This window comes from Marinobacter zhejiangensis (assembly GCF_900114775.1).
In the GTDB taxonomy this organism is placed as follows: Bacteria; Pseudomonadota; Gammaproteobacteria; order Pseudomonadales; family Oleiphilaceae; genus Marinobacter; species Marinobacter zhejiangensis.
Map to the genome: position 1 here is coordinate 1 of NZ_FOUE01000003.1, position 56,604 is coordinate 56,604.

Genomic DNA, 56,604 nt, shown 5'->3' on the forward strand with positions numbered 1-56,604 from the left:
TGTAGTGGCTCAATGATTCCGGACACCAACGAAGGTGGTAAGATCGCCACCATAAACGAGGTGTCTGATGACCAGAAAGCGACGTTCCTTTACTCCTGAATTCAAGCAGGAAGCAGCCAGCCTGGTGCTGGATCAAGGTTACACCATTGCCCAGGCGAGTACGTCCCTGGGCGTGGGTGAAAGCGCCCTCCGGCGATGGGTGCAACAGCTAACGGATGAACGCGAAGGGATCACCCCGAAGGGCAAGGCCCTTACCCCGGAGCAACGCCGTATCCAAGAGCTGGAAGCCCGCTGTAATCGGCTGGAACGGGAGAAGGACATATTAAAAAAGGCTACTGCTCTCTTGATGTCGGACGAGATGAATCGTACGCGCTGATAGACCGATTGAGGGAGCAGGAGTCTACGGAATTGGTCTGTGAAGCGTTTGATATCAGTCGTTCCAGCTATTACGAGTACCGCCACCGGCAGAGCCACATAGACGTTGAGCGTCTGGCCCTGAAGGCTCGGGTAAACCGCTTGTTCACCAAGAGCCGCAGCTCTGCTGGCAGCCGGATGATTAAGGACATGCTCAGCGACGAAGGCATCAGCGTTGGCCGCTTCAAGGTTCGACGTCTGATGAGCGAACTGGGGCTGATCTGCAAGCAACCAGGCCCTCATGCTTACAAGCAGGCCACTGTTGAACGGCCGGATATCCCAAACCATCTGGCTCGTGAATTTGCAGTGGACCGGCCCAACCAGGTCTGGTGTGGTGACATTACCTACATCTGGAGCGGCCAGCGGTGGAGTTATCTGGCCGTTGTGCTGGATCTCTATGCACGCCGGGTCGTTGGCTGGAGCATGTCCTCCAGTCCGGATGCTGATCTGGTTGTAAAAGCTCTGGATCACGCTTGGGAACAGCGTGGTCGACCAGAAAAAGTCATGTTCCACTCGGATCAGGGAAGCCAGTACGCCAGCCGCAAGTTCCGTCAGCGGCTCTGGCGCTACCGGATGACGCAAAGCATGAGCCGGCGCGGCAACTGTTGGGACAACGCACCGATGGAGAGATTGTTCCGAAGCCTGAAATCAGAGTGGATACCGGCCTTGGGATATCGAAGCCTGTTGCAGGCAGAGAAGGATGTTGGTGGCTATCTGATGGGCTACTACAACCGGCAGCGACCACACTCATTCAACGGTGGCATTTCTCCGGTTGCTGCCGAGGAAAAACTTAAAATACTGTCCGGGATTAGTTGACCACTACAATCGGCCAGACACCTCCCGGGATGAACCGGTGATTGCAGCGCTTCAAAGTGCGACTGAACGCTATCCCGCCTACGGCTTCAGCAAACTGTTCAAAGTGCTGCGACGCTGGGGTCATAGGTGGAATCACAAGCGGGTACACCGGCTGTACTGTGCACTCAACCTGAATAAACGACGACGGGGGAAGAGACGGCTCCCGACACGAAACCCGGAGCCATTGAGCGTGCCAGCCACCGTTAATCGATGCTGGTCCATGGATTTCATGAGCGACAGCCTGTTCTGTGGTCGCCGGTTCCGGACGTTTAACGTGGTGGACGACTTTAACCGGGAGGTACTGGCTATCGAGGTTGACCTGAACCTGCCAGCACCGAGGGTCATACGGGTTCTGGAACGCATCATCGCTTGGCGAGGTTACCCGGCCAAACTACGCATGGATAACGGTCCTGAATTCATCTCGATCGCCTTGGCAGAGTGGGCTGAGCAACACGGTATCGAGCTGGAGTTTATCAAGCCGGGCACACCCACTCAGAATTCGTATGTTGAGCGCTTCAATCGGACTTATCGGGACGAGATCCTGAACATGTATGTCTTCCGGAACCTAACCGAAGTCCGAGAACTGACCGAATCCTGGATGACGGAATACAACGATGAGCGTCCCCACGATTCACTGGAAGACCTGACGCCATGGGAATACCTGGCAAAACACCAACGGGCGGAAAACTCTAATCAGCGGTGCAACTGAAACAGGGATGTTTACAAGAAGCCAATGCCCCGTCAGGATCATATTGTTCAACGTGGCCATAATCGTCAGCCGGTGTTTGTTGAGGGTCGCGACTACGAATACTACCTGTCGAATCTCAAGGAATGGAAAACGACGCTTGGTTTGGCGGTGTACACGAAAAAAGGGACAGATTGATTTTCCGAGGGGGTGGTTGAAAGGCCAGAAAATAGATCTGCCCCGGTTTCCTAAAGGTCCGATACCGGTCCCAGTCAGCCTTAAAGACCAGTGGAACGCCCGTGGCGACGCGCTGTTTAAAGAATAGGGAATACCATGCCAACCGAAGAAAATCGACCACCCCGGATGGGGGATGGCCGCGTGTTTTTTACGTTTCTCCTGAAACACTACGGCCGTCAGGAAAGCCATGACGAGACCGCCCTGCGCGTGCTGGTCCTCGGCCGGGATAAGTACGGGGCCGAGCGGGAAACGCTCAAAGGTAAGCATCTGCGCAGCTGGGATGAGGGGACCCGGATCGTCCCGAAGTGGGCCTACAGCGCCGCGCTCGAGCTCTGTCTCCAGGCCGGCTTTAAACCCGCCGATGAGGACCAGGCGATCGCCTGCTGGAAAAGCTGGCGATTAATTCAAGGGGCGCTGCTACCCACCGATCAACAGCTGTTAGCCTTCAGCCAGGCGGTGTCCCTGACCTCAGAGCAGGTGAGGGCCGTCCAATCGTACGCGGACGAAGAAAAATGAAAAACAGCTAATGGGGTCATGCTTCGGGGTCAGGTCTTGCCTTTTGCCCCATTGCCACCTGTGGTGGAGCTTGGCAATCTAGCCAACTCATTCGTAGCGGTTAAGGCGGCAAGGAATGGCGAGCCGATAGAAACACTTCCTATCGCTTGTCGTCCATCCTTTTAAGATGGCTCTCATGAGCCTCTTTTACTTTTTCTGTGGGGTTAACGATATATTGGTATATCTGTTTTTTTAACAGGAATAGATCAACTAATTTCAGTTCCTCACCTTCCATCCAGTCGTTGTATTCCGCCTCAGACGCACTAACCAAATCAACCAGTTCTGCTTCGGTCATATCCAGGAGCTGCCCAACTAATGCGATAGTGGAGCTTACGGCATGTTCTTTACAGGAAAGGGTAATCTCAGATGTTACTGCTTCAAACTGGTGATCCTGTTCAATGTCACTTATCGAGTGCTTGCGGCTGTACACCAAAAAATCTTTGGCCCTTTTTTGAGATTCCAAAAATAAACCGTATTCCCTGTGCTTGATTCGCTCAAATTCAGCCAACACACGTCTAACCTTGCTGTTCCAATCAGCAGGAGGCTCCAATTCTGCTAGTTTTTTCTCCAGTTGTTCGTGGATCAATTTCTGTGCGGACGCTTCGTCGCCAACATTCCCAAACTCTCGGACTCTGAAAACAGGCTCACCGGTATCATTTCTGAGGATTGTTCCACTCTGCTGAAAGTTGTTTCCAGAACGGCGCGGTTTGGAAATGACGGTTTGATAGTAGTCTTGCTGCATATGGGTTTTAGGGGATTTTTACGCTAACAGTCTTGGCAGATTGGCGTGCGGGTAGGCAAAAGGCAATACCTGACCCCAGAGCCTGCGGGTGGCTCCTGTCGGGGCCAGCAAAAAACAGGACTGGTTTGAACCCCCACCGGATGTGGCGGTGTACGACAAACAGCCCTGATCGGATCGTCAGTCGTAATAACGCGTCAGCGTAACTTCCTGCCAGCGGCTGTTATTGCCGGCCAGTGCCCCGGCCGGCAGGCTGATTAATAATCCGCCTTGGCTGAGATGCAGTACATGCAGCAGTGGCTGGTGGCCCGTGGGTAATAACTCGCTGATACGCTCATCCGGCTGGGGTAACAACCCCAAGGAGCCTGTATAGAATTCCTGGCTTAATTCGTCGCGGCTGGCGCGTAACTCTGCCGGCAGGCTTGCCAGCGCCTCGCTGTGATCGACCTGGTTATCCAGTTGCGGGCGCGCTTGCCAGTCAATGGCCGCTGCCGACTGCACCGGCTCACCGTCACAGCGGTATTCGTAGCTGGTTAACCGGTGTTGTGGCCGTGGGCTCCAGCCGTGTGCCGCTGATGGCAGTTGTGACCAATAAAAGGCACGAAGTGGCTGGCGGAAGAAGCGCCATGTGTCGTAGTCATCCTGGTGCTGCATTTGCTGATCATCCAGCGCTTGCTGTATTTGCAGTTCGTCTTGCGGGGTCAGATACAGCTGTAATAAGCCGGTACCGGGTAATAGATGGTTGCCACTGAGCTCTTCGAAATAAATCTGAGTTAACAGCTGCAATTGTGGGTGTTGTTGCAATACCCGGGCAACATCCTGGCCGTCGTCGGTGTGGGTTTGTGGCACATTAACCATGCCGCGCCAGTGGCTTTGCCAGGGATAACTTTGTTTGGTGAAACAACAACGAAAGCCGGTGGGTAAGTTCTGATAACAGGACTTCAGGGCTTCAATACGACGTTGCGATAATAACGCCTGATCGATTTTCCGCTGGTAATCGCGGCCGTCGGCAACGCCGTCTTCAGTGCCGCTAGGTTTTTCAGTATCGCAAAGTTGTTCAGTGGCGCTTATGACCGCCAGGTACGGTGCCGCCTGATAACATTTCTGTAATATCTGGGCAGCACTGTCGCCGTCTTTTGGGTAATGCTCGAGCATTTTCAGCTGCATATCGTGCAGCCGCAGCGGATCGGCCTGGCATTGCAATAACCACTGGGTTGCCAGCGTACTGGGGCTGGGTTTGGCAAACAGTAGTTGCAACGCAGTGCGGCCGGCGGAGTCTTCACAATCGACGGATACGCCCTGTTGCAGCAGCTGGCTGAGGGTGTCCTGCTGGTCGATAAAGTCCTGGTCGGTTTTGATTTTTTTCAGTATCTGAAACCACTGGCTGCTGCTCATTGTGTGACTGCTCTGTTGATTTATCTGATTATCTTTTAAGTCGTTACGGGTGCTTACCCCGGGCTCCCTGGTCCCGGATACTGGCTGAATCGGAGGCAGAGTGCGAGCGTCTTGTTCACGTCCAGTTCATAAGAAATGCGCATTCTTTACATTCTGTAACATGCTGAAATGTAAACAAAAGGTAAGGGTGGTATTGCGTGTGTTTCTGATATTCTCGAAGAGTGCATAAGCCTGACAAGTGCCTGATGGGACGATCGAGACAATGGTTTCCTTCCCGTCATACCGGGCAGGTCAGACCACCTGAATAAGGGGATAGACATCTATGAATATGAAATCACTGCTCGTTTTTTTGTCTCTGAGTGCCACCTCATTGGGCGCCGTTGCGGGTGACACAGCCGATGCCGCGCTGGGTGGCGGTCTTGGTGGAGCGATTGGGGCGGCCATTGGCAACGAGGTAGGTGGCAGAGAGGGTGCTATCCTCGGCGGTGCTGTCGGTGCGGCAACGGGAACAGCCATTACCACCAACGATCATAGAGATTACGATCGCGACTATGATCGTGACCATGACCGCCGTCATTATGACTACGACGATCGCCGGTCTAACCGTAATTCTGGTGGCCATTTCTGCCCACCGGGCCAGGCGAGAAAGGGCAACTGCTGAGCCGCGACGCGCCTGCACTTTGACCTGAATGCTTCAAAAAGCCTTCCTCCAACGGGAAGGCTTTTTTTTCGGCCTGACCCCGGAGGCAGGCATTACCTGCCGTTTACGATACCTGCCACCAGTCGTCCAGCCAACGCAATCAGAACCGCACCGAACACACGCTCGAACCAGACCGCACGCTGCCGCAGCACATCCAGCCATTTCGGGTTGGAAAACAGCCAGGCCACAATCAGGTACCAGCCCGTGTCGATAACCAGTGCGGTGGCGGCATAGCCGAACTTGGCCAACAGGCTGGTATCTGTGCCGACCACCTGGCTGAACAGGGCCAGGAAGAACACCGCAACTTTGGGATTGAAGAACGCAATCAGGAAGCCATCCCGGGCGGCGCTTCTTGTGGTGGGGATGTCTGGCAGTTCGTTGTTGGCGGTGGGTTTTGCCGTCAGCCCCTTGAACCCGAGCCATGCCAGGTAAAGGGCACCTCCCCACTGAAGGGCGGTAAACGCTGTCGGTGATGTGGTGATGATGGCGGCCAGGCCAAGAATGCTGAGGAATGCATAGATCCCGATACCGAGTCCATGGAACAGTGCGGCAACCACTCCGTGGCGACGGCCACCGCTCAGGGTCTGCTTGAGTACCAGTGCCAGCGAGGGCCCCGGAGACATGGCGCCCAGAGCACAGATGGTTACGACGGTCAGCCAGGTGGCGAAGGTCATCGCGGTACAGGTCCTTTGCAAGTGAAACAGGCTGCCAAGTTTAGCAGCCTGTTTCGCCTGGGAAACCTATTGTTCCGAAGCTTCCTCACGCTGATCGAGATGGTCCAACGTTACAACCAGGGGGCCCTGGGTAACGTCAAAGTCGTAAAAGGTGTAAGTATCTCCATCCTCGTCCTCCATCCGAATTTCATAAAGCGGACTTCGGGTACGGGCGCTGTACAGGGAGAGGGTCACCGTTTCACCATCCTCAAGAATGTCATCACCCAACCGGTCTTCACACCAACATTGCTGGTGGATATGAGAGATGTACAAATAATAAATGTCATAACCCGTGTTGTTCACAACATCCAGCTTCCACGTATCCTGGGCGAACGCCAGCTGTGGAAGCAGGATAAACGCCAAAATCATCTTGGCGATCATGGAATAACCTCGTTATATACAGGTGCATGCAATTATAGAGGGCAGTTAACTAAAGAACGAAACGGGCCAGGTCGATTTTAGATTGAGCCATACCACGGAAAACGATTCCCGCTTCCACCGCCAGGTGCTGGCTGGCGGAAGTACTTGTCGGAAGGGGGAATCGAGAGCACGGCGGTGACTGACCCTTACCAATCGTTCGGAACTCGCCCCTCGCGGATTCGCTGGGGGTGGTCCCCGACATCAATTCGGGCGACTTCGGTGGCGGTGTTATAGGAAATCACTGACATCTGGTCCGTGCCACTCCACGAGATATAGCAGTGTTTGCCGGACGCATCGGACGTCACCCAATAAGGCTTCTCGCCCAGGCCTTCCAATAGCTGATAGCTGAAGGTGTCGCGATCAACGATGGCAACGTAGTCACTCATGGTTCCCGCCACGCAGAGGGTATCCCCGGCACCGTTCATCGCAATGCCATGGTGAGCCGAGTCGTTCACGTACAGTTCCTCGGGCAGGTCCGGCACCAGGTTGGGGAGGCGCGCCACCCGGGTGATTTCACCAACCTCCATGTCATACTCAACAAAGCCGTGCAGGAATGACAGCTGGAAATAGAAGAAACGCTCGTCTGGTGTATGCGCCATGGGCCGGATGGCGGGACTCAGATCATCATAACCCGCCGCGCTCAGTTTCTCGGCAAAGTCGAACTTTTCCAGAATCTCCAGGGAATCTGCATCGACAATCTGGAACACCCGCTCACCCTTGGTGAAATCCATCAGGTCGTTGTCAAAAGGCGTAAAAACGTGTCCGATGCTGGCGTGGTAGATTTTTGAGCCATCTTTCGAGTAGACGTTTTCGTGGGGGGAGTTACCGGTCGGGAATGTCCCCAGCTCCTGGCCGGTTTCAACATCCAGGATATGCACCACATTACCCGTGGAAGCGGACACAGCCACCTGCTGGCCGTCAGGCGAAATGGCCATGTGATCCGAGCGATAGCCTTCCACTTCGAAGCGCCAGGCAATATTACCGGTTGCCGTTTCAATGGCGACCACGTCCGCAAAACTGGGCCTTGAGACAATGAGCAGGCGTCCGTCCAGGCTGCTGTACATGTCGTCCACGTACTGGTCGTGACCTTCGCCGATCAGGTAGCGAATACCCTCAAAAAATGCCAGTCTGACCGGATTAAGATAGATTTCGGTCAGGCGCCGCCGTTTGTCCGGTATGCCGTTGATCCGCCCCAGCCGGTCATAGGTTGAAGCGTCCACAACATCAATCATGCCTTCCCAGTTATTGCCAACGAAGATCACATCCCGGGTTTGCCCGGGGCTGGCATCACTGTTCCCGCCGGTACCAAACCAGCCGGCCGTCGCCGATGCTCCCAAAGCCATCAATGCAGACCCTGCGACCAGGGCGGTCATCTGCTTTCTGAGGTTATTGCCATTCGACGCTGTCATTACTCACTCCTTTATTGTTTTATTGTTTTATTGTTCGGAATGGCAACTATTGCACTTGGGCCGTGCACGGTCGTTGACATGACTGCCCACTACCCCGTCAGTTCAGTCAATCCGGGTGTTAAACATGTCCAGATACTCTCCCGGAATATCACGGGGTCGGGTCTTGCCTTTTACCACCTCGGGGTGACGAGGTAATAAAACCCAATCTGCTTCCTGTAAATAGACTATTGTGAAGTAAAGGAACGTGGGACGTTGGTATAAGGAGAATGCCGGAATCAGTCGGGAGGGGCGGTTTTGCGCCGCGATAGGTATCCCGGTTTCCGTTAATCGACATCCTGGCCAACCAGGGCAAACCGGGCAGGCCAGGCTGATAAGCTGTGCATGCAAGGCCAGTTACTGGCAGTGTGTATTCAGTCCCTGACCGGTGTATGGCATGCCGGCTCCGCCCGTAAAAGGGTCTATTGGAGTCCTGTCATGAACACAAAGTATCGACTACCACTTCTTGCCGTTATGGTAACGCTCTCGTTTTCTGCCCCAGCGGATCAGACACACGGGAACGCAGAAATGTCCGCCAGCGGCGGGGATACTATTGGCACCATCAACTTCCATGCAAACTGCCGTGAGGATGTGCGTGCGGATGTCGACCACGCGCTGGGCATGATGCATCACATGATGTACACCCAGGCCCGAGCCGAATTCGAGGCCATTACCCAGGCTGATCCTGGCTGTGCCATGGCCCACTGGGGCGTAGCGACGACGCTGTTCCAGCCATTATGGGGTACCACACCCAGTGCGGCGGATATCACCCAGGGCCGCGAGTCGGTGGAGAGCGCGCGTAACGCCACCGACAATGAGCGGGAGCTGCTTCTGATCGACGCCACCGGTGCCTTCTTCGAGCCCGATACTGACCAGGTCCGGGAGCGGCTGGCGGGCTGGATTGGGGGCATGGACAAAGCCTATGAAGCCTATCCGGATGATCTGAACGTCGCCACGCTTTATGCGCTGTCGCGCCTGACGTTGGCGCTGTCCGCCGAAGACCGGCAGGCGTTGCACGACGAGGCGGAAGCGGTGCTGCGTGCCGCCTGGGAGAACGAGCCCACCCATCCGGGGGCCGTCCATTACAGCATCCACGCCACGGATGCCGATGGTCGCGCGGCAAACGCGACGGAAATCGTGGATTCCTACGCGGAGATTGCCCCCAGCGTGCCCCATGCCCTGCATATGCCGTCGCACATTTATGTGCGCCTGGGTGATTGGCCGCGGACTATTGACTGGAACCAGCAATCGGCAAAGGTGGCTGTTGAGCACAAGATCCAGGGGGCGACATCGTTCCATTACATTCACGCCTCGGACTACCTGGTCTATGGCTATCTCCAGCGTGGTGAAGACAGCGCAGCGCAGGGTGTCTGGGAAGTTGCGCAGGCCAATGGCCCGCACCAGGGCAACTTCCCGGGGGCCTACCACCTGGCTTCTATTCCAGCCCGGTTAGCGGTTGAAACGCGTAACTGGGAGGCGGCCGCCGCCATTACACCGCGGGCCGTGGACTACATAGACTGGGACAAATTTTCCTGGCCGGAGGGCGTGAGTTGGTTTGCCCGGGGCCTGGGCGCCGTGCATACCGGTGACCTGGAGGCGGCCCGGGAGGCGGAACAGCGGTTAGCTACCCTGGCTGAAAACGCTAAGTCCGCTGCCGATCGGCGCTTTTCAACCTACATTGAAGTGGATCGCCAGATCCTGGCGGGCTGGATCGCGAACGCCGAAGGGGACCCGGAGCGTGCCGCTGAACTAATGCGCTCTGCCGGGGAGCTCGAAGCCACCGTTGAGAAACACCCCGTCACCCCAGGTGCCTTGCAGCCACCCTACGAGGCTTTGGGTGATCTCCTGCTTGCCCTGGATCGCCCGGATGAGGCGCTTGTTGCGTATGAGCAGTCCAATCATACCTGGCCGCAACGCTACAACACCCTGGACGGCGCAGCCCGTGCGGCCGATGCCGCCGGTGATAGCGAGGCCGCTGCCGTGTGGTCCCGGCGGCTACTGGAGACCGCTCCGGGAGCCGAGCGTGAGTCGATCAATAACATCAAGGCGCTGGCGGGGCGCTAGCGTGAACGAACGGGGCTGCCCAGAAGGCAGCCCCGGGGTTGGCCAGAATGGCTCTGTTGTCGGTTTGAAAGGTTCGATACACCCCTATTGTGGAGGCGGCAGTCGTTCAATGGCGGCCTTCAACCGTTCCAAGGCCTGCTCTGACTTCTGTTCTATAGCGCCTTTGAAATGCACTGCATTGGCCAGTACCAGCGGAAAGTTCGGCATGGTGTATTGCAGGGTGCGTTCGAACTCGCTGCTGCCTTCGCCTAACGTTTTTACGCGGTAGGTCAGCTCAATCTCGACATCATTATCCAGATTGATTCCACGCACGCGCCAGTAATCCCCCTCCGCACTTTCGGTCACTTCCCAGCTCATCCGGGACCGACCGATGGGCGTATCGATCACCTCGCTGAAGTGATCCCCGGCCTGCAATGGCCCCACGCTGTTCGCCGTTATCTCCGCGGATTGCGGATGCCACTCGGGCCAGCGGCTGACCGAACGGGCGTAATCGAGCGACTGGCTGGCAGGGTGTTCAATGGTAATGCTGTCCACGATCTGGGTGGTTACGGGAAACGTCCACAAGTGCACGGTAAACCAGAGCATCAACGGCATCCGGAGCGCTTCGCCCCAGCGATATCGGTGGTGGCTTTCGAGAAGGTCACTTGCAACGACCAGACCGCTGATTACCAACAACACACCGGTCGCCAGTTGCCACGCGGACAACTGCGGCGACAAGAAGATGAACAGGGTGCAAACGACAAATGTCACGGCCATGGAGAAGACCACATAGAGCTTCTTGCCCCGGGTTGTTTGGGGGTTGTATTTCGGACGGTCGGCAGTGCCGTTCTTTTGCATGCCCGGATCAGTGGCGTCCTTCTCCAGACAGTCTGACGGGCGCCAGCCCGTTGGGCGGAACCAAAGCAAAAGCTTGTCCTGCCAGCGAGCAGTTGTGTGGGCATCCCTTGCCAGCATCGACCAGTGCTGGAGGTTGGCCTTGATGGGGTTGAGGGTGTCCAGTGGACGCGTGGTGCCATAGTGGCAGGGGGCCGCTGCCAGCTCAGGCTGCCAGGTACCAAACAGACGATCCCAGATCACCAGGGTGCCGCCGTAATTGCGGTCAATGTAGACCGGGTTCTTGGCGTGGTGGACGCGGTGGCTGGATGGCGTGGACATGATCCCTTCAATCAGGGGAATACGGTTGATGGCCTGGGTATGAAGCCAGAACTGATACATCTTGAGGACGATGAACTGAACAACAAACACCACCGGTGGACAACCCAGCAGGGCCAGCGGCAGATAGAACACCCAGGAAAATGCATACTGGAACGCGCTTTGGCGAAGTGCGGTGGTGAGGTTGTATTCCTCGCCCTGATGGTGACCGACGTGAGCCCCCCAGAGGATATTGATTTCGTGGGCGATACGGTGAAACCAGTAATAGCAGAAGTCGACGCCGAAGAAGAACACAATCCAGGTGATCGGGTTGTCCAGCTCGAACTCAAACAGGCGATGGTTTTGCCATAGCCAGATAAACACCGCAAACGTGTAGGCTTTCAGTAAGGCATCGGAAAGCAGCAACAGCAGCCCCATGGAGAGGCTGTTCACGCTGTCATTGAAACGGTGGAGACTGCGACCCTGAAGGCGGAGTATCAGGTACTCCACCAGCATCAGGACCATGAACAGGGGAATGGCCAGGCCGTTGATATTGTATTCGCTCATGCCGTGAACCCTCGTTTGTTAGGAGTGGACCTCTTACCCATTATCAGAGGGACGATGTCGCGGATCAGTGACGGGCGACGACGATTAATGACAGAACGCGACATGATTGTTGGAGTAGAATGTTCGTGTATTGTCGCTTTCCCCGATCAGGAGCCTCCGTGAGCCATTTATCCATTGCCAATGTTTGGGTAAACGCACTGCTGCGCACCCTCCACAAACTGGGCCTTGATGTGAACAGGATCGTTGCTGGCCTGCCGGGGTTTGAACGCGGCGCTCTCAGTCACCGTGGCCGGCTTGACCTGATCTCGGCGCGTCAGCTTTGGCACAACGCCGCCCGGATGTCTCAGGATCCATTACTGGGGGCACGCATTGGTCTGCTTCAGGACTACCGCAGCATTGGTGTGCTCGCCCCGTTGCTGTGGCATTGCCCATCGGTGAGCCTGGCGCTGCAGCATGTAGCCACCTACCAAACCCTGATCAGTGAAAACGGCGTATTTCATTACGACAAGCCGCTGGTAGAAAACGGCACCGCTCCGCTGCTCCGATGCCGCTATCAGGAGACCCCCGCCGCTCTCGCGGCCAACCCGCAGCAGATCCTGTCGGTCGTCGCCGGAACCATCCAGTACATACGGAATCTGTTTGACCAGCAGCTAGTGGTGTTAAACCTCATCATCCCCAATACCCTGGCGCTGGATAGCGGTGGGCTGGGTAACTTGCTGGAACTGCCGGTGGCAACCTCAGACGACCACTTCGGATTCGACCTCGACATCACTCACATCGACACACCCATCACCGGTTGCGACGACACCCTGTACCAACTCAGTCTCAATTACGCCCGCCAGGTACTCAACGCCAAACAGGCCGGGTCGGAACAGTTGCTCAGAATACGGGGTTATATTGCTCGCCATGGGTTTGCACTGGCGGGGTTGGACCAATGCGCCAAGGCGCTGGATCTGCATCCCCGTAATCTGCAGCGGCAACTGTCAGATCAGGGCACCAGTTTTCGGCAGCTGAAAGAGGAAGTATTGAAAGAAGTCACGATCCGCGAGCTGAACCAGCGAACCTCACCGGAGCGGATCTCAGAACTGCTTGGCTACTCTGAAAAGAGTGCGTTCTACCGCGCTTTCCGGAGCTGGTTTGGCGTGTCACCTCGACAGCTTGCCCGACACACCTACCTGACCTGGCAGGTGGATGTCGCAGACAAAGCACAACTAAGGGGAGCTGACCGATTTTGAAGTGCTCAATTCTGCGAACAAAGTTTGGTGGGGTGGCCATATTGTTACCCCCATCAGTTCGCCCAGCTCTGCCCCCTTTAAAATCCTTTAAAAGCTGAAAAAAATCTGCATCCAAAACACCCGCTCCCCAGTAGTCACCCTGAGGCCTGCTTTCACGCCAACTGTGAAGCGGGCGCACATTTCAACGATTCAAGGTGACGATATGGAACGCATGCGCATGTCAGAAAAAGAAAAATGGCCAAAACGGACGCTTCTTGCCCTGGCGGTATCAGGTATGACGCTGGGGATTTCAGGGTGCTGGCTGGACGGCAGCAATGTACGCAATGCCGGAGCGCCAGACTATGCCGCTGCCACTGTCTACTTAGCCAGCAACAGTTCCGGGGGGGATACAAGCGTTCGGGTCCGTGACGAGGACCTGGGATTGCTGAACACCTACACCACGGGAGCCAACGAAGGGGTGCTGGTGAATGCCGCGGGCCAGCTTGTGCAGGCCGGGGATCTGATGAGCACCGGACGCCTGGTCACCGCATGCAACGCCGAGAATCGTATGACTGGCGATGCCAGCTACGAGATCACCGGCACGAACACCACCTTTGGCAGTCCCAAGGGTATCGCCCGAATCGCCAGCGAGGGACTGATCGCGGTGGCTAACAACGGTGCCAGCACTGTGCTGCTGATGGGCGCGTCCGCTGCTGGAGATGTGGCGCCGGTCGCCACCGTCGCCCTGACGGCCAACGCCTGGGACCTGGTTTACGATGAGGCATCCGATCGATTGTTTGTGGCCCAGGTGGATGGCACCGTGGCGGTGTTCGATAGCTTTGCCCAGGATCAGGGTGTGGGTGGAGCGGATCGCACGTTTTCCATCGTCGATGGGGATGGGGAAGCGTCCGTGAACCTCCACGGCATTGACTACGATGCCGACAGTGACCGTCTGGTGATCGGTGATGTGGGCCTGGCTGGTTCGGATGACGATGGCAAGCTGTATGTGGTCGACGATGCCAGCACCGCGAATGGCGAGGTGACTGCCACAGTAACGTTCAAGGGCAATCAGACCCGGTTGGGTAATCCGGTGGATCTGCAGTTGACCGGCACCGATGTGCGCATTGCCGAGAAGGCCAACGGCGGCGGCGCAATTCTGGTGTATCAGGATATCTTCAGTCGTTCAGGCGGCAATGTCGCGGCTGACCTGGTGCTCGACACCCCGGCGCCGGAATCCCTGGCGGTGGTGCTCTCGGTCGACCCCGCGCCGGGCGTTACCGACATTCTCGACCCGTCCACGGCGTATCAGTTGCTGACCACCAGTAACCCGGCCCCGGGATCGGCTACCTCCGGTCAGCTGTTTGGCAACGAATCGACCCTGGCCGGCGCACCGGCGCTGGCGTTTGATTCCGGCCTGGACAGTGTGGAGAACGTCACCCTGGATCGCGACGGCAACGCCTACATCACCTTTGACGACGGTACCACCAGCAACAGTGGCATCGCAGTGATCGGCGCCATCGACGCCCGTGACAATTTCGATGGCAGTAGGGACCGGATCATTACCGGCGCCAACACACGGCTGATGTCGCCCAAGGGCATTGAGCTGGCGGACGACCTGGGCTTGTTGATCGTGGCCGAACAGGGTGGGGCGGAAGTGCTGGTGTTCAGTGCCTGCGCCAGTGGTAATGCTGCGCCAACGGTGGTGAGCACCGGCGGTGTCGCGCCCTGGGATTCCGACTATGATCCTGCGAGCGATACGCTGTACGTGGCCCTGACCGACGGCACGGTGGCGGCCTACGACGACTTCTCGACTGATATGGGTGATGGCGGTCCGGACCGGATTATTACGCCGGCGATGAGTGGGACTCCGTTCGCCGCTCCGACCAATCTCCACGGGATTCGCTACGTGGCCTCGGACGACGTGCTGATCGTCAGCGATGTCGGCTCTGGGGCGGCGAACAACGACGGGGCATTGATGACGATTCCCGCGGCTTCCGCAGCGGATGGGGTAACGAACGTGGGCAAGCGCGTCGCCAACCCTGGCGATGGCTCCGACCTCACCGGACTGGGCAACCCAGTCGATATCGCGTTCGACGGGGCGGACCTGTATGTGGCGGAGAAGATCAACGGCCAGATTCAGGTCTGGCGTGATTTCCTGACCGACGCATCACTGACCGGCAATGTGGCGCCGAGCGACAGCGTGGCGGCCACCGCACCGGAGTCGATTGTCTTGCAACCGGAGTAACGTCCGGCCTCATGAAAGAACCCGGGCTGGCCCCGGGTTCTTTCGTTTCAGACCAGCCTGGGCCTAGAGAGCGACAGCGCGGCCGATGTATTCCACCGGTCCAGTCGGACGGCCGATCGGCGACCCGCTGGCATCCTCCAGGGTGATTTCAAACAGCTGGTTGGCCTCCAACGGTGGCAGCTCGTTCAAGTTGATCAGCAGTTGCTCTCCGGGTTGCACCAGCCCCAGCGAAACCGGGCCGCTCCAGTCGTCGGCCTTGGTCCAGAATTCCAGCGCCTTGCCGGGCGGAACCTCGAACTGGCCCAGTGCCGTCAAGGTGATGGTCTGGTGATTGCTCGCCTTCACGACCCAGCCTGGTGCGTGCCCATCCGGACTGGCGAGGACCACCATGTAGGTGGGCTGAGGTTGCAAGAGCATCAAGCCAATACCCATCAACAGAGCCAGCGCAAAGCCGGCTGCGGTTAGGCCGCGCCACAGGGCCAGGTTGTACCACCAGCCATCACGGCTGTGCGTGGACGTATCCTGAGCGGCCGGTGATGCGTGGTCAGGAGCGATGCTATCGCTGATGCGGGTCCAGACGGCGTCGGGAACAGGCATCGGGGTTACGGCGTCGCACAGGGGAACCAGCCGGTTTTCCCAGTAGGTCACCCATGAGGCCAGTTCTTCATCTGTTTCCAGGCGCTGGATTACTGCACGACGTTGGTCCTCTGGCAGAGAGCCCAGTACGTACTCGCCGGCCAGCTCGAACAGCGGTGCCTGATCGGTTTGGTCGGTCATGCGAGGCACTCCTTCAGCGCTGACAAACTGCGTTTGATCCACGACTTCACGCTGCCCAGAGGTGCGCCTAGCAGATCGCTGATTTCGCCCTGGGTATAGCCATGAACGTACGCATGGTAGATGCAGGTGCGACGCTCCGGTTCCAACGCCATGATGCAATCGTGCACCCGGTCGTTATGCATGCCCCAGTGGCTGGTGTTGACCCGCTCACACCAATGGCTGTCGCTGGTATCTGGTAGCTCATCCGGCGACTGGTCGCGTGGCTCACGGCGCTGGGAGAAACGGATGGAATCGAGTGCCAGATGGCGGGCAATGGAGTAGATCCAGCCGCGACCGGTGCCGCGGGATGGATCAAAGGTATGGGACTTTTGCCAGACGCGCAGAAACAGATCGTGGATCAGGTCTTCTGCGGTGGCGCGGTCACGGACGATGTTGAAAATCACCCCCATCAGTCGATTGGCCTCTTCCTGGTACAGCGCTCGCAGGGCCGACTGTTTCTGCGCAGCACAATCGCGCAAACAGGTCTCATAGTCGAATGCATCGGTCTGGTCTGACATATTATCCCTTTTGGCGCGCCCGAAGCTCAGGAGCGGGAGAGTGTTGTAATTAAAGCATAACGGCGTGACTAGCCGGGTTGGATCAAACGTCACAGTTCCGTCAAAGTCTGCCAGCTCTGCCCTCTGTCTATCTGATTTGTGCCAACGGTAAACTCGTAGGTGTCTTCACCGTCTCTGCTAAGGTAGCCGCTCGAGCAGCACACATTGTCCGCTCCACCAGGGCACAGACATCGTAAAGTCTCCCTTACACCAATCCTTCACCACCAGTTAGCAGCCAGTGTTCCTGCTCCAACGAGCCATCGACACACTCAGCCAGCAGCCGGAAACAATGATCGGTGTGCGTCAGGCACAAGGTCTGCCCGGCTTCGGAGATTTCTTTCAGCACAATGCCGGGGTTAAGGGCCTGCAGGCTGCGAACAAAGTTTGGCGGGGTGGCCATATTCTTGCCCCCCACCAGGCCGCAAACCGGCACCTCTGCCTGTCGCACCAGTGGCGCCCAATCTCGGGCCATGGAGACCTCCAGGTCAAGCTCATAACCCTTGCCGACCTGGTTCAGGTTAAACCCGTAAGTGCCCAGCGTACCCTGGCGACAGGAAGGCGCCTGTAGCACCTCCAGATCATGGGGGACGCCTTCAAACACCGCCTCCATCCAGCGTTCCGGGCCGAGTTTGCGCATTTGCACCATGCCCAATCGAATCAACAAACGTACTGACCAGAAGGCATGGCGAGCGGCCCACATGAACACGCGATGCTGGCGTGGAAGGTAATCCAGCGAGTCCTTGTCCTGAAAAGGGGCTGAAGGGGACATGGCCAGAATGCCGCTGGCTCGTTCGGGGTGGCGGTTGGCCAGTGCCAGGGCGTACATGAAGCCGCTGTCGTGGCTGGCTAGATAAACCCTGGGTATGTTCAGGGCATCAAGCACGGCAAGGCAGTCCTCGACCTGCGTTGCCAGTATGTCTTCGCCCTTGCCGGGCGGCTGGCTGCGGCCGTAACCCAGGCGTTCCGGCACAATCACATCCAGCCCGTGACGTGTCGCCCATTCGCGATCCTGAGGGAATTCACCCGCTCCAAAATAGGAGCCATGCAGCAGGACTGGTTTGCCGCCGTTTGCGCCATAGCGCCGCCAGCCAACCCGGCGCTGGCCGCGCATCAGTTCGCCCAGTTCCAGTGGGTAGCCGGACAGGGCTGCCTGCGGTGCGCTGTGTGAGCTTTGCTGGGCATAGCTCTGACTGCCGATGGCGGAGGCCAGCGCCACTGCCTGCACCTGGGACGACGCCCCCATTTTCCCAAGCAGGCTTTTGATCTGCTGGCGGACGGTGCCCACCGCGCGACTGCGTTTGTGGCTGATCTGCTCGCTGTTCATACCCTGGGCCAGACAGGCAAGAATATCGCGCTCGGCATCGGTCAGCTGAAAAATGTCCTCCAGCGCCTTGTCGATGGAGTCCGACCACTGGCACTCAACGGCGCGTAGCAGGAAGGTCTGGTGTTCACCGTTGTACAGGCCGATAAAAATCAACGGCAGGGTATTGTCATCGCAGGGGGGGTCACTCAAAGGGGGAAAGGTGCGTAGTAGGGAGGGGCCTTCGTACTGGAAGATCCGTTGCTGGAAATCGCGAAAGTCCTGAGCGCTGACCCCCAGGCGAGCAATGCCTTCCCCCTTGCTGGTTCCGAACAGGTTTTGGGCCGCCGGGTTCTGCGCCAGGATCACGCCGCTCTCTGTCAACGCCAGTGCCGGGGCCCCCTCGTCTTTCACCAAGGCGTACAGCTGGTCGTTCAGTTCCGCCTGCTGTTCAACTTCCTCCAGCAACAGCGCCAGCGTCAGGGCGGTATCGCCTTGCAACCCCTGAACACCGAGGGTTACAGGCTCCAGCATGTTGAGCAGCACCTGGTAATCCTGCTCCCCCTGAATCACCGATAACACCAGAGCTTTGAGCTCTTCGGGTTCTGGTGCCGGCGCTTTCAGCGGCTCGGCCTGGCTTGCGCTCTCCATGCGATGCTCCGTAGCAAACGTTCCCTATCGTTTCCTTCATCTTATGCGAAGGAACTCGATCACGTTGGCTGCGACTTACGCAGCCAGCGTATTGTTTTCGATGACAATGTTGACGTTTTTTCCACATTTATACCAGATGGGATATGAGCTTTTTGAAGCCCTTTCGTACAGTGGCGTCGATGGCTGGGGCGTCCGCTTTTGCCAATTGGATAACAACAGATTCCCGAAAAAGGAGTTCGTCAGCGTGCGGAATTCATCAAATATCTTGGTCACGGTTTTGTCGACGACGGTTTTGGCGGCCTGCGGAGGCGGCAGCGATAGCAATGGTGGTGGCAGTACACCTGAGCCACTCTACGGTATTGGCGGTACGGTAACGGGGCTGGTTAATTCCGGGCTTGCCTTGGAAAACAACGGTGGCGACAACCTGCAAGTGGCGGGCGTGAGCTTTGAATTCGACACCAAACTGGCCGACGGTGAAAGCTATTCGGTGAGCTTTGCGAGCCATCCGGACCAACAACTCTGCGAATTGGCCAACGCCAGCGGCAGTGTCGCGGGCGCAGATGTTGATGATATTGACGTGCAGTGTCGCTCCTGGGGCACGGAGGCATTGATCGAAAACACCAGCGAGCATGCGCGTTTCCCCCAAATTGCCTTAGATGGCAACGGCAATGCCACCGCCGTATGGCAGCAATCTGATGGTACCTACGAAAACATCTACGCCAACCGCTACACACCGGCCACCGGCTGGGGTAGCGCCGAGCTGGTCGAAAATGGCAGTAGCGGGCATGCGTATTGGCCGCAAATCGCCGTTGACAGCGCTGGCAATGCCATCGCTGTTTGGTACCAGGACGATGGCACAAACTATAACCTTTACGCCAATCGCTACACGGCCAGCTCGGGTAGCTGGGGTACGGAAGAGCTGCTCGAAAGCAGTAATGCGGGGGACGTGGTTTACCCCAGCATTGCCTTTGATAGCAACGACAACGCCATAGTCGTGTGGCAACAATCTGATGGGACGTACGAATCTATCTACGCTAACCGCTACACACCGGCCACCGGCTGGGGAACCGCCGAGTTGATCGAAAGTGGTAACAACGGGAATGCTACTCAGCCGAAAATCGTCTTTGACAGCGCTGACAACGCCATTGCCATATGGAACCAGGGCAATGGAAGCGACGATATCTTTATCAATCGCTATACCGCGGGCGCTGGTTGGGGCACGGAGGAAGTGATCGCCATCGGCAGTTTCGGAAATGCAGTGTCCCCACAAATTGCCATCGACAGCAACGGCAATGCCATCGCGGTGTGGCTCGAGCAAGACGGTACCAAGGTTAGTCTCTACGCGAACCGCTACACGGCCAGTACGGATGTGTGGGGTGGAGAAGAGTTGATCGAAGACAGCGATGACGGGCATGCGTACAGTCCACAGGTTGTCATTGACAGCAACGACAATGGGATTGTCGTGTGGCACCAGAGCGATAGTGGAAACACAAATAGCGTTTATGCCAAACGCTACACACCTGGCGCGGGTTGGGGCGCGGAGGAGCTGATCGAAAGCAGTATTTCCGACGATGCGGAATACCCGAAAATTGTTATTGATGGTGACGACAATGTGATTGCTGTGTGGCATCAAGACAATCATCTCTACGCCAACCGCTATGCGGCCGATACCGGCAGTTGGGGCGCAGAGGCTCTGATTGGAGGCGGCAACTTCTCGGTGAATGGGCCACAAATTGCCGTAGGTGGCGACGGCAATGCCATTACCGTGTGGTACCAATACGATGGCACACACCTGAGCATCTACGCCAACCACTTTAAATGATGAAGGGTTGATGTCGGCGGCTTCGGGTAATCGGAGCCGCCGGATTCACCGTCGGATGGATGTTGCTGGAGCCATCCGGCTCTTTACCCTCACCCTCAGACCATGCGCTTGAGCGTTCGGTCACCGACCCAGTATTGGTGTACCAGGGCCGCCGCTACGTGCAGGCCGATCATGACCCACAGCACGGACGCCAGGGACTCATGTACGTCTTCGCCGATGTCCTCCATCCACTCTACTTCCGGTCCGGCCGGCACCACCGTCAGGCCGAACAGGGTGAGTGCATCCCCTTCGCCCAGCACCGTTATCACGCCAGACAGCGGCATCAGAACCATGGCGGCATACAGCGCAAAATGCCCCCACTTGGCCAGGGTTGCCCACTGAGCATGAGGCGCAAGACGGTTCCGGTTCAGCCACCGCCAGAAGCCTCTAAACAGCACCAACCCGAACAGTAGCGCCCCGATACTCTGGTGCCAGCCCATCAGCGTGTGCTCCGAAATACTGTGTTCAAACGCCTCAAACCAGACGTCACTGGCAAGCATGATCAGAAGCAGTGCCGCCATGAGCCAATGCAGTGTTTTGGAAACAACGCCATAGCGATGTTCCGTTTCCATTAACGACATCATTATCTCCTTTGCAGATCTCAAGAGGTGCGGGACCTAAGCGGTGGGCTCGGGTCTCATGGTCAGTCACGTTCCCGGTTTCTGGCGGGCATGCCATACAGCTCAAACTCATGCTCCTGCATCAGGCTCTGGTCAGCGTCCAGCACCTTCATCAGATAAGTTCCGTCCGGGGTTTCTTCCACGGTGACGTCTATACCGGGGCCGAACCTGCGCAGGGCCTGGGCGTACGCCATGATGCGGATTTCATCCAGGCCGTATTGCTCCGGCTCAGCGGCTATGGGTCCCATGTCACCAAGGGTGCCTTTGCGACTGCTTTCCCGGAGATCATCAGCCGCCGGGGCCGTAGACAGCACACTCCCCAGTAGCACAGTCAACGATAAGGCCCCGGCGGTGATCATCTTCTTCATAATTTGACTCCCTGGTTCCTGGCGACGTGTTGTCGCCAGTCAGGGGCTATTCCAGCAGCAAGCTGTCGCAGAATTGTCTTTGCAGCAAAGCGAAGTTGTCGCAATTTGTCGCAATGCCGGGTTTTGAGAAAATTTTTGACAATCCGGGTCTCCAGCCAGGGAATGAGTTCCCTATAATCGGGAGCAGACTGGACCCTGACGGAGACTGCAGTGAGCGCTGCCCCCACGATTCTGGTAGTTGACGATCACCGAGAGATTCGCGACCTGCTGGGCCGCTACCTGCAAGACCATGGTCTGAAGGTGCTCCTTGCCGACGGCGGCGATGCCATGAAACGCTTGATGCGGGACCACCGGGTGGATCTGGTTGTACTGGATATCATGATGCCCGGGGACGATGGTTTGACACTGTGCCGGTACCTGCGGGAACACACCGAATTACCGGTCATCCTGTTAACGGCGATGAGCGAGGAAACGGATCGCATCGTGGGCCTGGAAATGGGCGCGGATGATTACCTGACCAAACCCTTCAATCCGCGGGAACTGTTGGCCCGCATTAAGGCTGTGTTGCGACGCACCATCGCACTGCCGCCCCAGCGCAACCCCATGGCCGGTCGCCAGCTGACCTTTGAAGGCTGGACCCTGGACGTCGACCACCATCAATTGACCGATGCCGAAGGGGTGGAGGTTTCTCTGAGCACGGCGGAATACAAACTGCTGCTGGCCTTTCTCGAACACGCCGGAAGAGTACTGTCGCGGGACCAGTTGATGGACCTGACACTGGGGCGGGAAGCCGACGCTTTTGACCGCAGCATCGACAACCATGTCAGCCGGCTACGCCGCAAAATTGACCCGGAATCACGTCGCCCGAAACTGATCAAAACGATCTGGGGCGGTGGCTACCAATGGATTGCTGATGTTGAGGATTTCCGCCAGTGAAGCTCATGCCCAGGCGTGCCGGCGGGCAACTGGCGCTGCTGCTGATTACGGTCTTGTTGCTGGCACAGGTCATTACCATCTGGATCCTGGCTGGTGAGCGTCAGGGGGCTATGCGCTCAGCCAATCGCGCCCATGTGCTGGAACGGGTGATTGATGCTTATGCGTTGGTCGATGCCACCGAGGCACCGCAGCAGGAGAGGGTACTGAGACTGCTCTCTAGTACCTCAATGCAGCTCACCGTTGGTTCGGAGCCTCAGCTGTCTTGGGATGAAGCGTCAAACCTGTCACAACGAATCGCTGACGAACTGGACCTGCCCCAGGCCAGCGTTCGTAGTGCACTCGAACTGGATCGGGCCTCGTGTGTTCTCTCCAACGGATCATTTCACGACGAAATTGATGAACACGAAGACCACGATGAGCGTGCCGAACACGCCGAAGGCAGGCATCACGAGGAAGAGGAACACCGGGAGCGCCTTGAACGTCATCATGACTGCCCGCCCACCATAGCCCTGTCCCTTGGGCTGAGTTCCGGCCAGTGGCTGAATGCCGAAGCCCGTCCGTCCAATCCAACCTGGCTCTGGCTACAGGCGACGCTTACGAGTGTGGCTATTTCGGCGATCTTACTGACCTTGACGCTCCTCCTTGCCATTCGTCGCATCCTTCGTCCGGTCAACGAACTCAGCGACGCCGCCCATGCTTTTGCCCGCGGTGAAAAAGTTCAGGTACAGGCGCGGGGCCCGGAGGATATTCGCGAGGTCATCCACGCCTTCAATCGGATGCAGGTTCAGGTCAGCCGTGCACAGGAAGACCGGGAACGCCTGCTGGCGGCCCTGGCCCACGACCTGCGAACCCCCATTACTTCCATGCGTCTTCGGGTGGAGATGTTGCCCGCCGGGGAGGACCGGGACCGCCTTCTCGACACCCTGCAGGATATGCAGCATCTGGCGGAGGCGACTCTGGACTTCATCCGCGGCAGCACTGCCGAGCAATCCCGCCGATACGACCTGGCAACCCTGTTGGACAGTCTCTGCAGCGACCTGCAGGAGCTGGGCATGGCGGTAGACTGTCAGGACAGCCCACGCTGTGTCCTGCAGGGCCAGCCGGAGGCCGTAAAACGGGCTCTTCGAAACCTGATCGAGAACGCCGTGCACTATGGTCAGCGCGCCAGCGTGACCCTGGACGCTGGAGAGAACGAAGCGATTATTACCATTACCGACCAGGGCCCGGGTATTCCGGAGCAGGAGCGTGACAAGGTGTTTCAGCCATTCTATCGACTGGAACAGTCCCGCAGCCGTGAAACCGGCGGTGCGGGCCTCGGGCTCGCCATCGCTCGCACCCTGATTCGTGGTATGGGGGGGGATATCCACTTGGCGGCCGGCCCTGAAGGCCGGGGTCTGGTTGTAGAAGTCTCCCTTCCCGTCACTGACAATTAAAACGGCCTTCCTTCAAACTCTGTGAAGCAGACAAAACGCAAGACCTGGCCCGCAGGGGCGCACTCGCGGCTGCCTCTCTCCAGTCGCCCTGGCGCATCCAGAGCGTATACAATAGAGCCCTGGATTGAATCATTAACCATGGGAGAGCGGAATGAGCGGTAGCCGGCAGATGGCGGAATCTACCTCAAGTGTTCAGGAACAGGCGTCAGGTTCCGGACCGAAGAAATCTGGAGGTAAAGGGCTGGACGCTATCTATCGATCCATATCGGCTGCCATCATTGAGCATCGCCTGAAGCCCGGTGCCCGTTTGCGTGAAGACGCGCTGGCGGATGTGTTTGGCATCAGCCGTACTGGCATCCGCAAAGTTCTCCAGCGCCTGGCGCTTGAGCAGTTGGTGACCCTGACGCCGCGCCGGGGCGCCAGTGTGACCCGGCCATCTGTGGATGAAGCCAGGGATGTGTTCGAGGCTCGTCTGATGGTGGAATGCGGCCTGATGGAAGTGGCGGCAAAACGCATCACCGAGGCTGACATTCAGGAGTTGCGGGATATGGCGAAGCAGGAGCGGGAAGCGCTCCGCAATCGCGAGCAGCGCAGTGCCATCAAACTTTCTGCAGCCTTCCATGCCCGCCTTGCTGAAATTTCCGGGAACCGTACTCTGGCCGAATTTGTTGGCCAGCTGGCCTCCCGTTCCTCCCTGATTCTTGCTGTGTATGGCAATGCCGGTCATCTCGGCTGTGAGTCCCACGACCATGACAACCTGATAGAGCTGCTGGCTGCTGGCGATGGTGCCCGGGCGAGTGGCTTTATGGAACGACACCTGAAGTCGATCGAGGCGTCGTTGTCTATCTTTGAAGAGCCCGAGGAAACCCCGGATTTGAAGGATATCTTTGCGGTTGATGCCTGAGGGGTGATGCAGAGCGCCCCGTTGGACGGGGCGCTCTGTATTAGATTCTGGCTGTTTCAGTTGCCAAAACGTTGGCAGGCTGGCCAGTGTTTCATCAGCAGGTAGTAGCTTAGCCCTGCCGGTATCAGGCTGGCGTACCAGGACACGGCGGAGAAACTGAGGGCCACGATAGCGCCCAACGCGGTGGCAATGAGCGCTGCCAGGTTCACGCCTTTGTAGGGGCCTTCCGGGTTATAGAGGTGGTCCAGGTTCAGCGTTCTGCCCCGGATCAGATAGTAGTCCACCACCAGGATCGCGAAGATCGGCCCCAGAAACGCAGAGTAGGTTTGTACGAAGATTTGCAGTCCTGCCGCTGAACCGTCTTTCACCAGTTCCCAGGGGAACGTTGCGAACGCCAGGAAGCCCACGATGATGGTGGCTTTGCGGAATGGAAGCTTGAAGACGTCCATCAGCACGTAAGTTGGCGGCACCACGTTATTGAGCACGTTGGTGGTCACCTGCGCGAAGGCGATGAACATCAGGGTGGTCATTAGAAGCGGGGTGTTATCCACTGCGTTGGCAAACACTTCAATAGGATCTGCAATGCCGGTCGCCTCAGACACCATGTACCCGATCAGTCCCATAAAGAGGGTGCAGGGCAAAATGGACATGGAGTAGATGGTGGTCAGCAGGCCCGGGCCGGTGCCCTGCTTGTGCTCCCTGGCGTAATCGCTCACGTTCAGGATCATGGTGCTGTAAATGCCAAGGAACAGCATGGTCGCCCCCCAGAACGGCAGTCCCCAGGATCCCTCCATGGTCAGCAGGTTTGAAGACAGCGCACCGCCGTAGCGTTGTACCGTGCTGTAGAACATGTAGACGAGGGAGGCCAGGATAAAGGCACTGCCCACGTTTTCTAGCCATTTAATGCCCTGGAAGCCGGTAATGGACAGCGCAATCTGAAGCAGCTGGAAAACAACAAAGAAGAAAACGAGGTTATCGAAACCGAACAGTGTCGCAGACACCATGTTCAGCGCGCCGGCGCCAATCCAGCTCTGGAAGCCATACCAGACGATAGCAGGCACGGCCCGAACCAGGCCGGGCAGGCGGGTACCGCTGAAACCGAAGGCGCTTCGAGCCTGGACCATAAAGGGGATGCCGTACTTATACCCGGCAGCACCATTTAAGGCGAGCGCCGCGCCGATGATAAAACATCCGATGGCGATCGCCAGTGTGGCCTGGAGAAGATTCAGCGTACCCACCACACTGGAGCCCATAGTAAAGGTTCCAATGGAGACGCAGCCCCCGAACCAGGCCAGCAGGTAGGACATGCGCCCCATAATCCTTGTCTTCTGGGGGGCGAGAGATTCCTCGCCGATTGCCTTGCTGCAGGAGTCGGGTGCCTCTTGATAGGCGGCGTTAAAGTGTGTCTGTGCTTGAGGGGTGCTCATGGTGTTCCTCGTTGTGCGTGCAGTATTTTTACACCGTTGATGGTGTAGGCGTTACAGGCCCCGGTGGAACTCGTGGGGCCTTTCGTCAGGACTGCATCCAATCTTCTTGTTGGTCGTGTTTTTTTATTGGGTGTTCAGGTGAGAGAAACTCTCGAAACGACCGACAAAGGGCTTCGGTCGTGGGAACGCCAGGTCGCCGTGTTTGCTGGTGCCCAGATTCAATCCAACCAGGGCTTCAGCCAGTTTCACGGCGGCGGTAACGCCTTCAACAATTGGCAGGCCAACGGCCTCTGAGATGCGATCGGTGAGATCGGCCATGCCGCCGCAGCCGAGCACGATGGCGCCAATGTTGTCTTCTTCTTTAGCCCGCAGGCACTCTTCCACCAGCCTCTGAAAGGCAATGTCCGGGTTATCTTCCAGATCCAGCACCGGAATCTCTGCGGCCCTGACCCGGCGGCAGTGGTGGCTGAATCCGTAACTCTCCAGAAGGTGTTCGGCGATGATGCCGGTGCGGCCCAGAGTGGTCACGATGGAAAAGCGGGTGCTGATCATGGTGGCCACATGGAAGGCCGCTTCCGCAATGCCAATCACCGGTGCCCGTGTCAGTTCCCGGGCAGCCAGCAGGCCCGGATCGCCAAAGCAGGCAATCACGTAGGCATCGACAGGGTCGTCACCCCGCTCACCGGCCAGAACTTCCTCGGCAACCCCAACGGCACTGATGGCTTCGTCAAAGTGGCTTTCGATGGAGACCGGACCGCTTTCCGGTTGGGTTGCAGTGATGCGGGCACCCTGCGCGGCCACCTTTTCTGCCGCTGCGCCGATGGTCTCGGTCATGGCACAAGTGGTATTCGGGTTGATAATTCGGATGTGCATGCTTTACCTGAACTTGGATTGTGGTGAACAAAAACATAGGTAATTGTACACAATCTAGAATGCTATCCGGTCCGGACGCAAGCTTTTGTTGCAGAAAAATGGCATTAATAAGGGTTTTTTGAGACACGCTATGGGCCATGAATACCGTATTTCTGCGGCCTCAAGGTTTGTTGAGTGATAAAAATTTCACAAGAATGAGTTTTTTTGTATACAATTTTCTGGCTTTTAATAAGCGAGACACCAAATTAATCCCTCGGATTCAGTTGAGAACGTGTATTTATGAGTATGACGCCGGAATACCCTCGTGACCTGATTGGCTATGCCCGCGAGTTGCCCGATGTTCGCTGGCCGGGCCAGGCGCGGGTGGCGGTGCAATTCGTGCTCAATTACGAGGAGGGCGGTGAGAATTGCGTGCTGCACGGAGACAGTCACTCCGAACGCTTTCTCTCTGAAATCGTGGGGGCCGAGGCGTTTGCCGATCGCCACATGAGCATGGAGTCGATCTATGAGTACGGCTCTCGGGTTGGGGTTTGGCGTTTGCTGAAAGAGTTTGAACGCCGGAACCTTCCTCTGACCGTGTTCGGGGTTGCGATGGCGCTGCAACGCCACCCTGAGGTGGCCCAGGCTTTCCGGGAGCTGAATCACGAGGTGGCCTGCCACGGTTGGCGTTGGCTTCACTACCAGAATATTCCTGAGGACGTTGAGCGCGAGCACATGCGCCGTGCCATCGAGATCTTCCGGGAGCTTTATGGCGACACGCCCATGGGCTGGTATACCGGCCGGGATAGCCCGAACACCCGTCGCTTGCTGCTGGATGAAGGAAGTTTCCTGTACGACTCCGACTACTACGGTGACGATTTGCCGTTCTGGGTCCAGCAGGAGGACTCCAGCGGTCAATCCCACAACCACCTGATTGTGCCGTACACCCTGGACACCAACGACATGCGCTTCGCCACGCCGCAGGGCTTCAATACTGGAGATCACTTCTTCGAGTACCTGCGGGATGCGTTTGATGTGCTGTACGAAGAGGGCAAAGATACTCCCAAGATGCTCTCTGTGGGCCTGCATTGCCGGTTGATTGGTCGGCCGGGCCGCTTCCGCGGGCTGCAGCGTTTCCTCGACCACATCGAGGCCCATGATCGTGTCTGGGTGACACGCCGCGTAGACATTGCCCAGCATTGGGCGAAGCACCATCCTTTTGAATCCGGAGCACTCTGATGATCGACAGACAAAATCCCTCTCCCTATTACGCACCGACCGGTGGGCATCCGCCACAGACACAGCTTCTGACCGATCGCGCCGTGTTTACCGAGGCGTATGCCGTTATTCCCAAGGGCGTAATGCGGGATATTGTGGTCAGTCATCTGCCGTTCTGGGACATGACGCGGTTGTGGGTTTTGTCCCGTCCGCTAACCGGGTTCGCTGAAACCTTTTCCCAATACATCATGGAGGTGTCTCCGGGTGGTGGCAGCGAGCGCCCGGAAACGGATCCTGGCGCGGAAGCGGTTCTGTTCGTAGTGGAAGGGGAGATGACCCTGAAGCTGGCTGGCGAGATCCATCATATGACCCCGGGCGGCTATGCATTCATCCCGCCGGGCAGTGACTGGGCGGTGCGTAATGAGTCTGGTGCAGCGGTACGTTTCCACTGGATCCGGAAAGCCTACGAAGCGGTTGATGGTGTCGATTTCCCCGAGCCGTTTGTGACCAATGAGGCCGACGTTGAGCCCATCGAAATGCCGGACACCAATGGCTGTTGGGCAACCACTCGCTTTGTGGACCAGAGTGACATGCGCCACGATATGCATGTGAATATCGTGACCTTCCAGCCGGGTGGGGTGATTCCCTTTGCGGAAACCCACGTGATGGAACACGGGCTGTATGTGCTGGAAGGCAAGGCGGTGTACCTGCTCAACAAGGACTGGGTTGAAGTGGAAGCCGGTGACTACATGTGGCTCCGGGCGTTTTGCCCCCAGGCCTGTTATGCCGGTGGCCCCGGGCGTTTCCGATACCTGCTGTACAAAGATGTGAACCGTCACATGAAGCTCAATACCTTCGGTGCTCGCTGAGCCGTTACCGGGAAGATAATCATGCTGAAACTGACTGCCCAGCCGTTGACCGCCGAGGCCTTCACGCCCTTTGGCGACGTCATCGACCGCCGAAGCGCCGCCAATTCATTTGCCATTAACGGCGGCCGCACCCAGCGCCACCATGACCTGGCGGGTGTCGAAATACTGGGCGAGGGCGGTCGCCCGATGATCAGTATTTTTGTCAGCCAGCCGGTTCAGGTGCCATTGACGGTTGACTGTCTGGAACGGCACCCACTGGGCAGTCAGGCTTTCATTCCCATGCATGGCGAGCGTTTCCTGGTGGTGGTGGCTCCGGGGGGAGAAAGTATTGATCCTGAGTCCGTGCGGGCGTTCGTGACCGACGGGCATCAAGGGGTTAACTATCGGGCAGGCACCTGGCACGCGGTGCATTCGGTGCTGGCGTGCGAGGGCGAGTTTCTGGTGGTTGACCGGGGTGGTCCGGGGAACAACTGCGATGAGCGTCCGGTTGAGATACTCGTTACCCTGGACTGACGACCGGCTCCGTCCTGCCTTTTCGGGCGGGCATGTCCGGCTTTTGACCTTCTGGACCTTCCCGGTGGCGATCACCGGGAAGTCCGGGGCTATCAATATCAGGGTTGGCCGGCGCCGGTGCGGCTACTGCTGTCGCAAAGCTGAAGGTATTAAAGCTCCTTCAGCTTCACGAAAATTTCCATTTCCACATACCCATCTTCCCGGGCGTCGTTCAGATAGCGTTCCATCAGGGGGTAGTTATCGGGCTCGAAGCCACTATCGGGAAGCCAGTCGGAATAGATACTCAGTTGGGCGTTAATGGTTTCCTCAACCGGCCCCTTGTAGTGCAGCACCGCGTACTTGCCGCTTGGGATTTCGGCCAGTTCAAACGGTGCGTTTACTGCCACACCTTCGGCAATCACAATCGAGGCTGTATAGCGGCATTTATCGAGCGGGGTTACCGTCGGGTTATCAAAAGCCAGCGCGAACCGCTGCTGTTCCTCAGGCTTGATGCCATGGTTGCCAGCCCAGGCGATGAGTTTATCCCAGGTAGCATAGATACCCTCTGGCTCATACCCTCTTGGCGAGGCCAGGGTACACAACGGTTTGCGTTCCAGATCCCTTACTTCGATTTTCATAGCTGTATCCTTGAAGTCCGTTTGGTTTATCACATCAGTTGTGATGCGAGAAGGATACAAATCAGAGGGTTGGAACTCTTTTCCATACTTGCTAAAGAGTTTTCCAATCTTGCTACTCTGGGCTTTGTCCGGATTGCGCAGCTCCGAAGGGCTATAGCCGAAATGAAGCTTCACGGCCCTGGAAAAGTTGGCGCTCGATGAAAAACCGCAGTCCAAAGCCACTTGGGTAACCGGCACGTCAGGTTTGAAAACGAGCTGGTTCACGGCTCGTTCAAGCCGGCGCCGGGCAATAAAGTCATTAACCGTCTCGCCCATAATTCCTGAAAAAATGCGGTGGAAATGGTAAGGCGAGAAATGGCTGACCTCAGCAATGTCCGCAAGGGTGAGTCGTGTATTCAGGTTAGCTTCGATGTACCGGAGAACGTTTTCGATGCGCGCTTTGTAGTTTTTATTCATGGTTTTAGAGTCAGACCCCGTAATCCCGCTCAACCTTCGCCTTCGCCTTCGGTGCGATGGCTGGAAAAAATGACGGCGTAGTAGGGTGGTTCCGGGGTGTTCGCGAACGGTGGCATGAGGTACTCCCTGTCTCATTGGGCGTCGGTCTTGTCAGGCGAATGAATGAGGATAGCACGCATGCTAGTATGACCCACCTTCACCCTGACACCGATAAAGCCCCGGAAGATGAATGCGCCTTTCAAGCTGCGGCCCTACCAGCAGGAAGCGGTCGACGCCACGCTGAACCATTTCCGCAAATCCGATGAATCTGCCGTCATTGTGTTGCCCACGGGTGCGGGCAAAAGCCTGGTGATTGCAGAGCTGGCCCGCCTTGCCCGCCGCAAGATTCTGGTGCTGACCCACGTAAAAGAGCTGGTGGAGCAGAATCACGCCAAGTACCAGAGTTACGGCCTTACGGGCGGCGTCTTCTCCGCCGGGCTGAAACGTAAGGAAAGCCTGCATCAGGTGACCTTTGCCAGTGTGCAGTCGGTAGCGGCGAACCTGGATCAGTTCCGGGATGAATACTCGTTGGTCATCATTGACGAGTGCCATCGGGTCAGCGGTGATGATACCAGTCAGTACCAACGGATCATCGAGCTGCTGCGGCAGCAGAACGATGCCCTCAAAGTGCTCGGGCTGACCGCCACGCCGTACCGTCTGGCCATGGGCTGGATCTATCGTTATCACTACCGGGGCTTTGTTCGCGGTTCCAGTGACGAGCAGGACAAGCCCTTCCAGCATTGCATCTACGAACTGCCGTTGAGCTACATGATCAACCGGGGCTTTCTCACCAAGCCGGAGCTGGTGAACGCGGCGGTGGCGCAATACGATTTCTCCGCGTTGGCTCAGGACCGTTTTGGCGAATATGCCGAGAAGGACGTCAACCAGCTGCTGGGCAAACACAAGCGGGTGACCCGCGCCATCATTGAGCAGGTGATGGAGCTGGCCGCTGAGCGCCAGGGCGTGATGATCTTTGCGGCCACGGTGGAGCACGCGAGGGAGATCACCGGCTACCTGCCGGAGCAGCAAACCGCCCTGGTGACTGGCGCAACCGAGCTTAAGGATCGGGATCTGCTGATCCAGCGCTTCAAGCAGCGGCAGTTGAAGTACCTGGTGAATGTGTCCGTGCTCACCACCGGTTTCGATGCCCCCCACGTGGACTTTATTGCCATTCTTCGGCCCACCCAGTCGGTCAGCCTGTACCAGCAGATTGTGGGCCGCGGCCTTCGTCTGGATGACGGTAAGCAGGATTGCCTGGTAATGGACTACGCCGGCAACAGCGTGAACCTGCATCACCCGGAGGTGGGGGAGCCGAAACCCAACCCGGACAGCGAGCCGGTGCAGGTGTTCTGCCCGGGCTGTGGCTTTGCCAATATCTTCTGGGGCAAAACCGACAGTGACGGCCGTGTGATCGAGCATTATGGCCGCCGTTGTCAGGGGCTGCTGGAGCCTGCGGAAGGGGATGAGCCCGTCGGGCACAGCGGACGTCCTCAGCAGTGCGATTACCGTTTCCGCTTCAAGGAGTGCCCCCACTGCGGTGGCGAGAACGATATTGCGGCTCGCAACTGCCACCAGTGTCGCAAAGCCATCATCGACCCGGACGATCAGTTACGGGATGCCCTGAAACTCAAGGATGCCATGGTGATCCGTTGTGCAGGGATCACCTTAAATGCCGCTGGCAGCAAACTCAGGATCACCTATCACGGTGAAGATGGGGAAGAGCTCAGCGAGTCATTTGATTTCAGCAAGCCGCCCCAGCGCCACATCTTCAACAAACTGTTCGGACGTCGTTTCGCGAACAGCCAGGCCCCGAAAGAATTCAGTGGGGTTGATGAGGTGCTCGAGGTAGAACCCTTGCTGCCAGCGCCGGATTTTGTCGTTGCCCGCAAGCAAAAGCACTATTGGCAGGTGCAGGAGCGGATCTTTGATTATCAGGGACACTATCGGAAGGCGAATGAGGTGTAAGGCGGGGCTTTAGTCATCTGGAGTCAGCGCCGCTGCGGGCTATAATGCCGTACTTTAAACCGTCGCAGAGAACCTCTATGCCAATCGAAAAGAATCAGGTGGTCTTGTTTCACTACAGTGTCCGTGATGAGCAAGACAACGTCGTTGAAAACTCCCACGGCGGTGAGCCGAACGCCTACCTGCACGGCCACGGCGGCATTATCCGGGGCCTGGAAGAAGCCCTGGAAGGTCGCGATGCTGGCGATACGTTCAGCGTCACCGTCACCCCGGAAAAAGCTTACGGTCCACGTCGGCCCGACGCCATTCAGCGCGTGCCAATCAAGCATTTGATCGGTGCCAAACGCTGGAAGGCGGGCATGATCGCCCAGGTGCAAACCGAGCAGGGCCCACGCCATGTGGTCGTCGCCAAGGTTGGTCACAAGTTTGCCGATGTCGACACCAACCATCCGATGGCCGGTAAAACCCTGACCTTCGACATCGAAATCATCGAAGTCCGTGCGGCCGATCCGGAAGAGATCTCGCACGGCCATGTGCATGGGCCCGGTGGCCATCATCACTGACTGATCTGGTAAAGCTAAAAGGAAAAGGGGTAGATCGACTTTAAAATAGGCGATCCGCCCCTTTTAGTGCTGTTTTCCGGTCACATTTCCCTCGCTACCCTCGCGGTCACCCTGATAGATCAGCCCCCCAGACTGGCAGTCCAACGCTTCACAAACCTTGTCCAGTGCCAAGAAGTACATTGTGTTGGCGCTTCCATTCTTCGGCATTGGATGGCTTTGCTAAGCTACAACTTAAGTCGCCCTCATTACCTGATTTAGTCGGATAGACGCCGGCATGGTCGGTTTGTGAGAGTGGTTGTTTACAATCAACAAACGGGAGTTGCTATGAACGAGTATCAGGGCAGTTGCTTTTGTGGGACGGTTAAATTCCAGGTGTCGGGCGCTCCGGCGGCGATGGGGTATTGTCACTGCGATTCCTGTCGGCGCTGGTCGGCGGGGCCGGTCAATGCGTTTTCACTCTGGCCTTCCGATACGTTGAAGATCCTTGAGGGGGCGGACCAGGTTGATGAATTTCACCTGACCGAAAAGAGCTACCGTAAGTGGTGCCGGGAGTGTGGTGGCCATGTGTTTACCGATCACCCGGGGTTTGGCTTGGTGGATGTCTACGTCGCCAATCTACCGCAGCTGGAGTTTGAACCGGCCTTGCATGTCCATTATCAGGAGTCGGTACTGCCGATTCGGGATGGATTGCCGAAAATGAAAGACATGCCTGCCGAAATGGGAGGCTCTGGCGAGACTTTGCCGGAATAACCGCAATGTTAAGGGGATAGGTCGACGTTAGGTGTGTCGGCCTGTCCCCTCATTTCTTATTGCGCGTGGCGCGAAATTTCCTGCGTTTGTGGTAGCAGGGTCAGGAAAAATAGGGGCGGGTTCTGTTTGCAATCGCAACCAGCGAAAGCATGACAGGCACTTCCACCAGAACGCCGACCACGGTTGCCAACGCCGCGCCAGAGTTCAGACCAAACAGGCTGATGGCGACGGCAACAGCAAGTTCGAAGAAGTTGGAGGTGCCGATCAGGGCCGCCGGAGCCGCCGTCGTGAACGGTACGCGCCAGAAAAAGCCCCAGGCATAAGCAACGATAAATATCCCGTAGCTTTGTATCAGCAGTGGGATGGCGATCAGGGCGATGACCATGGGGGTGTTCAGGATGGTCTCGGCCTGGAAGCCAAACAGAAGTATAACCGTTGCCAATAATCCCATGATCGAGAATGGCTTTATCCTGGCGGTAAAGGCTGTGATGCGTTCTTGGTCACCGGAACCATCCAACAGTCGTCGGGTTGCGTATCCGGCGGACAGGGGAATCACAACGTAGAGAATGACGGACAGGAGCAACGTTTCCCAGGGCACGACCACATCGGTAACGCCAAGCAGGAGCGCGGCGATAGGCGCGAACGCAAAAACCATGATGATATCGTTAATGGAAACCTGCACCAGGGTGTAGTTGGCATCGCCACGTACGAGCTGGCTCCAGACAAAGACCATGGCCGTGCAGGGCGCGACGCCCAACAGGATCATCCCCGCGATGTATTCCTTGGCGGTATCCGGCTCAACGAACCCCGCAAATACATGCTCGAAGAACAGGATGCCCAGGGCCGCCATGGTGAAGGGTTTGATCAGCCAGTTCACCACCAGCGTGATGCACAGGCCTTTGGGCTTTTTGCCAACATCCCTGAGGGAGGCAAAGTCCACATTGACCATCATCGGGTAAATCATCACCCAGATGAATACCGCCACAACGAGATTAACATTGGCGTATTCGATGGATGCTATTGCCTGAAAGGTGTCTGGCAGCATCGCACCAATACCAACCCCACAGGCTATGCATAAGGCAACCCACAGCGAGAGGTAGCGTTCAAAGTTGCCCATGAGAGCGGGTTCAGTTTTCATATCCGTTGGTCTGGCCTTTGGTCCGGGGGAGTAGCGTACATTTGCCTTATCCGGATGATAAAAACAACCCTAAGAAAAAACTAAAGGCAGTACTTAATCAGTCAGGATCGTCTTCCTTGGTTCAATGAATTTGGGTGTCCTGTTTTCCGTTACGCCTGTGCCCTCGTATACTGTGGCGCTCAAATCTTTACCCCACAGCCAGATAGACAGAACAGGAGCTAGATCATGGCGGATTCATCACTGAAGGAACAACTCGGTAATGCGGTTAAGACCGCGATGCGGGAGAAAAATAAAGACCGGCTTGTCACCCTGCGTATGGCCCAGGCGGCGGTTAAGCAGATCGAGATTGATGAACGTCGGGAGCTGGGTGATGAAGACGTTCTGAAGGTGCTGGACAAAATGCTCAAGCAGCGACGCGATGCCGCCAGTCAATACGATGAGGCCGGTCGTGGCGAACTGGCCGACAAGGAACGGGCGGAAATGGCGATTATCGAGGAGTTCATGCCTGTCGCCCTGACCGAGGACGAGCTGGACACCATGATCAGCGCGGCCATCAGTGCCGCCGGTGCCCAGGGCATGCAGGACATGGGGAAAGTCATGAACGAGTTGCGCCCCCAGGTCGTGGGGCGGGTTGATATGGGGCTGTTGAGCAAGAAGGTGCGGGCGGCCCTGGCAGGTTAACCTCTTGGTGCGCTGAGTGTTAAAAGGGGGCAGATTGATTCAGGGATAATCAGTCTGACCCCGTATCTCACCGAAGTCCCTTTACCTTCCCTCTTCAATTCCTGGCGATGTTTGTTCTAGCTCTTGGAAGGCTTCAGTCTCTCCGACTGGACGACAAGTCGGTGTTCATCCGAAAAATCCGGTTGTTTGAAATGGTGACCCAGCTCGGTCACAACATTACTGAGGACACCAGCTTCTCTGTCAGCGCAGATGAAGATGATCAGGTGTGGCTGACAGTGAAACAGGCTTTCTAGCGAACCAGGGCGAAAGAACTGAGTCTAGGAAACCTGCACGTCGTCTCCGAGCGCCAGTTCGCCCCCTTCAATGACTTTCGCCGTGATACCGCCATGCCCACGCATGGCGTTGTAACCGCCGGGCCCAAGGGTGCTTTCCATCTTGCTGCAGGGATGGCAGAGGCCGGTATATTCCAGGACTGCATCACCGATGCGGAACGTTTTACCTTTCAGGGCCAGCAGGTTGAGACCTGAGACGACAAGGTTGCGACGCAAAACCTCCGGGCCGATGGCTTCCCGGTGCAGGCAGGCGGCAATGACAGGTAGATGCTCTAGCTGAATCAGGGTGATCTGTCGTTTGCTGTTCTCGCGCCCCTTGAACCGATCACCTGCGAGGCCATCGCCTGGCGTGGCCGTGACGCGATCCAGAGCTTTCATGGCTTCGCCGCGGGCAGGTCGGATGCCAATCCACTCGACCCGGCCACATTGGGGGAGGGTGTCCAGTAAGGTTTGTAGTGGCGTTGCCTCAGGCATGAACGGTCCCATTTCAGTTATTGATCTTTGATTACCTGCATTTTTGCCTACTCCTGCCAGTCCTTGAACTGTTCCAGCAAATGGTTGATGGCCATTCTCGCCCTCAGCGGCAGGAACTTTCGGTTCTGATAGACGATCCAGCTGCTTGCGCTTGTGGTCCAGTAGGGCTGAAGCACCGGAACAAGTTGACCATCTTTTAGCGCACTCAGGAAGCTGCTCCTGGGCATGTAAGCAATCCCCAGTCCCTGTATGCACGCTTCCACAACGGCTTGGGCGTTATTGCTGCGCCAGCGGCCACCGACCCGGATGGAGAAGGGCTTGCCATCGTTTTCAAACTGCCAGGTGCTGTTGTTGGTTACCAGGCAACTGTGGTGTTTCAGGTGATCCGGGTGTTGTGGCGTGCCATGCTGGCCCAGGTAAGCGGGGCTTGCCGCGGCGATCAGTGGCCGGTCGAGCAGCTTGCGGGCCACCAGCCCTGAATCATTCAGTCGGCCATAGCGGATGGCGAAGTCGATGCCGTCGTCAATGAAGTTGGTCATGCGGGTGTTGAAGTCCATTTCGATGGACAAGTCTGGGTGTTCTTTGGCGAACTGCACGAGGGCCGGCGCGACAAACTGTTCCGCAAAGGCCCCGGCGGCGCTGACCCTCAAGGTGCCGCTGAGGGTGATCTGCTCCGCGCTGATTTGCTCGTTGGCCTGATGCAATCCCGCGACCAGCTCTTTGCATTGCTGGTAATAGAGCTGGCCGGCTTCGGTGAGGCTGACAGAACGGGTGGAGCGGGCAAACAGGGCCGCCCCCAGCCGTTGCTCCAGCCGTGAGATTTGTCGGCTGACATGGCTGGTGCTGAGGTCGAGTTGCCTGGCCGCGGCGGTAAAGCCCTGGCATTCGGCCACGGTTACAAACTCAATAATCCCCTCAAAACTGTCCATGCGCCCTCATTATTGTTGCTATATAACAATAGTGATTTGATAGTTTTCCCGATTATCATCTCTACGGCAAGTTACTATCATGAACGCATCTCGAACACAGGTTGAACAAGCCGCAAGCCGGGAGGCCGACATGAAAAAGATCCTTGTATTTGTCACCAATCACGCCACGCTGGGAAACACCAACGAAGCCAATGGTACCTTTGCCCCTGAACTGACCCACGCCCTGCATGAGTTGCTGAATGCGGGCTTTGATTACGACCTGGTGTCCATCAACGGTGGCAAGGCGCCCCTCTATGGCACTGACATTGAGGGTGATGCGGTCAACAGCGATATTCTGGCCAGTGAGGACTTCCAGAACCGGGTCAATAACACCATTCCAGCTGGCGACGTCTCAGTGGATGACTACGCCGCCATTTTCTATCCAGGTGGGTTTGGTTTGCTGTCGGATTTGGCGACGAACCCCACCGTTGCGGAACTCAGTGCCCGGCATTACGAAGCGGGTGGTGTACTGGGGGCGGTGTGCCATGGCCCAGCGGGTTTGTTGCCGATTACCCTGAGCAACGGGGAGAAGCTGCTGGCCAATAAGTCGGTTACCGGCTTTACCCGCGAGGAAGAAGTGGATTACGGCACCATCGACAAAATCCCGTTCCTCCTGGAAGAAGCCCTGGCCCGGACAGCTCGCCAGTACAGTAAGGTACAACCCTGGCAGGAGCTGGTCGTAGAAGATGATCGCGTCATTACCGGGCAAAATCCGGCCAGTGCTGCCGCAGTGGGTGCCGCTATGGTCAAGTGGTTGTCTGCGTAACGAGTTCCAACTAACGAAAGGGGCCTTTCCAATGAACGAGAGGCCCCTCCGTATCTGGGGAGGGGTGAGATATCCCCAGACCAACACCTCTGAATTTGCCCTGCCTGTAGGAGCAGGGCAAAGGGCTTAGTTCACTCGGTAATACGGTTGGTCATAGTCCAGGCTGGTTGGGCGCTGCGCCGGCGTTTCACCACCCTCCACGCCGATGTAGAGCGTGTCACCTTGAATGTAGACGATGTTGTAGTCGTCAACAATGAACGGAGCACCATCGAAGTGAGTGATGTGGCTATCGAATTCGGTGGCCGTGACACCGTCGCTGAGCAGCACGTCGTCACCCAGTGTGAAGGTGCCTAACGACGTCGGATTGGGGGCGTCTGGATGCGGGTTAGTGCAGTTGGCATCGGTATAGTTCTCAATGCTGCTAGTAAACTCGTTGCCGGTGCTTGTGAAAGTCACGATATCGTGGTGTTCCTCACCGGGGACGGGCCCGCATGGTTTTCTCCAGGTGCCCTCAAGCACCGTCGGCTCGCCGTTTGAGGCCCCAGAGCCGTGATCGTTGCCGCCCTGAGAGGAGTCTGTACCGGAACCGCTGCCCGGGTTGTTGGTGTTCTGATCGTCGCCGTCACTGCCACCCCCGCAGCCGGTCATCAATGCGGATACCAGGGTGAACGCCAAGATCTTCTTCATAAATATGTCGTCCTAACAATATTATAGAATGGAAGATCTTTATATCATTTTTGAATAAATGGGTGGCGACAGGGTGGGGTCAGTGAAAACCGAAACAGGGGGTATTGAATCCCCTGATTTATTGAACGTTTTTGCCCAAGTCAGTATCCAGCTCCAGGCACAGTTGCCGTAGCATCTCGATGCGCTCTGGCGTCATGTTGGAGCGTGATACCAGCTTCTCGGTGAGTTCGTTTGCATCTTCCTGCAATAGGCTTCCTTTTTCAGTCAGGGAGATGACCTTTCTGCGCTCGTCTTCTTCGGAGATTCTCCGGGTCAACAGGCCTTTGGATTCCAGCCGCTTCACAATCGGGGTTAAGGTGCCGGAGTCCAGATGGGTGTCTTGAGACAGCTCTTTCAGGCTGACCTGATTCCGATACCACAGTGAGTGCATCACAATGTACTGCGGGTAGGTGAGATCGTAGGCTTCCAAGAGCGGACGAAACGCACGGACCAATGAATTGGTCGCGGTATACAACGCAAAGCACACGTTGTCAGACAGGCGTTGTGACACGGGGGCATCCTTTCAAGTCGCTGGAACCGGCATGGTAGCAAAGTTAATTGCGTCAAAATAGTTAGCGCGCAATTTAAATTCGGAAGGGTGGTTGTCTTTCTCTGTTTATGTCGGTAAATTGGCCTGCAAATAACTTGCGCACAAACTATTTTGGGGCAAGTTATTCTGGAATCATACATCCGCCAATCCTCTCCGGGCTTCGTTCAGCTTGATAACGGTTTGAATTCCGGCGAATTGGCCAGTGCAGAAAAGAGACCGAACATGATGAAAAGCAAACAGATCCACCTTGTTTCACGCCCAACAGGGGTGCCTTCCCAAGCAAACTTCAACCTGGTGGAAGTTACGCTGCCAGACTTGCAAGCGGGACAAGTGCTGGTCAAAAACACCTGGATGTCGGTTGATCCTTACATGCGTAACCGTATGATCGACCGCGAGTCGTACATCCCGCCGTTCCAGTTGGGTGAAGTGATGGACGGGGGCGCCGTTGGCGAAGTGGTTGAGTCGAACAACCCGCAATTCCCGGTCGGAGCGAGAGTCAGCAACATCAGCGGCTGGCGCACGGCGTTTATCAGCAATGGCGAGGATCTGACCCAGTTGCCGGAGGTTGACCTGCCGGATCAGCACTTTCTGGGAGTCATCGGTATGACAGGCCTGACGGCCTGGGTCGGCCTGACCAAAATCGCGCAGCTGAAACCAACCGATACCGTGTTTGTCTCCGCCGCCTCTGGTGCTGTCGGGAGTGTTGCCTGCCAGATTGCCAAGCTGTATGGCTGCAGGGTGATTGGCTCCGTCGGCTCGGATGAAAAAGCCGAGATGGTCAAGGCGATGGGGGTGGATGCCGTCATCAACTACAAGACCGCCGGAAACCTGACCCAGGCACTGCGAGAAGCCGCCCCTGAAGGTATCGACGTGTACTTTGAGAACGTTGGTGGCGAGCACCTGGAAGCGGCGTTGGAGGTGATGAACGATTATGGACGCATCGCTGTATGCGGGATGATTGCGGATTACAACGCCGACTCCCCGCAACCGGGACCCGCGAACCTGCTCCTGATCAATACGAAAAAGCTCACCATGCAAGGCTTTATCGTGATGGACTACTTCGACCAATACGAAGCGTTTGTGGGCCAGATGGCACCGTGGCTGGCGGAAGGCAAAGTGAAATCCGAAGAAACGGTGTATGAAGGCATTGAGCACGCCGTTGAGGCATTTCTTGGTCTGTTTGAAGGCAGGAACAAAGGCAAGATGCTGGTGAAGCTGTAACGGGCTGACACGATTTCAGAAGCTAAGGTAACCCAAAGGGGCAGATCGATAGTTTAAGTCATCGGTCTGGCTCCTTTGGCTTTTATGGGTTTCGCCCCCCCCCATGACGCCTGCCTCAGTGGCGCGGATTTCTGTTATCAGGAGAGGACTCGTCATCGGATTCGTTGTCATCCGGTGTCAGGTAGTAGTCCTTTTTTTCGAAAGTCTTCACATCCGGGTCTTCAATGCTATTTCTGCTGCGCCCCCGATACAGCCAGAACGCCACTACAGCGCCAATAACAATCACGATGATCCACTTCATGTTCGCTCCTCCCAGCCTAGCTATAGCTCAACAATAGTCAGTAAACGAAAGGCCGTAAAAGGGACATTTAAAGATCAGCCGGATTGCCTGAAGGTTTGGTAGAAGAGGCCAGTCCGGAAACGGACAAGCCCCCGGCAGTGGCTGCCAGGGGCTTGTGGTAGGAGGGGCTGGTGGGTCAGGGCGTGGCTGTTGTGACCGACTTCAGGCAGTACTCGTTCGGATCAAGGGCTGGCAGGATGCTGTCTGGCAGCTCGTCCCGGAAGTACTCGATGAGTGGCACCACATAGGCAACATCGGATTCCTCAAAGGCATCCGGGTTGGCTTCGCGGACTTCACCAAACGTCACGTAGCCGTCTTTGCCCAGGCCGGTAAACGAGTTGGTGGCAACAGTGTAGGTGCCCTGAAGATCGATGGGGCCCCAGGTGCCAGTTGCCGGATCGCGAACATCAACGTTTTGGATGCCAGTGCCTGTTGCCGTGCCCAGCGTGACGTCATATCGCAGGTTGGCTGAGTAGGGGAAAGCGCCGGTTGATGCGCTGATGCCCTGAGCGTAGTCCAGTGCTTCATTCAGTACCTTCACAATCTGCTCGCCAGTCATGTCGATGGTGATCACGGTATTGGAGAACGGCAGGATGGTGTAGGCATCGGCGACGGTGAAATCACCATCTTCCAGCGGCGCCCGCACGCCACCGGCATTCTGGATCGCAACGTCGGCCTTGGGCAGGTAGGTCAGGAAGGCATCGGCCACCACTTGTGCGGCATAACTTCCGGTAGGGGCCTCACCGGCCGCGAAATCGGTCGGGATACGGGTGAATGGCATGGCTTCAGTGACTGTACCAAGGGACTGCAGCTTGTACGCTTCAAGCTCTGCTTTATATGGCGCAATCAGGTCGAGGATTTCCTGTGACTCGTCCATCAGGCGTACCGTGGTGAGCTCATCGATGCCGGCTTCGATGCGGGTCTGCTGTTCGGTGGTTGCCGGTACCCACAGGCCGGCGTCGTCCTTCACCTGGAATTCGTTGCCTACCAGTAGTTCCAGGTTGCCGTTAATGGAGGAGACCTTGCCGTGCTCGTCGAAGTTTACGTTCAGGCGACCAAGCCCTTTGGCGTATTCCCAGGCCTGAACGAGATAAACCGGTTCCTGGCTTGGGCTTTGGATAACCGTTGGGTAGCCGCCATCAACCGTGATGCCCATGCTGGCCAGTTCCCCGGTTGAGTCCAGCAGGTCGTGGGTATCGCCACCGACGATGACGTCGATGTCTGAAACGTTGGCAGCCAGAACCTGGTCAAAGTCGTAGCCGAGGTGGCTCAGGACGATGATCTTGTTGACGCTCTTGCCCTGGAGTTCGCTGATGTATCCGCGCACGGATTCGATCTCGTCATCGAACAGGACGTCGTCACTGACCATGGACGATTCACGGGTTTTTTCGACCTTGAGAACACCAATGATGCCAACCAGCTGGTTGTCGATTTCCTTGATGATGTAAGGCTGGATGTTGGACCCGTACAGTGGGCTTTGCGGGGTGGGCTTAACGTTGCCGGCCAGCACCGGGAAGTCGACCTGGGTCAGGAGGTCTGCCAGGTGTGCGTCGCCTTCGTCAAACTCGTGGTTGCCCAGCTCGTAGGCATCCAGGCCGATCATATTGAAGACTTTGAAGTCCACTTCACCCTTGAACAGGCTGAAGTACAGGGTGCCGTTCAGTTCGCCGCTGTTCAGGACCAGGGTGTTGTCGTCGCGATAGTCATTGATCGCGTTGGCGATACGAGGAAAACCGCCCAGGTTCACTCGTACGGTCTCATCGGTCTGGCCGGGATCGTAATCCAGGTTCAGGTCGTAGCTCTGGCCTTCGAAGTAGGAGTGGTGGTCGTTGGTGTGAAGGATTGTCAGTGCCAGCGGTTGGCTGGACTGCTCGCTAGACGCAGAGTCATTATCATCGGAACATGCGGTCAGCAGAGTGCCAAGGCCGATACAGCCGATAACGGTCAGGTGTTTAAAATGGTTCACGCAGCCTCCAGAGAAAATGATTTCTAACCCTTTGGGACAAAAGGGTTTACCGGCGACAATATGGGTGTAGTCTGTGACTGTGTAATGTCGTTTTTGTGACGATGTTGGCGTAATGGCAGGGACTGATTTTTATGTTGAATATGAAAGGGACGTTTTCGATCCTCCTCCCGCTGGTGTTTGCGGGCTGTACCAACGTGGCTGGCGGCATGGCCAACGACATTATTCCACCGCCCTCATCGACCCTGAGCAGTGAGGTGCTCTTTTCCGTGGCTGGTGACTATTTCTCTGCCGAGGGTTATCAATGCCGTGCAGAGAGTGAACCGGCCCAATTACGTTGCTCAAAGCCTCTGCGTGAGCTTTTCATCCACCAGACCCGGGCAGTGGTCCAGATCATCCCCGGTGGTGGTGAGAGTGGCCGCTATATTCTGGCTACAACCCGCTGGGATGAAGGGCTGATCCCCGGCGAGTTCATATCCAGTGAATTCTCCAACCCGGATATTGGGGGCTTCTGTGATTACCTGAAAAATCAGGGGCTGGGCGGCTGCAGGCCGCGCGGGTGACCGGGAGCAAGAGGGCACCATGGTTGATGATGGTGAGTAGAAATCGCACGTACAAGTAGAGGACTGATCGGGTGGACCAGAAAGGGTTGTTGAGCTCATGGAATGACGCCAAGGGCTTTGGATTTATCTCGCCAGACGGTGGCGGTGAGCGGGTGTTTGCACACATCAGTGCCTATGAAGGCCGAGGCCGACCATCGCCGAATCGCAAGGTGGTTTACGCCCAGGGCAAAGACAAACAGGGTCGGGTGCGTGCGGCCCGGTTCCAGTATTCCGGTGCTGCGGGTGTGGGCGCCAGCGTTGCCTCCGGTGTTTGGGCTGCCTTAGTGTTGGCTACCGGGTTGATCGGCGGGCTGGTGGCGTTGGGGCTTCTTGGGTATGTGCCATGGCTGGTGCCGGGGGCTTACGGAACCATGAGTGTGGTGGCGTTTCTGATGTACGCGGTTGATAAAGGCGCGGCGGAGAAAGGACGCCGCCGAGTGCCAGAAGCGCGGTTGCACCTGATTGAACTGTTGTGCGGCTGGCCAGGGGCGTTACTTGGCCAACAGTTCTTTCGCCATAAAACCCGTAAGACCTCATTTCAGGTGGGGTTCTGGTTTTGTGTGATTCTCAACCTTGCTGCACTAACCTGGGTGCTGACCTGACCTGGCCTGAGGCTGCGGCTGTCCGGCAACAACTGGGGATCGAGCGGCTGTTTGGGTTGAACTGAGGATCCGAGGGCGGTTTGGTGCTGACGGATCCGGAATGAATTAACAGGATGACGGTAACACGATGAGTACGATGAATATTTGCGGTGTTGAACTGACCGGCAGCGATGCGGTGGTGTGCTTTTTGAACCTGGACCGGGGGCAGTTCAGCTTGCCGGACTGCAAGGTGCGTAAGCTGTCGTTGCCGAAGAACCACACCGGGGAAGACTTGAAACAGTTCCAGACGACTTTTGCTGAGTTGATGGCTGAGAACGGGGTTGCCCGTGTTGTCATCAAGGAACGGATGCAAAAAGGCAAGTTCGCCGGTGGTGCGATCAGCTTCAAGCTTGAAGCGACCATTCAGTTGCTTGGCGGGGAAGGGCTGGAAGTTAGGCTGGCATCCCCGGCACAGATCAAATCCACCCTGGCGGCGAACCCCCTGCCTATTCCGTTTGCCGACACTGGATTGAAAGCGTTCCAGGAAACCGCCTTTATTGCCGCCTATGTGGGACACATGGCGAAATAAGGGGCCTTTCCGGTCCAACTACCATTGGTATGGGAGAAACCTTTGTGGGCACCCTTCTGATCATTCTGGCCGTACTGTTTGTGTCCCTGATCATCATCATTCCGTTGATAGAGCGCTATGCCCCCCGGGGTGAAAACCGGAACTACCGACACATTACCCGCTGGTTCATACCGCTGATGATGCTGATTTTTGTGCTGCAGCTGGTCAGGCACTTCTTTATGAGTTAGCGGCTGCTTTCCAACTGCCTGCGTAGCTCTTTCAACGATAGGTTGTTCCCCAGCCGGTTTATTCCGCCCTCAACCACAGCCAGTGCCTGGGCGGTATTGCCGGCCGAATGCAACGCAACCGCGTAAACGTAGACGTAGCGGGCGTTGTCTGGCGCCAGTTGTTCGGCCCTTTCCAATGACTCGAGTGCAGATTCAAGGTCCCGTTGACGTACCTGCAACAGCCCCATGCTGTGGTGGAGGTCGGCGGATTGCGGCAGCCGTGAGAGCCCTTCCTTCAGCACCTGGGCACCATCCCTGTCACGGTTCTGGGTGCGATAGAAATCTGCCAGGTTGATGTATGCGGGTAGCCAGCCCGGGTCGAGGGCGAGGGCCTCCCGGAAGGAGGCTTCCGCCTGGCTGGGCTTTCCCTGGGCAGCATAGAAACTGCCAAGATTGACGTGGGCGGATGGTGTATCGGCGTTGTGTTGCTGGGACTCCAGGTATTCCTCGCTGGCGTTTCCGAGGGCGATACGGTCGGTCATCGGCAGGGCGGACAGGGGGATGTCTGATAGTGCCTCGGCGGCCAGCGCCCGCACCACTTTTTCAGGGTCATCAAGCAACGGACGGATAAGCTGCAGGCGCTGCTCCGCAGGCAGCGGCTGAAGAGTCTGGACCGCGCTGCTACGTACCAGGGGGGAGTCGTCGCTCAGCGCTTGTGCGACCGCTTGCAGTGACTCCTGATTGAGCCAGTTGCCCAGCGCATTCACGGCTGTGGCACGGGCGATAGCCGGCTGCTGGGTATCACGCACTAGCGCCAGCAACTGGTATTCGGCGTCTGGTGCCTGGGTACGGGCGGCATTCAGGGCGCCGGCGAACTGCTGATAGCCCCGGGGAGGGTGGCCGTACCAGTTCACTAACTGATCAGCGGCCCACTGGGGCGTTTGGTCGTTGTGACAGCCGGTACAGGCATTTGGCGTTCCCATGGCCGCGGTCTGGTCGGGCCGGGGAATGCGGAAACTGTGGTCCCGCCGTGGGTCCACTACCATGAACTCCTTGGCTGGCATGTGGCAGTCAACGCACTGTGAGCCGGCACCGTCCATGCTATGGAAGTGGTGTTGTGTGCTGTCGTAGGCGGGAGCGCTGTGGCACTGCAGGCAAACGCCATTGCCCGGAGCGCGCAGCTCCAGGCTGTGGGGGTTATGGCAATCGCTGCAAGTGACTCCGGCCTGGTACATCTTGCTCTGGATAAAGGATCCGTAAACGTACACTTCACCATCAATCTGGCCGTCCGCATGGTAGTCACCGGCGGTCAATAGTGAGGGCAGGAAGCTGTCCATCAATGGCTGGCCGGTGCGGTCGTCCTCGAACAACTGGGCCCGGCGGGAATGGCAGGCGGCACAAACCTGGATTTCGGTTTCCGTCGTCCGGGCTGGGTGGCGGACCGGTTGGCCGGTGGCTTCCGACACTCGCCAGGCCACGCCTTCGCGTTCGTCGAACCGGTGAGTTAATCCGAGGGAGTTGCTATCCACCTGCTGCCAGCCGGGCTCCTGTTTGGCCCAGAGCAGGTGGTTCGAGGCTGGGCCATGGCAGGCCTCGCATGACACATCGATTTCTGACCAGGTGGTGTGGTAGCTGCGGCTGGCACTGTCGTAGTTCTTTTCAACCTGGGTGGAATGGCATTCGGCACACATGAAATTCCAGTTTTGCTGGGCACCGGTCCAGTGCAGCGGGTCCTGATAGGTGAGGGCCTCGTCGGGGTAGAGGTGAAACCAGCGCTGCCCGCCCTGATCCACCGGGCGGGCATCCCAGGCGATGTTCAGGGCTTGCAAGCGGCCACCAGGAAGTTCCACCAGGTACTGCTGCAAGGGGAAGACGCCAAAGGTGTAGTGAATCGGGTAATCCTGCAACGAACCGGTCGGGCCGTCGGTTTCGACCATGAAATCCTGAGCACCTCGATAGAACTTGGAGGTTATGCCGTTGTAGTGGAATTCCGCGCCCGAGAAGTCGCCCAGAACGGTGTTCTCGTTAGCGGGTTGCATGGCCAGGTCATGATGGGATTGGGTCCAGTTTTCGACTTCGGTGGCGTGGCAACCGGTGCAGGTGTCACGGCCAACAAAATAGGGTGTTGTCAGCGAAGGCGCCGCATCAGGAGCTGGCGTAGGCTCCGGGGCCTGGTTTTCGCTCAACAAAAACCAGGTCGCTACGATCGCCATAACGGTGACCAAAATGGCGGAGATCAACGCGTTGGTACGAAGGCTGCGGGCGTGGCTGGCGGGTGGTTTGTGTTGTTTGTTGCGCGCCATACTCGGTGCTGTCCTTTCTCCTGATGTACAACTCCAACCTGCCGGTTTGCGCAAAATGAAACGACCGGGGGCGCTCTATACTGTTAATGCATGCGTTTTTCTAATCTATCGACGAAGCTCCAGGAAGTAAACACGTTAATCAGTGACTTAGCGAGGGGCGCTGGGTGAAGCGGCCGGGTAAATGGTGCTATCGGTGTACGCTGCTACACTGAGATTTTGTGCCTTTTTTGCCGGCAACGGCAGTACTCGTTCTACGTGTGAGATTTAAAAAGGAGTTTGCCCATGCGAAGTAATGTACGACGTTTGATGAACACCGCCACGGCGCTTGTGCTGGCCTTGTTGGCTATGCCCATGCTGGCGGCCGACAAGCCCAATGTCCTTGTGATCATGGTGGACGATGTGGCGCCGAATGCGTTGAGCGCGTATAGCCTCGGTATGCAATACCCGACACCTAACATCGACCGGATTGCCAATGAGGGTGTGCTGTTCACCGACCACTACGCCCAGCCCAGCTGCACGGCTGGCCGTGCGGCATTTCTGATGGGGCAGTTGCCGGTTCGGACCGGCCTGACAACAGTGGGGCAGCCAGGCAACCCATTGGGCATCCGTCCAGAGGATCCGACCCTGGCGGAGGTGTTGAAGGAAGAGGGCTACATGACCGCGCAGTTCGGCAAGAATCATCTGGGTGACCTGGACCGGCACTTGCCGACTCTGCACGGGTTTGATGAGTTCTATGGCAACCTCTATCACCTCAACGTATCCGAGGAGCCGGAGCAGGCGGATTACCCGACCAATGAGGAATTTCGTGAAAAGTACCTCCCCCGTGGGGTGATTGAGTCCTATGCCGATGGCAATGGCGGTCAGACCGTTCGCGATACCGGCCCGCTGACTATTGAGCGTATGAAGACCTTCGATGAGGAAATACTGGCACGTAGCGTAGACTTTATGGAACGGGCGGACGGTGAAGATACGCCGTTTTTCATCTGGCATGCCACCAGCCGGATGCATGTGTATACCCACCTCACCGAAGAAAATGAACACCTGGCGGTCGGGGTCAGTTCTGCCGAAGACAAGTTTGGCAGCGGCTTGATGGAGCATGATGGCCATGTTGGCCAGCTGCTGGATAAGCTCGATGAACTGGGCATCGCAGACAATACCATCGTGATCTACACCACGGACAACGGCCCGGAATCCAGCACCTGGCCCGATGCCGGTGTCACGATGTTCCGGGGTGAGAAGATGACCACCTGGGAAGGTGGCGTCCGAGCTCCGTTCCTGGTGCGGTGGCCGGGGCACATCCCCGCCGGCCTGAAACTCAACGGCATTTCCTCCCACGAGGACGTTCTGCCGACCATTGCGGCGGCGGTGGGGCGCCCGAATATCAATGAGGAACTGCGCGAATCCCACAATGTCATGATCGACGGGGTGAATAACCTCGACTACTGGACCGGTCAGGCTGAGGCGTCTGCCCGTAACCACTTTTTCTACTACTACGAGTCGTCACTGACGGCGGTACGTGTCGGCCCCTGGAAGCTCCACTTTGCCACCAAGCCGAACGGACGTTATTACGAAGACCTGGTTTTCCACACCATGCCGAAACTGTTTAACCTGCGAAAGGACCCGTTCGAGTACTACGACGGTGACATCGGCTTCCATCAGATCATGCGCAAGAGCTGGGTATTCCAGCCGATGCTGGCTTTACTGACAGAGCATCTGCAAACGTTCGAGGAGTTTCCGCCGAGGCAGGAGTCAGCTTCTTTGAATATCAATGAAGCCATCGAAAGAGCCCAGTCCTCTATCCACAGGCAATAACTTCAGCCAAGTCTGGGGGCATTTGATGAAACCGATATCAATTGCCCCCGTTAGCCCCTGTTCTACCCATTTTCTGATAATGCCGGGTTGCGGGGCCGCTATGATTGATCGCATCATCTTCAGTGGCGTATTCGTTAAATCGGTGGCATGAAGCCGCTGATGCCTCACTACCACAACCCGGAATAGAAGATGAAACCAGACTTTCTGACAGCGGCGGAGTCGTTTCCTCCGATCCGCACCATGGACGACATTGAAGCGATTGAGAAAACACCCTGGTCTTCCTACCACTTTCCTGACAGTACCCTGGAGATGATTGAGGCCAGCGTTCAGCGCCGTCCAGAGGCGGTGGCGCTGCGTTTCCTGCCTACCGCCGAGAATGGGGAAGAGGGCGTTTGCTACAGCTATCGTCAATTCGGCGAGCGCATACGCCAGGCTGCCAATGCCTTTATTGCACTCGGCGTAGGCCCTGAGGATGTGGTGTCGTTTATGCTGCCGAACCTACCCCAGACCCACTTTACGCTTTGGGGCGGTCAGGCTGCGGGTATCACCAATGCGGTCAACCCGATGCTGGAACCTGAGCACATTGCGGGGATTCTGAACGGGGCCGGAACCAAGGTGTTGGTGGCACTGGCACCGATGCCTGGTGCCGACATCTGGGACAAGGTGGTGGCGATCCGCGACCAGGTGCCCAGTCTGCAAAAGGTTCTGTATGTTGATCCCTGCCAGTTCCTGCCCGAGGCTCAGGCCCAGGCGATTCGCGCTGCGTTGCCTTTGCCGGTTGAAGACTGGTGTGAGGACTTTGATCGCCTGGCAGGAGCCCAGGTGAGCGAACGGGTGTTGTCTGACCGGGTGATCAAACCAGAGGACACCGCGTCCCTGTTTCACACCGGTGGTACGACGGGTGTACCCAAACTGGCCCCGCATAGCCATGGCAATGAGGTGACCAACGCACTGATGACCGCTGCCGCTTTCCAATTCAATTCCGATGATGTGGTGCTCTGTGGCCTGCCGCTGTTCCATGTCAACGCCGTGATCATCACCGGACTTGGGCCATTGGCTACGGGGGCCGAGATTGTGCTGGCCACCGCCGGTGGTTTCCGTACTCCGGGGCTGGTTGGTCGATTCTGGAAGCTGGTGGAGCAACACCGGGTATCGTTTTTCAGCGCGGTGCCTGCGATCTATGCCGGCCTGCTTCAAGTGCCTTTTGGCGATGCTGATGTCAGCTCCCTGAAAAAGTCGCTCAGTGGCGGCGCCGCATTGCCGAAGGCCGTGCACGAAAGGTTTGAACAGCTTACCGGCCTGGTGGTTGTCGAAGGCTTTGGTATGACTGAAGGTACCTGCGGCAGCATGCTGAATCCAATGGCCGGCGAACGCCGTTCTGGCTCTGTCGGTTTCCGGTTGCCCTACACGGGGGCTCGGGTCGTGCAGTTGGATGAGCACGGCGCTTACCAGCGAGACTGTGACACCGATGAAGTGGGTACGCTGATCATCAGTGGCCCCAATGTTTTTGCCGGGTACACCGACCCGGAAAAGAATCGCGATATCTGGGTGCAGGAAGGCTGGTTCAACACGGGTGACCTGGCTCGAATTGACCGGGAGGGCTACTTCTGGCTGACCGGGCGCAGCAAGGACCTGATCATCCGCGGTGGCCACAATATCGATCCGCAGATGATTGAGGACGTGTTACATCAGCACCCAGCGGTGGACATGGCTGCGGCGGTTGGTAAACCCTGCGACCGTGTAGGCGAACTGCCCGTGGCCTATGTCAGCCTGCGTGCGGGTACTGAGTGCACGGAGGCCGAATTGCTGGCGTTCTGCGACGAACGCATAGCTGAACGTGCCGCCATCCCCAAGAACATCTGGATCATCGACGCAATCCCGCTGACCGCCGTCGGTAAAATATTCAAGCCGTCGCTTCGCCTGGACGCGATTGAGCGTGAACTCACCCGGGTGGTGTCGGAGGAACTCGGTGGACAGACATTCAGTTTGCGCGCCACCAGCTGTAAGCATCATGGCCAGCGGGTGGATGTGACCTTGGGCGAGTCGGATCGTGCCGGTGTGGGTGCTCTGACAGCCCGGCTACAGGCGTACCCGGTTCATGTTGAGGTTCACCTGGCTGCGGAATCGGCGGGAAGTTAATGAAGTCGGCAAAGGGCGGTTCGATCCGTCCGCCCTTTGCAGTTGCTCTGCGATGTCGCCGGAGGCTGGGGCGATAGAGTCGTCTTTATCCGCCCAGGGCCTGGTAAACGTACTTGGATTTCTGGCCGAGTGCGCGTACGACCAGGTTCATCAGGCGGGAATCGGCGCCCACGTACCAATGGGTTTTGTTGCCATGGGCGGCCTCCCAGACCCGATTGGCGACATCTTCAGGTTTTACTTTGACCCCCAGTTTTTCGATGCTTTTCGCTTTTACCTGAGCATCAAACACCATGGGTGTCTGCACGTATGCGACGACGATGTCAGATACCTGAATGTCATGCTGACTGAACTCGACGTTCAGGGCTTCGGTGAAGTTCCGGACAAACGCTTTGGTTGCGCCATACACGGCATGGTGCGGGGCACCAAACTCCGAGCTGGCGGAGCACATGGAGACAATGTGTGCCTTGGGAGTGTTCTTCAGCGCGTCAAAGGCTGCGTCGGTGCAGTGGATGACGCCATTGACGTTGACGTCGATGAGCAGTTTCTTTTGCTCGGAGGTGATGTTCTCATGGGGGCCCATAAAGAGCACGCCCGCGCAGTTAAACAGACAATCCAGTGTCCCACCGGTATGGCTCAGGAACGACTGAACCATGGCGTCCGCTTCCTCTTTTGTGCTCACGTTTGAAACCAGAGGGATGACGTTGCTGCTTCCGATGTCTTCAACCAGTTTATCCAGTGCAGCGGGGTTGATGTCGGCGGCGCCAACAAGCCATCCGCGGGAGGCGAACAGCTCGGCAGTTTTCCTGCCAATTCCAGAGGCAGCACCGGTAATCAGGATTGTTTTCGTCTGTGGCATGGTAGTTGTGACCTTCTTTTTGTTTGTGCTTGTCCTCTCGATTATCTCAAAGCTTTGAGCGACCAATATTGACGGATTGGGACATATTTTTGTCGGATCGCGACAGAGCGGTAAAGTCTCAACAATCGGTAAATGCATTGTCAGATCAGTTTTAAAATAATCGCTACCATGATGTAACCAAACCCGATGGTCGCTGGTAAGAACCCGATGCACACCATTGCCCGCCCCAGCACCGTATCACTGTTGCCCATGTTTGGATTGATCGCCTTGGCGATAAAGCCTGCGGGGTTGTAGAGCACGCCAACGCAGTAAATCACGATAATGGCATCTGGGATGGATAATGCCAGGTGATCAATCGCGTAATACACAAAGCCGGTTAACGCGGTCATGATCGTGTAGTCGACATGGGAGCGGATCAGGTTATGGGTCGCCGGGAAGATCTTTTTTAACCAGCGCACTTTGCCATAGATGATCAGGGTTGCCAGCCAGGCTTCCAGCAGGGAGATCAACATTGCGATGGCGGCGGTCAGCAATAGCCACGCGGGGCCGACTTCAGGAAATGACACGGTTTAGTCCTCTGACTTCGTAGAGATTGAATGTGGGGGTGTTGGCAGGTGCGGCTATCAAGCCTGGTGTTTCACGTGTTTCCGATACCAGCGTTTGCCGAAGAAACCGTCCAGGTGCCAGGACAATGTGGGCAGTAAGCCCCGTTGCCGTAGCCAGAACCTTTGCGGCACGGGCAATTGGGTGCTGACATAGCGAGGTGTAATGTGGGCGGTAATGACACCCTCGCCCTCATCCTTGCTCCGGTGAGCCAACAGTTGGCCATGCCCGTCGATGATCGCGGTATGGCCTTCCAAGGTGCCTCGGTAAGTGAGCCAGGGCAGCCCCGGAAAGCGAGACTGGATACGGTTGCAATGTGAGGCATGAATCACCGGCGCACCAATCAATTGCGCAGTTTCCTGCACACTGGCGATCAGGTTGTCTGAGTTATGGGCTTCCATTTTGTGGGTAAGCCACGTCGGCCAGTGGTCGGGCATGCTCCACCAGTGGGAGCCGCCGATAAGCACATCGACCTTTCCCTGCAGGCGACGGGACGTCTGGCTACGCATGAACTCCCAGCACACGGCCGTGCCAACCCGGACATCGCCAATTTGCCCTAGCTCGCCGCTGTCATCAGTGTCGCCGCCCTCATAGAAGGCGTTTTCCCACATGGTGGGTAGATCTTTATCGTGCTTCCCCAGCAGCTCGCCCTTGTTGAAACACAGATAGCGATTACGAACACCGCCATGTGGAATCCGGCACATGAAGGAGCCCCCGATCACCACGCCATGGCGCCTGGAGAAGTCACGCAGAAACTGGGCGGAAGGGCCGTCCTCGTGCTCGATTGCGGCCACTAACGCCGGGTCAAAACACACGCCGGTGTTAAAGAATTCCGGCAGGGCAATCCACTGGGCTCCCTGGTCAACCGCCTGTTCCGCCAGCCGCTGGCAGGCGCGGAGGTTATGGAGCGTATCACCCAGCCGGGTATCCAGCTGAATGGCGGCAACGGCTACTGGTGCCGTTGCTTTAACGGCCACTTTGTCGGTTGTCATGGAAGCTCCAGACGGTTCTGTAAGGGAGTTGATTACGACGAAAACCATAAGTTATCGGGCCGATCAGCCGCCATTGCTGTGCCGGACAGGACCATGGTATTTTCAGCCATCCCAATAAAAAGACGAACAGTTGTGCAGCACGTATCCACCATATACGCCCGCTTTATCTGCCGCGAGTTGCCACTGGACGAAGCGCAAACCGACTGGATGCTAGGTGCGTCGTCCCTGAGCTGTCGTGACATCCGCACACAGGCAACCATGCCGTACCCGGATTTTTTTTCATTCCTGGAACGGGTGATCGCCTCAGAGCCGTCGGTGGATCTCGGCCTTCGGGTGGGGGCAAGGCTGATTCCACCATCGCTGGGGGAGCTTGGCAGCGCTTTGCTTTGTGCGCCTACGCTGCAGCATGCCTGTAGACTGGCGGAAACCTTCATTCCGGTTCATGTCGGCTATATTCGGTTGCAGGCCGACCGCCATGCTGACGGCCTGACACTGAATTTTGTCGAGCTGGCCGATTTGAAGAACACTCGCCGGTTTCAGATCGAAGTGTTATTGCTGCTGGTTCAAAACCTGATTGAAGCTGTGACCGGGCAGCCGTTTGATCACGGGGAGTTCCGGTTTCCTTACCCCCTGCCGGACAACCATTCGGTCTACCCGGAGTACTTCCACAGCCCAGCCCGCTTTTCGTCTAGGTTCGCGGCGGTGGACATTCCCCATCACTACCTGACGCTACCATCACCGTTTTATGACCCCATTGCCTGGGATAATTTTCAACTGACCTTGAAAGCCCGCAAACACCAGCTGCAGATCCATGACCACAAGCCTTACTGCCGCCAGGTTCTCCAAGTACTTAATGAACGTGGAGATGTGTTGCCCTGTGTGGGCGAGACCGCACGCAGGCTGAATATGACCGAGCGGTCACTCAGTCGTCACCTGAAAGGGGAGGGCAGCAGTTATCGGGCCTTGCGTAACCGGTTAGTGCTGGAACGAGCGCAGTTTTATCTGCGCCACACGGATTTGTCGGTGGATGCCATCGCCGGGCAACTGGGGTACCAGGACTATTCCAGCTTCCGGCGGGTGTTTAAAAAGTGGATAGGCTGTACGCCGACCACGTATCGGAATGGGGGCGGTAACCGCTAATCCACCCATTGCCAGGGTGGTGCGTCCAACAATCCCTGGCCCAGGATCACGGTCTCGCCAAGCTCCTTGTTCAGGGCGATGGAGTTGCAGATATCGCTCTTTTCGAGGGTCGCAACCAGCCGTGGTGCGTGGGACACCACCCACACCTGGGTTTCCTGTGAGGCCCGGATGATCAGGCGCCCCAGGGCGGGCAGCAAATCCGGGTGCAGGCTGGTTTCCGGTTCGTTTAACACCAGCAGGGACGGTGGCCGGGGCGTGAGCAGTGCCGCCACCAGCAACAGGTAGCGAAGCGTTCCATCGGACAGTTCCGCCTGGTTCAGGGGGCGTAAGAGCCCATCCTGGACGAACTGCAACAGCAGGCGGTTCCCGGAATCGGCTTCAAAACGGATGGTCGCACCGGGAAACGCATCTTCGATGGCGTCGTACAGCGCCTGACGATCGCCAATCTCGTGAATGGTTCGTAACGCCGCAACCAGGCTATGACCCTCCTGATCCAGCACCGGCGTGCGGGTGCCAATCTGGGGAGTGCGAATGAGGGAGTGGGCATCGGTCCGGAACTGGTCGTAGAAACGCCAGTTGCGGATGGTTTGCCGAACGGCATGGACTTCGGGTACCGCCACCGGGTCGCTGATTTCATTCAGCACGCTTTCATGGGTGTTGAGGTTGGCGTTGTAGACTTGCCAGCTGCGGCCTTCGCGTACTTTCACGGTAGACCCAATACGGTCGATCAGGCAGCTACTTGGCCGGCACACATCGCCTGCCCAGATGCACTCCCGTTTTATCTCGGGGTCGAACTGGAACATGGACGGGTCCTGGTACCCCGCAAAACCCTGAGGGGCTGGAACGCCAAGCGAAATGGCGTACCCGAAGTTTTCACCGACAAAGCCTAGCCTCAGGCGGGTGTTCTGTTTCTTGGCGGAGCCTTGGATCGGGGCGGTGCCGTCTCTCATGCCACTGGTAAACTTTTCCGGGCCGGCCCAGAATGTGTAATCCAATCCCCCCTCCTGTGCCAGTGAGAAGATCAGCTCGCCTTTGGCGGTATCGGCCAGCAGGCGCAGGGACTTGTAGAGATTGGATTTGCCACACCCGTTGGGGCCAGTCACCACATTGAGGCCAGCCAGGGGAGAAACAACCTCTTTCAGGCTTCGGTAGTTGGATACGGCAAAGGCGTTGATCATTGGCAGAAAAAATCCGTCTCTGGGTGGCTTTCCGTTTCGGTCAGAGTATAGGGATGGCGAAACCTTGTTCGCAACTTTGCAAAGGTTTCGGTGGGGCGGCGCTCTGACTTGACCGCCAGTATGGCTATTGCTAGCTTCGTTGGACCTTGGCTGAAAAGGACTTCATAGGCGTAAGCGCCCTGTGCTTGGCAGGGTAATGAACGAACTTTTCGGTCTGTGACTTCTTTTGGTGGCGGGCTGACTCGAACGTAGTGAGGATGCTCCATGTCGTTGACTCGTCCCCTGTTGCTGGTGGCATTAGTTCTCCCTTTTCCCGTTGCGGCCTCGACCCTGGCGCTGTCTTGGGACAATGA

53 protein-coding genes and 1 pseudogene (1 of these 54 only partly in view) are annotated in these 56,604 nt (G+C 57.1%); 28 read left to right on the top strand and 26 right to left on the bottom strand.

Annotated features, from left to right (window positions below; genetic code table 11):
- The first annotated feature begins 67 nt into the window (after positions 1-67).
- From BMZ67_RS09880 to BMZ67_RS09895, 3 genes and pseudogenes are all read left to right on the top strand, one after another.
- Positions 68-1,230, top strand: a protein-coding gene (locus BMZ67_RS09880) for an IS3 family transposase (RefSeq protein WP_092020958.1) whose coding sequence is annotated in 2 segments (ribosomal slippage) — positions 68-323 and positions 323-1,230 — 1,164 coding nt in all. Because the reading frame shifts where the segments join, the coding sequence is not laid out codon by codon here.
- A gap of 10 nt (positions 1,231-1,240) precedes the next feature.
- Positions 1,241-1,978, top strand: a pseudogene (locus BMZ67_RS09885) (IS3 family transposase); the annotation flags it as partial.
- A gap of 309 nt (positions 1,979-2,287) precedes the next feature.
- Entirely contained in the window at positions 2,288-2,707 is a 420-nt protein-coding gene (locus tag BMZ67_RS09895; protein ID WP_139214358.1) for a hypothetical protein, read from the top strand.
- A 139-nt stretch (positions 2,708-2,846) separates the two neighbouring features.
- On the opposite strand, the gene BMZ67_RS09900 is transcribed toward BMZ67_RS09895, so the two are convergent.
- Both BMZ67_RS09900 and BMZ67_RS09905 read right to left on the bottom strand, forming a co-directional pair.
- Positions 2,847-3,488: a DUF1659 domain-containing protein gene (locus BMZ67_RS09900; protein WP_092022170.1), complete on the bottom strand. Its 642-nt coding sequence runs from the start codon at positions 3,486-3,488 to the stop codon at positions 2,847-2,849.
- Positions 3,489-3,665: 177 nt separating this feature from the next.
- Positions 3,666-4,880, bottom strand: coding sequence for a DUF1963 domain-containing protein (locus BMZ67_RS09905; protein ID WP_092022172.1), 1,215 nt, complete (start codon positions 4,878-4,880; stop codon positions 3,666-3,668).
- Positions 4,881-5,208: 328 nt separating this feature from the next.
- Here BMZ67_RS09905 and BMZ67_RS18895 point away from each other — a divergent pair, with 328 nt between their 5' ends.
- A complete protein-coding gene (locus BMZ67_RS18895) occupies positions 5,209-5,541 on the top strand; it encodes a glycine zipper domain-containing protein (RefSeq protein WP_342713495.1) in 333 nt (110 codons plus the stop codon).
- A gap of 92 nt (positions 5,542-5,633) precedes the next feature.
- Here the strand turns inward: BMZ67_RS18895 and BMZ67_RS09915 are convergent, their stop codons facing one another.
- The 3 genes from BMZ67_RS09915 to BMZ67_RS09925 form a co-directional block, all read right to left on the bottom strand.
- The gene (locus tag BMZ67_RS09915; RefSeq protein WP_092022176.1) at positions 5,634-6,254 is read right to left on the bottom strand and encodes a LysE family translocator; all 621 of its coding nucleotides are present in this window, start codon (positions 6,252-6,254) and stop codon (positions 5,634-5,636) included.
- A gap of 66 nt (positions 6,255-6,320) precedes the next feature.
- The gene (locus BMZ67_RS09920) at positions 6,321-6,674 is read right to left on the bottom strand and encodes a hypothetical protein (protein WP_092022178.1); all 354 of its coding nucleotides are present in this window, start codon (positions 6,672-6,674) and stop codon (positions 6,321-6,323) included.
- 185 nt (positions 6,675-6,859) lie between these two features.
- Complete coding sequence (locus BMZ67_RS09925) at positions 6,860-8,122, bottom strand: YncE family protein (protein ID WP_092022180.1); 1,263 nt, start codon at positions 8,120-8,122, stop codon at positions 6,860-6,862.
- Between the two features lie 564 nt (positions 8,123-8,686).
- Between BMZ67_RS09925 and BMZ67_RS09930 the strand changes: the two genes are divergently transcribed.
- Positions 8,687-10,222 (top strand): tetratricopeptide repeat protein, encoded by a 1,536-nt coding sequence (locus BMZ67_RS09930; protein ID WP_092022182.1) that lies wholly within the window; start codon positions 8,687-8,689, stop codon positions 10,220-10,222.
- A gap of 84 nt (positions 10,223-10,306) precedes the next feature.
- On the opposite strand, the gene BMZ67_RS09935 is transcribed toward BMZ67_RS09930, so the two are convergent.
- Positions 10,307-11,920: a sterol desaturase/SRPBCC family protein gene (locus BMZ67_RS09935; protein WP_092022184.1), complete on the bottom strand. Its 1,614-nt coding sequence runs from the start codon at positions 11,918-11,920 to the stop codon at positions 10,307-10,309.
- 158 nt (positions 11,921-12,078) lie between these two features.
- Between BMZ67_RS09935 and BMZ67_RS09940 the strand changes: the two genes are divergently transcribed.
- Positions 12,079-13,155 (top strand): helix-turn-helix domain-containing protein, encoded by a 1,077-nt coding sequence (locus tag BMZ67_RS09940; protein WP_175481891.1) that lies wholly within the window; start codon positions 12,079-12,081, stop codon positions 13,153-13,155.
- 202 nt (positions 13,156-13,357) lie between these two features.
- A complete protein-coding gene (locus BMZ67_RS09945) occupies positions 13,358-15,379 on the top strand; it encodes an NHL repeat-containing protein (protein ID WP_092022188.1) in 2,022 nt (673 codons plus the stop codon).
- 63 nt (positions 15,380-15,442) lie between these two features.
- Here the strand turns inward: BMZ67_RS09945 and BMZ67_RS09950 are convergent, their stop codons facing one another.
- From BMZ67_RS09950 to BMZ67_RS09960, 3 genes are all read right to left on the bottom strand, one after another.
- Positions 15,443-16,156, bottom strand: coding sequence for an anti-sigma factor (locus BMZ67_RS09950; protein ID WP_092022190.1), 714 nt, complete (start codon positions 16,154-16,156; stop codon positions 15,443-15,445).
- Positions 16,153-16,713, bottom strand: a complete 561-nt coding sequence (locus BMZ67_RS09955) for a sigma-70 family RNA polymerase sigma factor (RefSeq protein ID WP_092022191.1) — start codon at positions 16,711-16,713, stop codon at positions 16,153-16,155. The genes BMZ67_RS09950 and BMZ67_RS09955 overlap by 4 nt, the downstream gene beginning before the upstream one ends.
- Positions 16,714-16,957: 244 nt before the next feature.
- Positions 16,958-18,703 (bottom strand): bifunctional helix-turn-helix transcriptional regulator/alpha/beta hydrolase, encoded by a 1,746-nt coding sequence (locus BMZ67_RS09960; protein WP_092022193.1) that lies wholly within the window; start codon positions 18,701-18,703, stop codon positions 16,958-16,960.
- A 64-nt stretch (positions 18,704-18,767) separates the two neighbouring features.
- On the opposite strand from BMZ67_RS09960, the gene BMZ67_RS09965 reads away from it, so the two are divergent.
- Positions 18,768-20,525: a hypothetical protein gene (locus tag BMZ67_RS09965; protein ID WP_092022195.1), complete on the top strand. Its 1,758-nt coding sequence runs from the start codon at positions 18,768-18,770 to the stop codon at positions 20,523-20,525.
- A 95-nt stretch (positions 20,526-20,620) separates the two neighbouring features.
- On the opposite strand, the gene BMZ67_RS09970 is transcribed toward BMZ67_RS09965, so the two are convergent.
- On the bottom strand, positions 20,621-21,145 hold the full coding sequence (locus tag BMZ67_RS09970) for a cytochrome b (protein ID WP_092022197.1): 525 nt from the start codon (positions 21,143-21,145) through the stop codon (positions 20,621-20,623).
- A 62-nt stretch (positions 21,146-21,207) separates the two neighbouring features.
- The gene (locus tag BMZ67_RS09975) at positions 21,208-21,552 is read right to left on the bottom strand and encodes a hypothetical protein (RefSeq protein WP_092022199.1); all 345 of its coding nucleotides are present in this window, start codon (positions 21,550-21,552) and stop codon (positions 21,208-21,210) included.
- A 210-nt stretch (positions 21,553-21,762) separates the two neighbouring features.
- Between BMZ67_RS09975 and BMZ67_RS09980 the strand changes: the two genes are divergently transcribed.
- From BMZ67_RS09980 to BMZ67_RS09990, 3 genes are all read left to right on the top strand, one after another.
- Positions 21,763-22,488: a response regulator gene (locus BMZ67_RS09980; RefSeq protein ID WP_092022201.1), complete on the top strand. Its 726-nt coding sequence runs from the start codon at positions 21,763-21,765 to the stop codon at positions 22,486-22,488.
- A gap of 5 nt (positions 22,489-22,493) precedes the next feature.
- Entirely contained in the window at positions 22,494-23,921 is a 1,428-nt protein-coding gene (locus BMZ67_RS09985; RefSeq protein ID WP_245749942.1) for a sensor histidine kinase, read from the top strand.
- 151 nt (positions 23,922-24,072) lie between these two features.
- Positions 24,073-24,825: a GntR family transcriptional regulator gene (locus BMZ67_RS09990; protein ID WP_217642486.1), complete on the top strand. Its 753-nt coding sequence runs from the start codon at positions 24,073-24,075 to the stop codon at positions 24,823-24,825.
- 56 nt (positions 24,826-24,881) lie between these two features.
- On the opposite strand, the gene BMZ67_RS09995 is transcribed toward BMZ67_RS09990, so the two are convergent.
- Entirely contained in the window at positions 24,882-26,252 is a 1,371-nt protein-coding gene (locus BMZ67_RS09995) for an NCS1 family transporter (protein ID WP_092022205.1), read from the bottom strand.
- A gap of 123 nt (positions 26,253-26,375) precedes the next feature.
- Complete coding sequence (locus BMZ67_RS10000) at positions 26,376-27,125, bottom strand: aspartate/glutamate racemase family protein (RefSeq protein WP_092022207.1); 750 nt, start codon at positions 27,123-27,125, stop codon at positions 26,376-26,378.
- A 285-nt stretch (positions 27,126-27,410) separates the two neighbouring features.
- On the opposite strand from BMZ67_RS10000, the gene puuE reads away from it, so the two are divergent.
- Genes puuE through BMZ67_RS10015 form a run of 3 tightly spaced genes read left to right on the top strand, consistent with a single transcriptional unit; the run spans position 27,411 to position 29,704 of the window.
- Positions 27,411-28,343 carry an allantoinase PuuE gene (gene puuE / locus BMZ67_RS10005; protein ID WP_217642495.1) on the top strand — a complete coding sequence of 311 codons (933 nt, stop codon included), beginning with the start codon at positions 27,411-27,413 and terminating at the stop codon, positions 28,341-28,343.
- The gene (locus BMZ67_RS10010) at positions 28,343-29,191 is read left to right on the top strand and encodes a bifunctional allantoicase/(S)-ureidoglycine aminohydrolase (RefSeq protein WP_092022211.1); all 849 of its coding nucleotides are present in this window, start codon (positions 28,343-28,345) and stop codon (positions 29,189-29,191) included. Before puuE ends, BMZ67_RS10010 begins: the two co-directional genes overlap by 1 nt.
- 21 nt (positions 29,192-29,212) lie before the next feature.
- Complete coding sequence (locus BMZ67_RS10015) at positions 29,213-29,704, top strand: ureidoglycolate lyase (protein ID WP_092022213.1); 492 nt, start codon at positions 29,213-29,215, stop codon at positions 29,702-29,704.
- A 149-nt stretch (positions 29,705-29,853) separates the two neighbouring features.
- Here BMZ67_RS10015 and BMZ67_RS10020 read toward each other — a convergent pair whose 3' ends face one another.
- On the bottom strand, positions 29,854-30,777 hold the full coding sequence (locus BMZ67_RS10020) for an AraC family transcriptional regulator (RefSeq protein ID WP_092022215.1): 924 nt from the start codon (positions 30,775-30,777) through the stop codon (positions 29,854-29,856).
- Between the two features lie 225 nt (positions 30,778-31,002).
- Between BMZ67_RS10020 and radD the strand changes: the two genes are divergently transcribed.
- The 3 genes from radD to BMZ67_RS10035 all read left to right on the top strand — a co-directional run bounded on the left by radD (position 31,003) and on the right by BMZ67_RS10035 (position 34,091).
- A complete protein-coding gene (radD, locus tag BMZ67_RS10025; RefSeq protein WP_092022217.1) occupies positions 31,003-32,781 on the top strand; it encodes a DNA repair helicase RadD in 1,779 nt (592 codons plus the stop codon).
- Positions 32,782-32,858: 77 nt separating this feature from the next.
- Complete coding sequence (locus tag BMZ67_RS10030; protein WP_092022219.1) at positions 32,859-33,341, top strand: FKBP-type peptidyl-prolyl cis-trans isomerase; 483 nt, start codon at positions 32,859-32,861, stop codon at positions 33,339-33,341.
- A gap of 324 nt (positions 33,342-33,665) precedes the next feature.
- Positions 33,666-34,091, top strand: a complete 426-nt coding sequence (locus tag BMZ67_RS10035; RefSeq protein WP_092022221.1) for a GFA family protein — start codon at positions 33,666-33,668, stop codon at positions 34,089-34,091.
- 100 nt (positions 34,092-34,191) lie between these two features.
- On the opposite strand, the gene arsB is transcribed toward BMZ67_RS10035, so the two are convergent.
- Positions 34,192-35,229 carry an ACR3 family arsenite efflux transporter gene (gene arsB / locus BMZ67_RS10040; RefSeq protein ID WP_245749943.1) on the bottom strand — a complete coding sequence of 346 codons (1,038 nt, stop codon included), beginning with the start codon at positions 35,227-35,229 and terminating at the stop codon, positions 34,192-34,194.
- A gap of 225 nt (positions 35,230-35,454) precedes the next feature.
- On the opposite strand from arsB, the gene BMZ67_RS10045 reads away from it, so the two are divergent.
- A complete protein-coding gene (locus tag BMZ67_RS10045; protein ID WP_092022225.1) occupies positions 35,455-35,910 on the top strand; it encodes a GatB/YqeY domain-containing protein in 456 nt (151 codons plus the stop codon).
- Between the two features lie 317 nt (positions 35,911-36,227).
- Here the strand turns inward: BMZ67_RS10045 and BMZ67_RS10050 are convergent, their stop codons facing one another.
- Both BMZ67_RS10050 and BMZ67_RS10055 read right to left on the bottom strand, forming a co-directional pair.
- Positions 36,228-36,716: an MOSC domain-containing protein gene (locus BMZ67_RS10050; protein WP_092023210.1), complete on the bottom strand. Its 489-nt coding sequence runs from the start codon at positions 36,714-36,716 to the stop codon at positions 36,228-36,230.
- Positions 36,717-36,763: 47 nt separating this feature from the next.
- Positions 36,764-37,645: a LysR family transcriptional regulator gene (locus BMZ67_RS10055; RefSeq protein ID WP_092022227.1), complete on the bottom strand. Its 882-nt coding sequence runs from the start codon at positions 37,643-37,645 to the stop codon at positions 36,764-36,766.
- 130 nt (positions 37,646-37,775) lie between these two features.
- Between BMZ67_RS10055 and BMZ67_RS10060 the strand changes: the two genes are divergently transcribed.
- Positions 37,776-38,450, top strand: coding sequence for a type 1 glutamine amidotransferase domain-containing protein (locus tag BMZ67_RS10060; RefSeq protein WP_092022229.1), 675 nt, complete (start codon positions 37,776-37,778; stop codon positions 38,448-38,450).
- 126 nt (positions 38,451-38,576) lie between these two features.
- On the opposite strand, the gene BMZ67_RS10065 is transcribed toward BMZ67_RS10060, so the two are convergent.
- Together BMZ67_RS10065 and BMZ67_RS10070 are read right to left on the bottom strand one after the other, a co-directional pair.
- Positions 38,577-39,137: a hypothetical protein gene (locus tag BMZ67_RS10065; RefSeq protein ID WP_092022231.1), complete on the bottom strand. Its 561-nt coding sequence runs from the start codon at positions 39,135-39,137 to the stop codon at positions 38,577-38,579.
- A gap of 118 nt (positions 39,138-39,255) precedes the next feature.
- Positions 39,256-39,687, bottom strand: coding sequence for a MarR family winged helix-turn-helix transcriptional regulator (locus tag BMZ67_RS10070; protein WP_092022233.1), 432 nt, complete (start codon positions 39,685-39,687; stop codon positions 39,256-39,258).
- A 261-nt stretch (positions 39,688-39,948) separates the two neighbouring features.
- Between BMZ67_RS10070 and BMZ67_RS10075 the strand changes: the two genes are divergently transcribed.
- Positions 39,949-40,947, top strand: a complete 999-nt coding sequence (locus tag BMZ67_RS10075; RefSeq protein WP_245749944.1) for an NADP-dependent oxidoreductase — start codon at positions 39,949-39,951, stop codon at positions 40,945-40,947.
- Between the two features lie 115 nt (positions 40,948-41,062).
- Here BMZ67_RS10075 and BMZ67_RS10080 read toward each other — a convergent pair whose 3' ends face one another.
- Together BMZ67_RS10080 and BMZ67_RS10085 are read right to left on the bottom strand one after the other, a co-directional pair.
- A complete protein-coding gene (locus BMZ67_RS10080) occupies positions 41,063-41,248 on the bottom strand; it encodes a hypothetical protein (protein WP_092022235.1) in 186 nt (61 codons plus the stop codon).
- Between the two features lie 175 nt (positions 41,249-41,423).
- Positions 41,424-43,253: a 5'-nucleotidase C-terminal domain-containing protein gene (locus tag BMZ67_RS10085; protein WP_092022237.1), complete on the bottom strand. Its 1,830-nt coding sequence runs from the start codon at positions 43,251-43,253 to the stop codon at positions 41,424-41,426.
- Between the two features lie 131 nt (positions 43,254-43,384).
- Between BMZ67_RS10085 and BMZ67_RS10090 the strand changes: the two genes are divergently transcribed.
- The 4 genes from BMZ67_RS10090 to BMZ67_RS10105 all read left to right on the top strand — a co-directional run bounded on the left by BMZ67_RS10090 (position 43,385) and on the right by BMZ67_RS10105 (position 45,249).
- Positions 43,385-43,813, top strand: coding sequence for a hypothetical protein (locus tag BMZ67_RS10090; protein ID WP_245749945.1), 429 nt, complete (start codon positions 43,385-43,387; stop codon positions 43,811-43,813).
- Positions 43,814-43,884: 71 nt separating this feature from the next.
- Positions 43,885-44,454 (top strand): DUF1294 domain-containing protein, encoded by a 570-nt coding sequence (locus BMZ67_RS10095; RefSeq protein WP_245749946.1) that lies wholly within the window; start codon positions 43,885-43,887, stop codon positions 44,452-44,454.
- A 136-nt stretch (positions 44,455-44,590) separates the two neighbouring features.
- Positions 44,591-45,022 carry a DUF3010 family protein gene (locus BMZ67_RS10100; RefSeq protein ID WP_092023216.1) on the top strand — a complete coding sequence of 144 codons (432 nt, stop codon included), beginning with the start codon at positions 44,591-44,593 and terminating at the stop codon, positions 45,020-45,022.
- 44 nt (positions 45,023-45,066) lie between these two features.
- On the top strand, positions 45,067-45,249 hold the full coding sequence (locus BMZ67_RS10105; protein ID WP_092023218.1) for a hypothetical protein: 183 nt from the start codon (positions 45,067-45,069) through the stop codon (positions 45,247-45,249).
- On the opposite strand, the gene BMZ67_RS10110 is transcribed toward BMZ67_RS10105, so the two are convergent.
- The gene (locus tag BMZ67_RS10110) at positions 45,246-47,531 is read right to left on the bottom strand and encodes a tetratricopeptide repeat protein (RefSeq protein WP_217642487.1); all 2,286 of its coding nucleotides are present in this window, start codon (positions 47,529-47,531) and stop codon (positions 45,246-45,248) included. The two genes, BMZ67_RS10105 and BMZ67_RS10110, sit on opposite strands and share 4 nt — an antisense overlap.
- 282 nt (positions 47,532-47,813) lie before the next feature.
- Between BMZ67_RS10110 and BMZ67_RS10115 the strand changes: the two genes are divergently transcribed.
- Both BMZ67_RS10115 and BMZ67_RS10120 read left to right on the top strand, forming a co-directional pair.
- Positions 47,814-49,343 (top strand): arylsulfatase, encoded by a 1,530-nt coding sequence (locus BMZ67_RS10115; RefSeq protein WP_092022239.1) that lies wholly within the window; start codon positions 47,814-47,816, stop codon positions 49,341-49,343.
- A gap of 189 nt (positions 49,344-49,532) precedes the next feature.
- Positions 49,533-51,482, top strand: a complete 1,950-nt coding sequence (locus BMZ67_RS10120) for an acyl-CoA synthetase (protein WP_092022241.1) — start codon at positions 49,533-49,535, stop codon at positions 51,480-51,482.
- A gap of 85 nt (positions 51,483-51,567) precedes the next feature.
- On the opposite strand, the gene BMZ67_RS10125 is transcribed toward BMZ67_RS10120, so the two are convergent.
- The 3 genes from BMZ67_RS10125 to BMZ67_RS10135 form a co-directional block, all read right to left on the bottom strand.
- A complete protein-coding gene (locus tag BMZ67_RS10125; protein ID WP_175481892.1) occupies positions 51,568-52,338 on the bottom strand; it encodes an SDR family oxidoreductase in 771 nt (256 codons plus the stop codon).
- 140 nt (positions 52,339-52,478) lie between these two features.
- Complete coding sequence (locus tag BMZ67_RS10130) at positions 52,479-52,904, bottom strand: hypothetical protein (protein ID WP_092022246.1); 426 nt, start codon at positions 52,902-52,904, stop codon at positions 52,479-52,481.
- A gap of 57 nt (positions 52,905-52,961) precedes the next feature.
- Positions 52,962-53,933, bottom strand: a complete 972-nt coding sequence (locus BMZ67_RS10135; RefSeq protein WP_175481893.1) for a carbon-nitrogen hydrolase family protein — start codon at positions 53,931-53,933, stop codon at positions 52,962-52,964.
- A gap of 132 nt (positions 53,934-54,065) precedes the next feature.
- On the opposite strand from BMZ67_RS10135, the gene BMZ67_RS10140 reads away from it, so the two are divergent.
- Positions 54,066-55,073 carry an AraC family transcriptional regulator gene (locus tag BMZ67_RS10140; protein WP_175481894.1) on the top strand — a complete coding sequence of 336 codons (1,008 nt, stop codon included), beginning with the start codon at positions 54,066-54,068 and terminating at the stop codon, positions 55,071-55,073.
- Here the strand turns inward: BMZ67_RS10140 and BMZ67_RS10145 are convergent.
- Positions 55,070-56,251 carry an AAA family ATPase gene (locus BMZ67_RS10145; RefSeq protein WP_092022250.1) on the bottom strand — a complete coding sequence of 394 codons (1,182 nt, stop codon included), beginning with the start codon at positions 56,249-56,251 and terminating at the stop codon, positions 55,070-55,072. The two genes, BMZ67_RS10140 and BMZ67_RS10145, sit on opposite strands and share 4 nt — an antisense overlap.
- A 264-nt stretch (positions 56,252-56,515) precedes the next feature.
- On the opposite strand from BMZ67_RS10145, the gene BMZ67_RS10150 reads away from it, so the two are divergent.
- Positions 56,516-56,604: the start of a lipid A deacylase LpxR family protein gene (locus BMZ67_RS10150; RefSeq protein ID WP_092022252.1), read on the top strand. It continues 895 nt past the right edge of the window; only the first 89 of its 984 coding nucleotides appear in the window; the start codon lies at positions 56,516-56,518; its stop codon lies beyond the right edge, outside the window.

Coding starts and splice junctions, on each gene's coding strand:
- BMZ67_RS09895 (WP_139214358.1), top strand. CDS start 2,288: ATGCCAACCGAAGAAAATCGACCACCCCGGATGGGGGATGGCCGCGTG.
- BMZ67_RS09900 (WP_092022170.1), bottom strand. CDS start 3,488: ATGCAGCAAGACTACTATCAAACCGTCATTTCCAAACCGCGCCGTTCT.
- BMZ67_RS09905 (WP_092022172.1), bottom strand. CDS start 4,880: ATGAGCAGCAGCCAGTGGTTTCAGATACTGAAAAAAATCAAAACCGAC.
- BMZ67_RS18895 (WP_342713495.1), top strand. CDS start 5,209: ATGAAATCACTGCTCGTTTTTTTGTCTCTGAGTGCCACCTCATTGGGC.
- BMZ67_RS09915 (WP_092022176.1), bottom strand. CDS start 6,254: ATGACCTTCGCCACCTGGCTGACCGTCGTAACCATCTGTGCTCTGGGC.
- BMZ67_RS09920 (WP_092022178.1), bottom strand. CDS start 6,674: ATGATCGCCAAGATGATTTTGGCGTTTATCCTGCTTCCACAGCTGGCG.
- BMZ67_RS09925 (WP_092022180.1), bottom strand. CDS start 8,122: ATGACAGCGTCGAATGGCAATAACCTCAGAAAGCAGATGACCGCCCTG.
- BMZ67_RS09930 (WP_092022182.1), top strand. CDS start 8,687: ATGTCCGCCAGCGGCGGGGATACTATTGGCACCATCAACTTCCATGCA.
- BMZ67_RS09935 (WP_092022184.1), bottom strand. CDS start 11,920: ATGAGCGAATACAATATCAACGGCCTGGCCATTCCCCTGTTCATGGTC.
- BMZ67_RS09945 (WP_092022188.1), top strand. CDS start 13,358: ATGGAACGCATGCGCATGTCAGAAAAAGAAAAATGGCCAAAACGGACG.
- BMZ67_RS09950 (WP_092022190.1), bottom strand. CDS start 16,156: ATGACCGACCAAACCGATCAGGCACCGCTGTTCGAGCTGGCCGGCGAG.
- BMZ67_RS09955 (WP_092022191.1), bottom strand. CDS start 16,713: ATGTCAGACCAGACCGATGCATTCGACTATGAGACCTGTTTGCGCGAT.
- BMZ67_RS09960 (WP_092022193.1), bottom strand. CDS start 18,703: ATGGAGAGCGCAAGCCAGGCCGAGCCGCTGAAAGCGCCGGCACCAGAA.
- BMZ67_RS09970 (WP_092022197.1), bottom strand. CDS start 21,145: ATGTCGTTAATGGAAACGGAACATCGCTATGGCGTTGTTTCCAAAACA.
- BMZ67_RS09975 (WP_092022199.1), bottom strand. CDS start 21,552: ATGAAGAAGATGATCACCGCCGGGGCCTTATCGTTGACTGTGCTACTG.
- BMZ67_RS09985 (WP_245749942.1), top strand. CDS start 22,494: ATGCCCAGGCGTGCCGGCGGGCAACTGGCGCTGCTGCTGATTACGGTC.
- BMZ67_RS09990 (WP_217642486.1), top strand. CDS start 24,073: ATGAGCGGTAGCCGGCAGATGGCGGAATCTACCTCAAGTGTTCAGGAA.
- BMZ67_RS09995 (WP_092022205.1), bottom strand. CDS start 26,252: ATGAGCACCCCTCAAGCACAGACACACTTTAACGCCGCCTATCAAGAG.
- BMZ67_RS10000 (WP_092022207.1), bottom strand. CDS start 27,125: ATGCACATCCGAATTATCAACCCGAATACCACTTGTGCCATGACCGAG.
- puuE (WP_217642495.1), top strand. CDS start 27,411: ATGACGCCGGAATACCCTCGTGACCTGATTGGCTATGCCCGCGAGTTG.
- BMZ67_RS10010 (WP_092022211.1), top strand. CDS start 28,343: ATGATCGACAGACAAAATCCCTCTCCCTATTACGCACCGACCGGTGGG.
- BMZ67_RS10015 (WP_092022213.1), top strand. CDS start 29,213: ATGCTGAAACTGACTGCCCAGCCGTTGACCGCCGAGGCCTTCACGCCC.
- BMZ67_RS10020 (WP_092022215.1), bottom strand. CDS start 30,777: ATGAATAAAAACTACAAAGCGCGCATCGAAAACGTTCTCCGGTACATC.
- radD (WP_092022217.1), top strand. CDS start 31,003: ATGAATGCGCCTTTCAAGCTGCGGCCCTACCAGCAGGAAGCGGTCGAC.
- BMZ67_RS10030 (WP_092022219.1), top strand. CDS start 32,859: ATGCCAATCGAAAAGAATCAGGTGGTCTTGTTTCACTACAGTGTCCGT.
- BMZ67_RS10035 (WP_092022221.1), top strand. CDS start 33,666: ATGAACGAGTATCAGGGCAGTTGCTTTTGTGGGACGGTTAAATTCCAG.
- arsB (WP_245749943.1), bottom strand. CDS start 35,229: ATGAAAACTGAACCCGCTCTCATGGGCAACTTTGAACGCTACCTCTCG.
- BMZ67_RS10045 (WP_092022225.1), top strand. CDS start 35,455: ATGGCGGATTCATCACTGAAGGAACAACTCGGTAATGCGGTTAAGACC.
- BMZ67_RS10050 (WP_092023210.1), bottom strand. CDS start 36,716: ATGCCTGAGGCAACGCCACTACAAACCTTACTGGACACCCTCCCCCAA.
- BMZ67_RS10055 (WP_092022227.1), bottom strand. CDS start 37,645: ATGGACAGTTTTGAGGGGATTATTGAGTTTGTAACCGTGGCCGAATGC.
- BMZ67_RS10060 (WP_092022229.1), top strand. CDS start 37,776: ATGAAAAAGATCCTTGTATTTGTCACCAATCACGCCACGCTGGGAAAC.
- BMZ67_RS10065 (WP_092022231.1), bottom strand. CDS start 39,137: ATGAAGAAGATCTTGGCGTTCACCCTGGTATCCGCATTGATGACCGGC.
- BMZ67_RS10075 (WP_245749944.1), top strand. CDS start 39,949: ATGATGAAAAGCAAACAGATCCACCTTGTTTCACGCCCAACAGGGGTG.
- BMZ67_RS10080 (WP_092022235.1), bottom strand. CDS start 41,248: ATGAAGTGGATCATCGTGATTGTTATTGGCGCTGTAGTGGCGTTCTGG.
- BMZ67_RS10090 (WP_245749945.1), top strand. CDS start 43,385: ATGTTGAATATGAAAGGGACGTTTTCGATCCTCCTCCCGCTGGTGTTT.
- BMZ67_RS10100 (WP_092023216.1), top strand. CDS start 44,591: ATGAATATTTGCGGTGTTGAACTGACCGGCAGCGATGCGGTGGTGTGC.
- BMZ67_RS10110 (WP_217642487.1), bottom strand. CDS start 47,531: ATGGCGCGCAACAAACAACACAAACCACCCGCCAGCCACGCCCGCAGC.
- BMZ67_RS10115 (WP_092022239.1), top strand. CDS start 47,814: ATGCGAAGTAATGTACGACGTTTGATGAACACCGCCACGGCGCTTGTG.
- BMZ67_RS10120 (WP_092022241.1), top strand. CDS start 49,533: ATGAAACCAGACTTTCTGACAGCGGCGGAGTCGTTTCCTCCGATCCGC.
- BMZ67_RS10125 (WP_175481892.1), bottom strand. CDS start 52,338: ATGCCACAGACGAAAACAATCCTGATTACCGGTGCTGCCTCTGGAATT.
- BMZ67_RS10135 (WP_175481893.1), bottom strand. CDS start 53,933: ATGACAACCGACAAAGTGGCCGTTAAAGCAACGGCACCAGTAGCCGTT.
- BMZ67_RS10145 (WP_092022250.1), bottom strand. CDS start 56,251: ATGATCAACGCCTTTGCCGTATCCAACTACCGAAGCCTGAAAGAGGTT.